The organism is Streptomyces sp. NPDC001851 (assembly GCF_040297165.1).
GTDB lineage: Bacteria > Actinomycetota > Actinomycetes > Streptomycetales > Streptomycetaceae > Streptomyces.
The window spans coordinates 172,361-228,060 of sequence record NZ_JBEOYR010000010.1 but is presented as its reverse complement, the minus strand read 5'-3'; the positions used below and the strand labels follow the sequence as shown (position 1 = coordinate 228,060).

At 73.0% G+C, this 55,700-nt stretch carries 52 protein-coding genes (1 of these 52 cut by a window edge); 15 read left to right on the top strand and 37 right to left on the bottom strand.

Annotation, left to right across the window (positions count from 1 at the left end):
• Nucleotides 1-91: 91 nt before the first annotated feature.
• Nucleotides 92-3,010: a glycoside hydrolase family 48 protein gene (locus ABT171_RS17360; protein ID WP_351244521.1), complete on the top strand. Its 2,919-nt coding sequence runs from the start codon at nt 92-94 to the stop codon at nt 3,008-3,010.
• Nucleotides 3,011-3,175: 165 nt separating this feature from the next.
• Here ABT171_RS17360 and ABT171_RS17355 read toward each other — a convergent pair whose 3' ends face one another.
• The 3 genes from ABT171_RS17355 to ABT171_RS17345 all read right to left on the bottom strand — a co-directional run bounded on the left by ABT171_RS17355 (nt 3,176) and on the right by ABT171_RS17345 (nt 5,458).
• Entirely contained in the window at nt 3,176-3,952 is a 777-nt protein-coding gene (locus ABT171_RS17355) for a class I SAM-dependent methyltransferase (RefSeq protein ID WP_351244519.1), read from the bottom strand.
• A gap of 5 nt (nt 3,953-3,957) precedes the next feature.
• Nucleotides 3,958-4,263 (bottom strand): 4a-hydroxytetrahydrobiopterin dehydratase, encoded by a 306-nt coding sequence (locus ABT171_RS17350; protein WP_351244517.1) that lies wholly within the window; start codon nt 4,261-4,263, stop codon nt 3,958-3,960.
• A gap of 76 nt (nt 4,264-4,339) precedes the next feature.
• A complete protein-coding gene (locus ABT171_RS17345; protein WP_351244515.1) occupies nt 4,340-5,458 on the bottom strand; it encodes an ADP-ribosylglycohydrolase family protein in 1,119 nt (372 codons plus the stop codon).
• Nucleotides 5,459-5,494: 36 nt separating this feature from the next.
• On the opposite strand from ABT171_RS17345, the gene ABT171_RS17340 reads away from it, so the two are divergent.
• Both ABT171_RS17340 and ABT171_RS17335 read left to right on the top strand, forming a co-directional pair.
• Nucleotides 5,495-6,379 (top strand): helix-turn-helix domain-containing protein, encoded by an 885-nt coding sequence (locus tag ABT171_RS17340; RefSeq protein ID WP_351244513.1) that lies wholly within the window; start codon nt 5,495-5,497, stop codon nt 6,377-6,379.
• Nucleotides 6,380-6,478: 99 nt separating this feature from the next.
• Nucleotides 6,479-7,342, top strand: coding sequence for a Sco1979 family transcriptional regulator (locus ABT171_RS17335; RefSeq protein WP_351244512.1), 864 nt, complete (start codon nt 6,479-6,481; stop codon nt 7,340-7,342).
• A 227-nt stretch (nt 7,343-7,569) separates the two neighbouring features.
• Here the strand turns inward: ABT171_RS17335 and dnaK are convergent, their stop codons facing one another.
• From dnaK to ABT171_RS17305, 6 genes are all read right to left on the bottom strand, one after another.
• Complete coding sequence (dnaK, locus tag ABT171_RS17330; protein ID WP_351244510.1) at nt 7,570-9,450, bottom strand: molecular chaperone DnaK; 1,881 nt, start codon at nt 9,448-9,450, stop codon at nt 7,570-7,572.
• A 137-nt stretch (nt 9,451-9,587) separates the two neighbouring features.
• Nucleotides 9,588-10,013, bottom strand: coding sequence for an OsmC family protein (locus tag ABT171_RS17325; protein ID WP_351244508.1), 426 nt, complete (start codon nt 10,011-10,013; stop codon nt 9,588-9,590).
• Between the two features lie 151 nt (nt 10,014-10,164).
• Complete coding sequence (locus ABT171_RS17320) at nt 10,165-10,602, bottom strand: hypothetical protein (RefSeq protein ID WP_351244507.1); 438 nt, start codon at nt 10,600-10,602, stop codon at nt 10,165-10,167.
• Between the two features lie 99 nt (nt 10,603-10,701).
• Nucleotides 10,702-11,745 (bottom strand): MBL fold metallo-hydrolase, encoded by a 1,044-nt coding sequence (locus ABT171_RS17315; protein ID WP_351244629.1) that lies wholly within the window; start codon nt 11,743-11,745, stop codon nt 10,702-10,704.
• Nucleotides 11,746-11,915: 170 nt separating this feature from the next.
• Nucleotides 11,916-13,172: an aminotransferase class I/II-fold pyridoxal phosphate-dependent enzyme gene (locus tag ABT171_RS17310; RefSeq protein ID WP_351244506.1), complete on the bottom strand. Its 1,257-nt coding sequence runs from the start codon at nt 13,170-13,172 to the stop codon at nt 11,916-11,918.
• A 200-nt stretch (nt 13,173-13,372) separates the two neighbouring features.
• Nucleotides 13,373-14,401 (bottom strand): hypothetical protein, encoded by a 1,029-nt coding sequence (locus tag ABT171_RS17305; RefSeq protein ID WP_351244504.1) that lies wholly within the window; start codon nt 14,399-14,401, stop codon nt 13,373-13,375.
• 470 nt (nt 14,402-14,871) lie between these two features.
• Between ABT171_RS17305 and ABT171_RS17300 the strand changes: the two genes are divergently transcribed.
• From ABT171_RS17300 to ABT171_RS17285, 4 genes are read left to right on the top strand one after another with little or no spacing between them, the layout of a single operon-like run.
• Nucleotides 14,872-16,668: a thiamine pyrophosphate-requiring protein gene (locus tag ABT171_RS17300; protein ID WP_351244502.1), complete on the top strand. Its 1,797-nt coding sequence runs from the start codon at nt 14,872-14,874 to the stop codon at nt 16,666-16,668.
• Nucleotides 16,669-16,684: 16 nt separating this feature from the next.
• Entirely contained in the window at nt 16,685-17,062 is a 378-nt protein-coding gene (locus ABT171_RS17295; protein ID WP_351244501.1) for a DUF2795 domain-containing protein, read from the top strand.
• Entirely contained in the window at nt 17,059-17,769 is a 711-nt protein-coding gene (locus ABT171_RS17290; RefSeq protein WP_351244499.1) for a diguanylate cyclase, read from the top strand. Before ABT171_RS17295 ends, ABT171_RS17290 begins: the two co-directional genes overlap by 4 nt.
• Nucleotides 17,718-18,260, top strand: coding sequence for a type 1 glutamine amidotransferase domain-containing protein (locus ABT171_RS17285; RefSeq protein WP_351244497.1), 543 nt, complete (start codon nt 17,718-17,720; stop codon nt 18,258-18,260). The genes ABT171_RS17290 and ABT171_RS17285 overlap by 52 nt, the downstream gene beginning before the upstream one ends.
• 62 nt (nt 18,261-18,322) lie before the next feature.
• On the opposite strand, the gene ABT171_RS17280 is transcribed toward ABT171_RS17285, so the two are convergent.
• The 3 genes from ABT171_RS17280 to ABT171_RS17270 form a co-directional block, all read right to left on the bottom strand.
• Nucleotides 18,323-18,610, bottom strand: coding sequence for a DUF6158 family protein (locus ABT171_RS17280; protein WP_351244495.1), 288 nt, complete (start codon nt 18,608-18,610; stop codon nt 18,323-18,325).
• A 160-nt stretch (nt 18,611-18,770) separates the two neighbouring features.
• Nucleotides 18,771-20,390, bottom strand: a complete 1,620-nt coding sequence (locus tag ABT171_RS17275) for an ABC-F family ATP-binding cassette domain-containing protein (RefSeq protein WP_351244493.1) — start codon at nt 20,388-20,390, stop codon at nt 18,771-18,773.
• Between the two features lie 42 nt (nt 20,391-20,432).
• Entirely contained in the window at nt 20,433-21,173 is a 741-nt protein-coding gene (locus tag ABT171_RS17270; RefSeq protein ID WP_351244491.1) for a histidine phosphatase family protein, read from the bottom strand.
• Nucleotides 21,174-21,252: 79 nt separating this feature from the next.
• Here ABT171_RS17270 and ABT171_RS17265 point away from each other — a divergent pair, with 79 nt between their 5' ends.
• The 3 genes from ABT171_RS17265 to ABT171_RS17255 all read left to right on the top strand — a co-directional run bounded on the left by ABT171_RS17265 (nt 21,253) and on the right by ABT171_RS17255 (nt 23,890).
• Nucleotides 21,253-22,746, top strand: coding sequence for a bifunctional phosphatase PAP2/diacylglycerol kinase family protein (locus tag ABT171_RS17265; protein ID WP_351244489.1), 1,494 nt, complete (start codon nt 21,253-21,255; stop codon nt 22,744-22,746).
• 112 nt (nt 22,747-22,858) lie between these two features.
• On the top strand, nt 22,859-23,680 hold the full coding sequence (locus tag ABT171_RS17260) for a class I SAM-dependent methyltransferase (protein ID WP_351244487.1): 822 nt from the start codon (nt 22,859-22,861) through the stop codon (nt 23,678-23,680).
• Between the two features lie 39 nt (nt 23,681-23,719).
• Nucleotides 23,720-23,890, top strand: coding sequence for a hydrophobic protein (locus tag ABT171_RS17255; RefSeq protein ID WP_351244485.1), 171 nt, complete (start codon nt 23,720-23,722; stop codon nt 23,888-23,890).
• A gap of 5 nt (nt 23,891-23,895) precedes the next feature.
• Here the strand turns inward: ABT171_RS17255 and ABT171_RS17250 are convergent, their stop codons facing one another.
• The 13 genes from ABT171_RS17250 to ABT171_RS17190 all read right to left on the bottom strand — a co-directional run bounded on the left by ABT171_RS17250 (nt 23,896) and on the right by ABT171_RS17190 (nt 34,195).
• Nucleotides 23,896-24,177: a gas vesicle protein K gene (locus ABT171_RS17250; protein WP_351244483.1), complete on the bottom strand. Its 282-nt coding sequence runs from the start codon at nt 24,175-24,177 to the stop codon at nt 23,896-23,898.
• Nucleotides 24,174-24,383 carry a gas vesicle protein gene (locus ABT171_RS17245; protein WP_351244481.1) on the bottom strand — a complete coding sequence of 70 codons (210 nt, stop codon included), beginning with the start codon at nt 24,381-24,383 and terminating at the stop codon, nt 24,174-24,176. Before ABT171_RS17245 ends, ABT171_RS17250 begins: the two co-directional genes overlap by 4 nt.
• The gene (locus tag ABT171_RS17240; RefSeq protein WP_351244479.1) at nt 24,380-25,150 is read right to left on the bottom strand and encodes a GvpL/GvpF family gas vesicle protein; all 771 of its coding nucleotides are present in this window, start codon (nt 25,148-25,150) and stop codon (nt 24,380-24,382) included. Before ABT171_RS17240 ends, ABT171_RS17245 begins: the two co-directional genes overlap by 4 nt.
• A complete protein-coding gene (locus ABT171_RS17235; protein ID WP_351244477.1) occupies nt 25,147-25,482 on the bottom strand; it encodes a gas vesicle protein in 336 nt (111 codons plus the stop codon). Before ABT171_RS17235 ends, ABT171_RS17240 begins: the two co-directional genes overlap by 4 nt.
• On the bottom strand, nt 25,479-26,639 hold the full coding sequence (locus ABT171_RS17230; RefSeq protein ID WP_351244475.1) for an SRPBCC family protein: 1,161 nt from the start codon (nt 26,637-26,639) through the stop codon (nt 25,479-25,481). Before ABT171_RS17230 ends, ABT171_RS17235 begins: the two co-directional genes overlap by 4 nt.
• On the bottom strand, nt 26,636-27,253 hold the full coding sequence (locus ABT171_RS17225) for a DNA primase (RefSeq protein ID WP_351244473.1): 618 nt from the start codon (nt 27,251-27,253) through the stop codon (nt 26,636-26,638). Before ABT171_RS17225 ends, ABT171_RS17230 begins: the two co-directional genes overlap by 4 nt.
• A 2-nt stretch (nt 27,254-27,255) precedes the next feature.
• Nucleotides 27,256-27,513, bottom strand: coding sequence for a gas vesicle protein GvpG (locus ABT171_RS17220; protein ID WP_351244471.1), 258 nt, complete (start codon nt 27,511-27,513; stop codon nt 27,256-27,258).
• Between the two features lie 34 nt (nt 27,514-27,547).
• The gene (locus ABT171_RS17215) at nt 27,548-28,327 is read right to left on the bottom strand and encodes a GvpL/GvpF family gas vesicle protein (RefSeq protein WP_351244469.1); all 780 of its coding nucleotides are present in this window, start codon (nt 28,325-28,327) and stop codon (nt 27,548-27,550) included.
• Nucleotides 28,324-28,767, bottom strand: a complete 444-nt coding sequence (locus ABT171_RS17210; protein WP_351244467.1) for a gas vesicle structural protein GvpA — start codon at nt 28,765-28,767, stop codon at nt 28,324-28,326. Before ABT171_RS17210 ends, ABT171_RS17215 begins: the two co-directional genes overlap by 4 nt.
• A gap of 70 nt (nt 28,768-28,837) precedes the next feature.
• Complete coding sequence (locus ABT171_RS17205; protein ID WP_351244465.1) at nt 28,838-29,209, bottom strand: gas vesicle protein GvpO; 372 nt, start codon at nt 29,207-29,209, stop codon at nt 28,838-28,840.
• A gap of 45 nt (nt 29,210-29,254) precedes the next feature.
• Nucleotides 29,255-30,190: a non-homologous end-joining DNA ligase gene (gene ligD / locus ABT171_RS17200; RefSeq protein WP_351244463.1), complete on the bottom strand. Its 936-nt coding sequence runs from the start codon at nt 30,188-30,190 to the stop codon at nt 29,255-29,257.
• The gene (locus ABT171_RS17195; RefSeq protein WP_351244461.1) at nt 30,187-32,034 is read right to left on the bottom strand and encodes a transketolase; all 1,848 of its coding nucleotides are present in this window, start codon (nt 32,032-32,034) and stop codon (nt 30,187-30,189) included. Before ABT171_RS17195 ends, ligD begins: the two co-directional genes overlap by 4 nt.
• A gap of 82 nt (nt 32,035-32,116) precedes the next feature.
• Complete coding sequence (locus ABT171_RS17190; protein ID WP_503075527.1) at nt 32,117-34,195, bottom strand: NAD(P)/FAD-dependent oxidoreductase; 2,079 nt, start codon at nt 34,193-34,195, stop codon at nt 32,117-32,119.
• Nucleotides 34,196-34,413: 218 nt separating this feature from the next.
• Between ABT171_RS17190 and ABT171_RS17185 the strand changes: the two genes are divergently transcribed.
• The gene (locus tag ABT171_RS17185; RefSeq protein ID WP_351244457.1) at nt 34,414-35,370 is read left to right on the top strand and encodes an LLM class F420-dependent oxidoreductase; all 957 of its coding nucleotides are present in this window, start codon (nt 34,414-34,416) and stop codon (nt 35,368-35,370) included.
• 27 nt (nt 35,371-35,397) lie between these two features.
• On the opposite strand, the gene ABT171_RS17180 is transcribed toward ABT171_RS17185, so the two are convergent.
• The gene (locus ABT171_RS17180) at nt 35,398-35,826 is read right to left on the bottom strand and encodes a phage holin family protein (RefSeq protein WP_351244455.1); all 429 of its coding nucleotides are present in this window, start codon (nt 35,824-35,826) and stop codon (nt 35,398-35,400) included.
• Nucleotides 35,827-35,906: 80 nt separating this feature from the next.
• Here ABT171_RS17180 and ABT171_RS17175 point away from each other — a divergent pair, with 80 nt between their 5' ends.
• Complete coding sequence (locus ABT171_RS17175; protein ID WP_351244453.1) at nt 35,907-36,254, top strand: VOC family protein; 348 nt, start codon at nt 35,907-35,909, stop codon at nt 36,252-36,254.
• Nucleotides 36,255-36,274: 20 nt separating this feature from the next.
• Here ABT171_RS17175 and ABT171_RS17170 read toward each other — a convergent pair whose 3' ends face one another.
• From ABT171_RS17170 to ABT171_RS17120, 11 genes are all read right to left on the bottom strand, one after another.
• Nucleotides 36,275-38,236, bottom strand: a complete 1,962-nt coding sequence (locus ABT171_RS17170; RefSeq protein ID WP_351244451.1) for a DUF5107 domain-containing protein — start codon at nt 38,234-38,236, stop codon at nt 36,275-36,277.
• A 69-nt stretch (nt 38,237-38,305) separates the two neighbouring features.
• Entirely contained in the window at nt 38,306-38,866 is a 561-nt protein-coding gene (locus tag ABT171_RS17165) for a GNAT family N-acetyltransferase (protein WP_351244449.1), read from the bottom strand.
• Between the two features lie 72 nt (nt 38,867-38,938).
• A complete protein-coding gene (locus ABT171_RS17160) occupies nt 38,939-40,762 on the bottom strand; it encodes a CocE/NonD family hydrolase (RefSeq protein ID WP_351244447.1) in 1,824 nt (607 codons plus the stop codon).
• 125 nt (nt 40,763-40,887) lie between these two features.
• On the bottom strand, nt 40,888-41,811 hold the full coding sequence (locus ABT171_RS17155; protein WP_351244445.1) for a S66 peptidase family protein: 924 nt from the start codon (nt 41,809-41,811) through the stop codon (nt 40,888-40,890).
• The gene (locus ABT171_RS17150) at nt 41,808-43,772 is read right to left on the bottom strand and encodes a dipeptidyl-peptidase 5 (protein WP_351244443.1); all 1,965 of its coding nucleotides are present in this window, start codon (nt 43,770-43,772) and stop codon (nt 41,808-41,810) included. Before ABT171_RS17150 ends, ABT171_RS17155 begins: the two co-directional genes overlap by 4 nt.
• 3 nt (nt 43,773-43,775) lie before the next feature.
• Nucleotides 43,776-45,092 (bottom strand): M20/M25/M40 family metallo-hydrolase, encoded by a 1,317-nt coding sequence (locus ABT171_RS17145; RefSeq protein WP_351244441.1) that lies wholly within the window; start codon nt 45,090-45,092, stop codon nt 43,776-43,778.
• Nucleotides 45,085-45,918: a M55 family metallopeptidase gene (locus tag ABT171_RS17140; protein WP_351244439.1), complete on the bottom strand. Its 834-nt coding sequence runs from the start codon at nt 45,916-45,918 to the stop codon at nt 45,085-45,087. Before ABT171_RS17140 ends, ABT171_RS17145 begins: the two co-directional genes overlap by 8 nt.
• Nucleotides 45,919-46,015: 97 nt before the next feature.
• On the bottom strand, nt 46,016-46,729 hold the full coding sequence (locus ABT171_RS17135; RefSeq protein ID WP_351244437.1) for a class I SAM-dependent methyltransferase: 714 nt from the start codon (nt 46,727-46,729) through the stop codon (nt 46,016-46,018).
• Between the two features lie 145 nt (nt 46,730-46,874).
• Nucleotides 46,875-49,328 (bottom strand): ATP-binding SpoIIE family protein phosphatase, encoded by a 2,454-nt coding sequence (locus ABT171_RS17130; RefSeq protein WP_351244435.1) that lies wholly within the window; start codon nt 49,326-49,328, stop codon nt 46,875-46,877.
• Nucleotides 49,329-49,491: 163 nt separating this feature from the next.
• On the bottom strand, nt 49,492-51,882 hold the full coding sequence (locus ABT171_RS17125) for an MFS transporter (RefSeq protein ID WP_351244433.1): 2,391 nt from the start codon (nt 51,880-51,882) through the stop codon (nt 49,492-49,494).
• A gap of 209 nt (nt 51,883-52,091) precedes the next feature.
• Complete coding sequence (locus ABT171_RS17120) at nt 52,092-52,535, bottom strand: SRPBCC family protein (protein WP_351244431.1); 444 nt, start codon at nt 52,533-52,535, stop codon at nt 52,092-52,094.
• Nucleotides 52,536-52,670: 135 nt separating this feature from the next.
• Between ABT171_RS17120 and ABT171_RS17115 the strand changes: the two genes are divergently transcribed.
• The 3 genes from ABT171_RS17115 to ABT171_RS17105 all read left to right on the top strand — a co-directional run.
• Nucleotides 52,671-53,702, top strand: a complete 1,032-nt coding sequence (locus tag ABT171_RS17115; protein ID WP_351244429.1) for an Rv2578c family radical SAM protein — start codon at nt 52,671-52,673, stop codon at nt 53,700-53,702.
• A 159-nt stretch (nt 53,703-53,861) separates the two neighbouring features.
• On the top strand, nt 53,862-55,421 hold the full coding sequence (locus ABT171_RS17110) for an alpha/beta hydrolase (RefSeq protein WP_351244427.1): 1,560 nt from the start codon (nt 53,862-53,864) through the stop codon (nt 55,419-55,421).
• Nucleotides 55,422-55,559: 138 nt separating this feature from the next.
• On the top strand, nt 55,560-55,700 hold the 5' portion of the coding sequence (locus ABT171_RS17105) for a RidA family protein (protein ID WP_351244425.1). It continues 258 nt past the right edge of the window; only the first 141 of its 399 coding nucleotides appear in the window; the start codon lies at nt 55,560-55,562; its stop codon lies off the right edge, out of view.

The following is a 55,700-nucleotide window of genomic DNA, read 5'->3' as shown; positions in this document are numbered from 1 at the left end:
GGTTCACAGGGCCGTCCTCACTATGGGAGCGCTCCCACTGGTTCAGGCCTTGACTTCTCCCGCACGGCAAGCCGCAAGGAGGAACCAGCACATGGATCCCGGACGCAGACACAGAGCCGCGCGGCGGCTGTGGACCGCCGTGGCGGCCGCGTTCGCCCTGCCCCTGTCGTTGCTCGCCACCGGTACGACGACCGCGCACGCGGCGTCCGTGCAGTGCAGCGTCGACTACAAGACCAACGACTGGGGCTCCGGCTTCACCGCCGACCTCACCGTCACCAACCGCGGCACGGATGCGATCGACGGCTGGACGCTGAGTTACGCCTACACGGGCAACCAGACGCTGTCGAACGGCTGGAGTGGCACCTGGTCCCAGTCGGGCGGGACGGTCACCGTCAAGAACGCCGCGTACAACGCGACCATCGCCGCGGGCGCCGCCGTCTCCACCGGCGCCCAGTTCAGCTACAGCGGCACCAACACCGCTCCCGCTTCCTTCACCGTCAACGGCACGGCCTGCACCGGGGCGCACCAGCCGCCGGTGACGGTGCTGACCAGCCCGAGCGCGGGCGCGGTGTATACACAAGGGGACGCCGTGCCGCTCGCGGCGACCGCGGCGGCGGCAGACCACGCGTCCATCAGCAAGGTGGAGTTCTACGACGACACCACGCTGCTGGGGACGGACACGAGCGCGCCGTACACGCTCTCCGCCTCAAGTTTGACCGTGGGCAGTCATTCGCTGGTGGCGAAGGCGTACGACAGCCTGGGCGCGTCCGCCGAGTCCGCTCCGGTGGGCATCACGGTCGCCTCCGGGCCGACGGTCGTGGCCTCGCCGGCCCAACTGGGCGTTCGGCAGGGCACGTCGGGCACCTTCGGTGTGAAGCTGTCGACGCAGCCGAGCGCGAACGTGACGGTGAGCGTGGCCCGCACGGACGGCATCACCGGCCTGTCCGTGACCGGCGGTTCCTCCCTCACCTTCACACCGTCGAACTGGAACACCGCGCAGACGGTGACCGTGACGGCCGACTCCTCGGGCACCGGTTCGGCGACCTTCACCGCCTCGGCCGCCGGCCACACCAAGGCGACGGTCACCGTCACGGAACTGCCCGCGTCGAAGACGTACGACACCCGGTTCCTGGACCTGTACGGGAAGATCACGAACCCGGCGAACGGCTACTTCTCCCCCGAGGGCATCCCGTACCACTCGGTGGAGACACTGATCGTCGAGGCCCCGGACTACGGCCACGAGACCACGTCCGAGGCGTACAGCTATCTGCTGTGGCTGCAGGCGATGTACGGCAAGGTCACCGGCGACTGGTCGAAGTTCAACGGCGCGTGGGCCCTGATGGAGAAGTACATGATCCCCACGCACGCCGACCAGCCGGCGAACTCCTTCTACAACGCCTCCAAGCCGGCGACGTACGCACCCGAGCAGGACACCCCCGACCAGTATCCGGCGAAGCTGGACACGTCGGTGTCCGTGGGATCGGATCCCATAGCCGGTGAACTGAAGACTGCATACGGTACGGACGACGTATACGGTATGCACTGGATCGAGGACGTCGACAATGTCTACGGATACGGCGACACGCCGGGCGGCACCTGCGAGGGCGGCCCGGCGGCGAGCGGCCCGTCGTATCTGAACACCTTCCAGCGCGGCCCGCAGGAGTCGGTGTGGGAGACGATCCCGCAGCCGACCTGTGACGCCTTCAAGTACGGAGGCAAGAACGGCTACCTGGACCTGTTCACCGGCGACAACTCCTATGCCAGGCAGTGGAAGTACACCGACGCCCCCGACGCGGACGCCCGCGCCGTGCAGGCGGCGTACTGGGCGGACGTGTGGGCCAAGCAGCAGGGAAAGGGCGGTGACGTCTCCGCGACGGTCGCCAAGGCCGCGAAGATGGGCGACTACCTGCGGTATGCGATGTACGACAAGTACTTCAAGAAGATCGGCAACTGTGTGGGGGCCTCGGCCTGTGCGGCCGGCACCGGCAAGGACGCCTCGCACTACCTGCTGTCCTGGTACTACGCCTGGGGCGGCGCCACCGACTCCAGCGCGGGCTGGGCCTGGCGGATCGGCTCCAGCCATGTCCACGGCGGCTACCAGAACCCCCTCGCGGCGTATGCGCTCAGCAGTTACGCCGACCTGAAGCCGAAGTCGGCCACGGGGGCCACGGACTGGGCCAAGTCCCTGCAGCGGCAGCTGGAGTTCTACCAGTGGCTGCAGTCGTCCGAGGGGGCGATCGCGGGCGGCGCGACCAACAGCTGGCAGGGCCGCTACGCCGCCCCGCCGGCCGGGACGCCGACCTTCTACGGCATGTACTACGACTGGCAGCCCGTCTACCACGACCCGCCCTCGAACCAGTGGTTCGGATTCCAGGCCTGGTCGATGGAACGGGTCGCCGAGTACTACCAGCAGACCGGGAACGCGACGGCGAAGGCCGTTCTGGACAAGTGGGTGAAGTGGGCGCTGTCCCGGACCACGATCAACCCGGACGGCACCTACCGGATACCGTCCACCCTCCAGTGGTCGGGGCAGCCCGACACCTGGAACCCGTCAAGCCCCGGCAGCAACACCGGCCTTCACGTCACCGTCGCCGACTACACCGACGACGTCGGCGTGGCGGCCGCGTACGCCAAGACGCTGACCTACTACGGCGCCAAGTCCGGTGACGCGACGGCCAAGTCGACGGCGAAGGCGCTGCTGGACGGCATGTGGAGCAACTACCAGGACGGTCTGGGCATCGCCGTCCCCGAGACCCGCACCGACTACAGCCGCTTCGGTGACGCGGTGTACGTCCCCAACGGCTGGACCGGGACCATGCCGAACGGCGACGCGATCAACTCCTCGTCCACCTTCACCTCGCTCAGGTCCTTCTACAAGAACGACCCGTCCTGGTCGAAGATCGAGACCTACCTCAAGGGCGGCGGCGCACCCGTCTTCACCTACCACCGCTTCTGGGCCCAGGCGGACATCGCCCTGGCCATGGGGTCGTACGCGGAGCTCCTCGAATAGTCCCCGCTGACGCTCCGCGTGCACGGCTCCGTCACCGGCGACGGGGTCACACAGGAACCGGGCGGTCCCCACCTGCACAGGGGGCCGCCCGGTCGTCACGTCATCCCGGCCCCCTCCGTGGGCTTCGGCTTCACGCGGGAGCGGATCGTGGCCCAGTCGCCCCGTTCAGGGCGCGGTCGCGGCTTCCGCCTCTCCGTCCGCCACCGGCTTGCGGTAGGCGCGCAGCGCGAACACCGGGTCGGGCCGGGGGCGGTCCTGGTCCGGCAGCCGGCTCAGGCGGGTGGCGAAGTCCTCGGTGCGGGGATCGCCCGGTGGCAGCCGGGTGAACCAGCCGCGGCGCAGGTCGGCGATGGTGCTGCGAGGGCTGCGGCCCTGGCCGATCCCGGGGAACACGGCGTCGCCGGCCGGCCGCAGCCCGTACCGGACGGCGTGCGCGGTGACGGTGGCGGCGGCGTCCTGGGCGGGGCGGTGCGGGCGGGAGGCGAGGACCGCGTCGATGTCGCTGCCGACGTCGTGCGCGGCGGCCTTGTCGACCGTGGTGACGTAGACCCCGCCGGGTCGCAGCACGCGGGCGCACTCGGCGACGATGGCGCGGACGTCGTCGGCGTCCTCCAGCAGGTGCAGCAGCCAGATGCTGGTGACCGCGTGGCACGTGCCGGTGCCGAAGGGCAGGCGGCGGCTGTCGGCCCGGACGACCGCACCCGGCAGCCGGGCCCCCGCCATGCGGACCATGGCCGGGGTGAGGTCCACGCCCGTCACCCGCAGCGCGGGGCGGCCGGCGGCCAGCCGGCGGGTGACTATGCCGGTGCCGCAGGCCACGTCGAGGAGATGGCCCGGGCCATCGGGGATCAGGCCGAGGACCGCCTCGGTGGCCGCTGCCGCGCGGGCTTCGCCGCCCCGGGACGCGTCGTAGGCGTCCGCTTCTTTCTCGTAGTCGAGCACGCCCGTCAGTGTGCGCCGTGACCTGGGGCGATGTCCTCCACCCTGCGGGCGAGACCGAAGTCCTTCTCGGTGACGACACCGCCGGCGCTGTGGGTGTGCACGCTGAGGGAGACGGTGTTGTAGCCGAGGCCGAGGTCGGAGTGGTGGTCCAGCTCGTCCTGGACGGCGGCGATGTGCATGACCAACGCCGCCGCCGCGACATGCGAGCCGAGGCGGTAGGAGCGGGTGAGCCGGCCGGACTCCACCGACCAGCCGGGCAGTTCGGCGAGCCGGTCCTCGATCTCCTTCTGCGACAGCGGTTCGACGGCCATGGCCGGGTCTCCCTTCGGGGGCGGTGACGAGGGGTACGCAATCAGCCTGCCACGCCGGCCGCCCGCGCACTCTCCGTCAGCCGGGCGCGCACTCCGCCGCGAGGTCGTCGGCGAGCGCGGCGATCCTGGCCCGGCCCTCCACCTGTGCCACCCAGTTGTGCGGCAGGCCGGTGTCGCCGTACCGGGCGCCCAGCAGATTGCCGCAGATCGAGCCGGTGGAGTCGCTGTCGCCCGAGTGGTTGACGGCCAGCAGCAGGGCCCGTACGGCGACGGGCTCGGCGAGCGCGCAGTAGACGCCGATCGCGAGGGCCTCCTCGGCGACCCAGCCCGCGCCGAGGGACTCCACCTTCTCGGCCGCCGGTGCCCCGTCGGCGGCGAGGTCGAGGGCGGCGCGCAGGGCGGCCGTCGTCTCGGTGTGTCCGCGGTGCCGTTCCAGCAGCCGCAGCGTGCGCAGCACCGCGCCCTCCAGGGAGTCCCCGGCGACCAGGTGGGCCACGATCGCGGCGAGGGCGCCCGCCGCGTAGTAGCCGGTGGGGTGGCCGTGGGTGATCTGGGCGCCGCGCGCGGCCATGGCGAAGGCCGTGTCGGCGGGGGCGACCAGGCCGAAGGGGGCCGAGCGCATCACCGTGCCGCAGCCCTTGGAGTCGGGGTTGACCTCGCCCGGTGTGCCGTCGAGCGGCAGTGCGGGGTCGGGCGCGTACGTCTGGGCGATGCCGGACAGGCAGGCGTTGCCCGGGGCGCGGCGGGCGTACAGCCAGGCCTCGGTGACCAGGCCGCCGGGATGCGACGGTGCCGGCTGCGGCGATCCGGGCTGCGGCGGGCCCGGCTTGGACTGGGTCTCCAGCCAGCGCTCGTACGCCTGGCGCAGCAGCAGCGGCCAGGCGCCGCCGATGCCCTTCTCGCGCTCCCGGGCGTGCGCCTGGATGAGGGCCTCGACGGTGAACAGGGTCATCTGTGTGTCGTCGCTGATCAGGCCGACGGCGCCCTGCGCGCCGGGCACGAGGCCGGTGACGCCGTGCCGGCCGTGCGCGGTGCGGATGCGGTCCAGGGAGGCGAACTCCACGGGGTAGCCGAGGGCGTCACCGAGTGCGCCGCCGAGGAGACAGCCGCGGACCCGGGCCCGGTACACGGCCCCGGTCTGAAGGGACGCCGAGGGGGACGGGATCTGCCACGGCTTCGACCACGGCTGGTTCATGGGTGACTCCGCGACTCCTCGACTACGGTCGGATGCATGACCATTGTCGCTTCCGGCCCCGCCGCGTCCTCCACCGCCCCAGGTGCTCCAGCCGCCCCGGCCGCTTCAGCCGCCTCAGCCGCCTCAGCCGCTTCCGGCAAGGGTGTCGGTCCGCTGCTGCGGGCCTGGCGGGAGCGGCGCCGGATCTCCCAGCTGGAGCTGGCGCTGCGCGCCGACTCCTCGGCCCGGCACATCAGTTTCATCGAGACCGGCCGGTCGCGGCCGAGCGAGGAGATGGTGCTGCGGCTCGCCGAGCATCTGGACGTGCCGGTGCGCGAGCGCAACTCCCTGCTGCTGGCGGCCGGTTACGCCCCGCGCTATCCGGAGACCCCGCTGGACGACCCGGCGCTCGGCGCGTTGCGCGACGGCATGGAGCGCCTGATCCAGGGTTACGAGCCCTACCCGGCGCTGGTGGTCGACGCCGGGTATACGGTCGTCGCCGCGAACCGGGGCATCGCGATGCTGCTGGACGGTGTGCCGGAGACGCTGCTGAGCCCGGCGCCGAACGCGATGCGGCTGACCCTGCACCCGCAGGGGCTGGCGCCGCGCATCCGCAATCTGCGCGAGTGGCGCGGGCATCTGCTGGCGCAGATGGAGCGGCAGATCGCCCTGGAGCGCTCGGAGCGGCTGCGCGCCCTGTACGAGGAGGTGGCGGCCTACCCGGTGCCGCACGAGGAGGCGCCGGCCGACGAGGCGGAGGAGCCTGTCGCGTACTTCGCGCTGCCGCTGCGCATCGAAGTCGGCGGCCGGGTCCTGTCGTTCGTGTCGTCGATCTCGACGTTCAACACGCCGATGGACGTCACGGTCGCCGAACTCGCCATCGAGACGTTCCTGCCGGCGGACCCGGCGACCGCCAAGTACCTGCACACGCTGGCCGGTTGACGCCTCCCCCGCCGCCCGGATCCTCATCGGACCGGTGTGCGAGAGCAGATCGCATGGCAGACTGCCCGGGTACTTCGGCGCGTAAGGGGAGGGCGTGGCGTGAGTGAACGGCGGGCTGCGCCCACCGTCGGCCAGGTGGTGCTCGGCAAGCGGCTGCAGGAGCTGCGCGAGGCGGCGGGCCTGGGCCGCGAGGAGGCCGCCCGGGTGCTCCGGGTGGCGCCCGCCACCGTACGGCGGATGGAGATGGCCGAGGTCTCGCTGAAGATCCCGTACGTGCAGGTGCTGCTGGACACCTACGGGGTGGCCGAGGAGGAGGCGGACGCCTTCGTGCGGCTGGCCGAGGAGGCGAACCAGCCGGGCTGGTGGCAGCGGTTCCACGACGTGCTCCCGGACTGGTTCAGCCTGTACGTCAGTCTGGAGGGCGCCGCCCGGATCATCCGCTCCTACGAGCCGCACTTCGTCCCCGGCCTGCTGCAGACCGAGGACTACGCACGGGCGGTGCTTCAGGCCGGGACGATCGGGCAGACCTCGCCGCAGACCGTGGAACGGCATGTGTCGCTGCGCATGGAACGGCAGCGGCTGCTGGACCGGGACGACCCGCCGCACCTGTGGGTGATCATGGACGAGACGGTGCTCAGGCGTCCGGTGAGCACGCGCGGCGAGGTGATGCGCGCGCAGCTGGACCGGCTGCTGGAGTACGCCGAGCGGGACCGGGTCACGCTGCAGCTCGCCGAGTTCGCGGCGGGCCCGCATCCGGGGACGTACGCGCCGTTCACGCTGTTCCGGTTCGCCGAACCGGAGCTGCCGGACATGGTGTTCACCGAATACCTGACCGGCGCCCTCTACCTGGACTCCCGCCGTGAGGTCGCCGCGCATCTGGAGGTTCTGGACCACATGACGGCGCGGGCGGCGTCGGCGCAGCGCACGCGGACCCTGCTGCGGGAGTTCCGCAGGAGACTGTGACGCTTGCCCCCCTCGGGCCCTGTGACGTCCCCTGACCGGCATGCTGCTGATCGTGCCGGCTGCACACAGTCCAACGCATACAATCGGCCGCATACAGTCTGCTGCATACCGGCTACGGCATTCCGTCTCCTGTACTCCGCCTGCAGCATTCCGTCTCCTGTATTCCGACTCCTGTATTCCGACTCCTGTATTCCGTCGGCGGCCGTTCCGTCTGCCGCATACCGGAGTCAGGCCGCGCCTCCCTTCTCGTCCTTGTCCTCGTCCACGATCTCGGCGTCCACCACGCCCTCCTCGTCGGTGGCGGAGCCGTGTTCCGTGGCCGGTCCGCCGTCGGCGGAGGCGGCGGAGGAGGAGGAGGAGGAGGCTGCGTACATGGCCTGCCCCATCTTCTGGCTGACGGTGGCGAGTTTCTCCACCCCGGTGCGCAGGGCGGTGGTGTCGGCGTTCTGTTCCAGCAGGGTTTTCAGTTCCGCGACGGCCGTCTCGACCTCGCCGCGCGTGTCGGCGGGGACGCGGTCGGGGTTGTCACGGAGGAACTTCTCGGTCTGGTAGACGAGTTGCTCGGCCTGGTTGCGGGTCTCGGCGGCCTCGCGGCGTTTGCGGTCCTCCTCGGCGTACTGTTCCGCCTCCCGCATCATGCGGTCGATGTCGTCCTTGGGCAGGGCGGAGCCGCCGGTGACGGTCATCTTCTGCTCGCGCCCGGTGGCGAGGTCCTTGGCGGAGACGTGCATGATCCCGTTGGCGTCGATGTCGAAGGCGACCTCGATCTGCGGGACGCCGCGCGGGGCGGGCGGCAGTCCGGTGAGGTCGAAGACGCCGAGCTTCTTGTTGTAGGCGGCGATCTCGCGTTCGCCCTGGTAGACCTGGATGCCGACCGAGGGCTGGTTGTCGGTGGCGGTGGTGAAGATCTCCGAACGGCGGGTGGGGATCGTGGTGTTGCGTTCGATCAGTTTGGTCATGATGCCGCCCTTGGTCTCGATGCCGAGGGACAGCGGGGTGACGTCGAGGAGGAGTACGTCCTTGACGTCGCCGCGCAGGACGCCGGCCTGGAGGGCGGCGCCGACGGCGACCACCTCGTCGGGGTTGACGCCCTTGTGCGGGTCCTTGCCGGTGAGGTCGCGGACCAGGTCGGTGACGGCGGGCATCCGGGTGGAGCCGCCGACGAGGATGACGTGGTCGATCGCGGCCAGTTCGATCCCGGCGTCCTGGACGGCCTGGTGGAAGGGCTGCTTGCACCGGTCGAGCAGGTCGGCGGTCAGCTCCTGGAACTGCGCCCGGGTCAGTTTCTCGTCCAGGTGCAGCGGGCCCTCGGCGGAGGCGGTGATGTAGGGCAGGTTGATGGTCGTCTCCGAGGACGACGACAGTTCGATCTTGGCTTTCTCGGCGGCTTCCCGCAGCCGCTGCACCGCCATCTTGTCGGCGGCGAGGTCGATGCCGTAGCTCCCCTTGAACCGCTTCACCAGATGCTCGACGATCCGCTGGTCCCAGTCGTCGCCGCCGAGGTGGGTGTCGCCGTTGGTGGCCTTCACCTCGATGACGCCGTCGCCGATCTCCAGCAGGGACACGTCGAAGGTGCCGCCGCCGAGGTCGAAGACCAGCACGGTCTGTTCCTCGCCGCGGTCCAGGCCGTAGGCGAGGGCGGCGGCGGTCGGCTCGTTGATGATCCGCAGGACCTTGAGGCCCGCGATCTCCCCGGCCTCCTTGGTGGCCTGCCGCTGGGTGTCGTCGAAGTACGCGGGTACGGTGATCACCGCGTCCGTGACGTCCTCGCCGAGGTAGGCCTCCGCGTCCCGCTTCAGTTTCTGCAGCACCCGCGCGGACAGCTCCTGCGCGCGCAGGCGGGTGCCGTCGATCGAGCCCTGTTCCGGGAAGCGCCAGCCGGCGTCGCCCATGTGGCGTTTCACCGAGCGGGCGGTGCGCTCCACGTTCGTCACGGCCTGCCGTTTGGCGACCTCGCCCACCAGCACCTCGCCGTTCTTCGCGAACGCCACCACGGACGGCGTGGTCCGCGCGCCCTCCGCGTTGGTGACGACGGTGGGCTCGCCGCCCTCCAGGACGGCCACCACCGAGTTCGTCGTCCCGAGATCGATCCCGACCGCACGTGTCATGGTCCGTTCCCTTCCGCCCGGGCGCCTGCCGCTCTCCCAGGACATGACGTGCCTGCGACGCTGTCAATGCCCGGGTTCCCCGGGAACGGCGATGCCGCGCCCCCTGCGGGACGCGGCATCCGGGGTCGTACGAGGCCTCAGGCCAGCTCGGCCGTCAGCGTGATGGTCGTACCGGTCAGGGCCTGGCTGACCGGGCAGTTCTTCTTGGCGTCCTCGGCGGCCGAGGCGAAGCCCTCGGCGTCCAGGCCCGGCACCTCGCCGCGCACGGTGAGGTGGATGCCGGTGATGCCCTCGCCCGGCTGGAAGGTCACGTCGGCCTTGGTCTCCAGGCGGGTGGGCGGGGTGCCGGCGCCGGCCAGGGCGTGGGAGAGAGCCATGGAGAAGCAGCTGGAGTGAGCACCGGCGATCAGCTCCTCGGGGCTGGTCTTCCCGTTCGCGTCCTGGGAACGCGAGGCCCAGGTGACCGGCTGCTCGCCGATGCCGGAGGAGTCGAAGGTGACGACGCCGTCGCCCTCAAGGAGGTTGCCTTCCCAGACCGTGTGCGCGGTGCGCGTGGTGGCCACGATGATTCCTTTCCGTCGGATCCCGGTTCCGGGGTCTTGTGCTCCTCTATCCGATCACATCCTGGCTCTTCGCACGCGGTGCCGTGGGCACCCGGTACCTCACTAGGGTCTGTCGTCACATTCCGGTCTGCCTGGCGGCGCCAGGCACGCCCTAGCGGCCGTCGTAGCCGGCCGTCGGCATGGACAGGCGGCGGTGCACGCGGGCTTTCATCTGCGCGTCGTACGACGGCTCGGCCCGCCCGACGGTTTCCACCCGCACGCCGCGTCGGGCGCACTCGGCGGTGAACGCCTCGACGGAGGACACGGCGCGCCGGAGTACGCGCAGGCTGGGTGCGACGAAGACGTGCACGCCGGGCCGGATGCCGTCCCACAGGGCGCAGTGGTCGAAGCGGAGTCCGCCGGCGAGGAGTTCCCGGGCGATGACGTATCCGCGTTCGGCGGCCCAGCGGGCGCACATGGCGTGCTGGCTGCGGGAGTCGACGAGGAAGGGGTCCGCTTCCAGTTCTTCCAGGGGGGTGAGGCTGGCGATGGCGATGACCCGTACCGGCGTGGGTGCGGGTGTGTGGGAGGTGCCCCGCGGTTGTCCCATGGTGTCCCCCTCACCTCCGGTTTCGCCGCCGACCCTACTCCTGCCCGTAGCCTTCGGGGAGTCGCGTGAAGGAGGCGAAGAGGGGCCGGCGCGGAGTCCTTACGGGGTTCTGCGCTCCAGCACCCTTGAAGCGCCGACCGGCAGGTCCCACAGGTCCTCTCTGTCGAGTCCCGCTCTCTCCCAAGCCGCCCGCACCCTGGTGAGCGGTTCCAGGACCGGCTCGGCCGAGAGGATGAAGGTGCCCCAGTGCATGGGGGCCATGCGGCGGGCGCCCGTGTCGAGGGTGGCCTGGACGGCTTCTTCGGGGTCGCAGTGGACGTCGCTGAGCCACCAGCGGGGGTCGTAGGCGCCGATGGGCATGAGGGCGAGGTCGATGCCGGGGTAGCGGCGGCCGATGCGGGAGAACCAGTGGCCGTAGCCGGTGTCGCCGGCGAAGTAGAGGCGCTGTCCGTCGGCGTCGGTGAGGATCCAGCCGCCCCAGAGGCTGTGGCAGGTGTCGGTGAGGGTGCGCTTGGACCAGTGGTGGGCGGGGACGAAGTCGAAGCGTACGCCGGCCAGTTCGGCGCCTTCCCACCAGTCCAGTTCGGTGACGCAGGTGAAGCGGCGGCGGTGGAACCAGCGGCCGAGGCCGGCCGGTACGAAGACGGGGGTGGTCCGCGGGAGTTGCCGCAGTGTGGGGGCGTCGAGGTGGTCGTAGTGGTTGTGGCTGATGACGACGGCGTCGATGCGCGGCAGGCTCTGCCAGGGGACGCCGACGGGGGTGATGCGGGCGGGGGTGCCGAGGATGCGGCGGGACCAGACGGGGTCGGTGAGGACGGTCAGGCCGCCGATCCGGAGGATCCAGCTGGCGTGTCCGGCCCAGGTGACGGCGAGGGTGCGGGTGTCGACGCGGGGCAGCGGGGCGGGCTCGCAGGGGAGCCGGGTGATGTCGGCGAGGCCTTCGGGGCCGGGGCGTACGGCGCCTTCGCGGGCGAAGCGGGCGAGGGCCTTGAGGCCGGGCAGGGGGGCGGTGAGCCGGTCGTGGAAGGTGCGGGGCCATACGCGGTGTTCGCCGAGGGGGCGGGGTTCGGCCAGCGGGGGAAAGGGCGGCGCCAGGGGGGCCGGCGTGACGGTTTCGGGGGCTTCGCCGGTGTGTGCGGTCATCGTGTTCGTCATCGGCGTCGTGGTCGCCGTCGTGGTCGTGGCCGCCGACGTGGTCAGGGTCGCCGTGGTGGTCGCCGTCGTGGTCGCCGTCGTGGTCGTCACGGCCGGTCCAGGCGCGGTCGTCGCGGTCGTCGCGGTCTCATGCGTCTCGGGCTCATGCGTCTGGTGCGTCATCGAGGAGGCTCCCGTCGGTGAGCGTCGTCGCGGAGATCGTCGAGGACCGCCGTCAAGGACAGCAACGCGCGTTGCACGTGGGGCAGTTCCAGCGGCGCGGGTGAGGTGAGGCATTCCGTGCGTTCCTCGTCCGTGCCGCCGAGCAGGGGGCCCGTGGCGAGGCGCACGCGCAGCGCCCCGAGGTCGTCGCCGAAGCGGTGGCCGCCGGGGGCGGGCATGCCGAGGCGGGCGGTGAGGAGGTCCTCCAGCTCCTGTGCGTCGCCGACGCCTCGGGCGGCGAGGGGTTCGCACAGCGGGCCGAGGTCGGCGTACAGGTGGCGGCCGGCCTGCGGGGGGCGGGCGAGCGCGCCGGCGGCGACGACGGCGGTGTGGGCGGCGGCGGCCACGCGCGCGTGCAGGCGTACGACCGTTTCGCGGCGCTCGGTGACGGGTGGGGGTTCGTCGAGGGCGTAGCCGGCGGCCGCGGCGACGGGTGCGGCGATGCGGGCGCCGAGCGCGGTGAGGATGTCGAGCACGCGCGCGTGGAGGTGCGCTCCGGGTTCGGTGGCCGGGAAGCGGGCGACGGCGGCGGGCCAGCCGGGCGGCAGCAGGGATCCGGCGAGGTCGGTGACGACGGTGACCAGGTCGGGCCGCATCTCGGCGGGGCTGAGCAGGACGGTGTCGTGGGGGTGGTGCAGGGTGTCGCGCCAGGTCTCGTCGCTGACCAGGTGCAGTCCTTCGGCGGTGGCGGCCTCGACGGTCTCGTGGAGGAGTTCGGGCGGGGCGACGGTGGCGGTGGGGTCGTCGGCGACGGACAGCACGAGCAGGCGGGGGTCGCCGCCCTCGGCGCGGACCCGGCGGACGGTCTCCAGCAGGGCGTAGGGGTCGGGGACGCCGCCGCTCTCGGCGGGTGTGGGCACGTGGTAGGCGGGCCGGCCCAGGACCCGGGCGTACGGCGCCCACCAGGCGGCGCAGGGGCGGGGGACGAGGACGTCGCCGCCGTCCGAGGCGAGTGCGGAGGTGAGGGCGAGCAGCAGGGCGGGGGCGCCGGGGCCGGCGGCCACCTGGTCGGGGACGGTGGGCAGGCCGCGCCGGGTCCAGTAGCCGCAGGCCGCTTCGAGGAGGGCGGGGGCGCCGCCGACGGGCTGGGCGTCGGTGCGGCTCGCCGCGGCGGCGAGTACGGCGGTGAGTTCGGGGAGTACGGGCAGTCCGTCGCCGGGCAGGGGCGGGCCGTAGCGGACGGGGCCGTGCCCTTCGGGGTCCGTCCGCCGCATGTCCGCCTCCGCGCAGTCCGGGTGCCGGGTGCCGCCCGGTCGGGTGCCGTGTGGCCGGGCGGGCTGTGTCGTCGTGGGCTGGTGTGTGGTGTGTGTCCGTGGTGTGGGGTGCCGGTTGGTGTGGGGGCCGCTTGCGGTGTCCTCGTGAGGGTGTGTACCCGCCGGGCGGCCGTCCATGGGAGTGGCGGGGGTTGCTCCGGTCACACGTCCGTGGGCCGGTCCGCGGGGGTGCGCCGGCGGCCGTACAGGCGGTAGCCGGCTCCGCCGCAGGCCGCGGCGATGAAGACGGCGCCGCCGGCGAGGGCCGGGGCCGAGTCGGTGAAGGTGCCTCCCTGGCCGGCTTCGACTCCGTGCTGAACGGTGGCCGGGTCGCATCCGCCGGCGTCGTGGCCCTGCCGGTCGTCGGGTCCGCCGCAGCTGTGGCCGTCGTCGGAGCAGTCTCCGCCGCCGGTGCAGTCGCCGCCGTCATCGTGGCACCGGCCGCCCTCACGGCAGGTGTTCCCGCCGGAGCACGCGTCCCCGGACTTGCAGCCCGCACCGCCCTGGCAGTCCTCGCCCGCCCGGCAGCCCGCACCGCCCTGGCAGTCCTCGCCCGCCCCGCAGCCGGTACCGCCGCCGCAGTCCTGCCCCGCCCTGCACTCCGTACCGTCCGGGCCCGCGCAGGCCTCCTGGCTGCGGCAGCCGCCGTCGCCCTCCTCGCAGGGCTCGCTCTCCCGGCACGGGCCGGTGTCGGCGCCGCCGACGGTGTGGTCCGGGGACACGGGGCCGGCGGTCTGGGCCGCGGTCGGGAGGCCGGCGGTGTGGTCCGGGGACACGGGGCCGGCGGTCTGGGCCGGGGACGGGAGGCCGGGGCCGGCTTCGGCAGGGGGCAAGGCCGACCCGACCGCGTGGGCCGGGGACGGGAGGCCGGCGGTGCGGGCCGGGGACACCGGGCCGGCGGTCTCGACGGGGGACACGGTGCGGGGGCCGGTCTCGGCAGCGGGTACGGCGGACCCGGCCGCGTGGGCCGAGGCCGGGAGGCCGGCGGCCGTGTGGTCCGGGGACACCGGGCGAGCTGTGTGGGCCGAGGCCGGGAGGCCGGCGGAGTGGGCCGGAGACACCGGGCCGGCGGTCTGGGCCGACGACACGGAGCCGGGGCCGGCCTGGTCGGCGGGTGCCGCGGGCCCGGTCAGGGCGAGCGCGGCACCGGCTATGAAGGCGATGGACAGGGCACGGGCGGTGCGGCGCATGGGTCGGGCTCCTCGGCGGGCACGGCGGGCGGTCGACGGCGGTGGTGGTGGTACGCCGGACACCGGGACGGCAGCACGTCCGGCACCGGTACGGCAGCACGTCCGGCACGGACGGCGGCGCGTCCGGCGCCGGTACGGCGGCAGTTCGCCGGACACCGGTGGAGCGGTGCCGCGGGCCCGGGTGCCGGTGGCGCTGTCCGGCGGTGTCGCGGGTACGGGGCACGGCGTGCCCTCGCTGCCATCACAGCCCCCGCGGCGCCGCGGCGCGCGCGGCCGGCCGCCATTCGCGGGACGGGGACGGCCGGCCGGGTGACCCGTGCCGGCCGCGGGTTTCCGGACCCGCGCCCTGACGGCGTCGGTGGGGTTTTCCGTGCCCTGCGCGGGGGTCCGAGGTTTTCCGTGCCCCGCGCAGGTGACTCGGTATCTGCTGACCGGATCGTCCGCTTCGCACCTCACCGGGAGGTTCCTCCATGAGCACCAAGGTCTCCGACCACATCCTTGAGCGCTTGCGCGCTTGGGGCGTGGAACAGGTCTTCGGCTATCCGGGCGACGGCATCAACGGGCTGCTCGCCGCCTGGGGACGTGCCGAGGACCGGCCGCGGTTCATCCAGGCCCGGCACGAGGAGATGTCCGCGTTCGAGGCGGTCGGGTTCGCGAAGTTCAGCGGCCGTATCGGGGTGTGCGCGGCGACGTCGGGTCCGGGCGCGATCCATCTGCTGAACGGGATGTACGACGCGAAGCTGGACCATGTGCCGTTGCTGGCGATCGTCGGCCAGACCAACCGGACCGCGATGGGCGGCTCCTACCAGCAGGAAGTCGACCTGCACACGCTGTACAAGGACGTCGCCTCGGACTTCGTGGAGACGGTGACGGTGCCGGAGCAGCTGCCGAACGTCCTGGACCGGGCGATCCGCACCGCGTACGCCCGGCGCTGCCCGACGGCGCTGATCATCCCGGCCGATGTGCAGGAGCTGGACTACTCGCCGCCGACGCACGAGTTCAAGATGGTGCCCTCCAGCCTGGGCATGAGCGACTACACCGCGACCCCGACGGACGAGGCGCTGCGCCGTGCGGCGGATGTGCTGAACGAGGGTGACAAGGTCGCCGTCCTCATCGGGCAGGGTGCCGCGGGTGCGGTCGCGGAGGTGCAGGAGATCGCCGAGCTGCTCGGCGCGGGGGTCGCGAAGGCGCTGCTCGGCAAGGACGTGCTCAGTGACGAGCTGCCGTACGTGACCGGGCCGATCGGGCTGCTGGGCAGCCGGCCGTCGTACGAGCTGATGCGGGACTGCGACACCCTGCTGACGATCGGGTCGTCGTTCCCGTACACGCAGTTCATGCCGGACTTCGGCAAGGCGCGCGGGGTGCAGATCGACATCGACCCGCACATGATCGGGATGCGTTTCCCGTACGAGGTGAACCTCGTCGGGGACGCGAAGGCGACGCTGCGGCGGCTGATCCCGTTGCTGAACGCCGACCGGGGCGGCCGCGAGTGGTACGACACGGTGTGCGCGAACGTGCGGCGCTGGCACGAGACGATGGACCGGCGGGCCCACCTGTCGGCCGACCCGATCAACCCGGAGTACGTGGCGCGGGCGCTGGATCCGCTGCTGCCGGACAACGCGATCCTGACCTCGGACTCCGGTTCGGTCGCCAACTGGTACGCGCGGCACATCACGATGCGGCCGGGCATGCGCGGTTCGCTGTCCGGGACGCTGGCGACGATGGGGCCGGGGGTGCCGTACGCGATCGGTGCGAAGTTCGCGCATCCGGACCGGCCGGTGGTCGCGCTGGTGGGTGATGGCGCGATGCAGATGAACGGCCTCGCGGAGATGATCACGGCGGCGAAGTACCGGGACCGCTGGTCGGATCCGCGGCTGGTGGTGGGTGTGTGGAACAACCAGGACCTGAACCAGGTGACCTGGGAGATGCGGGCCATGCAGGGCGCTCCGTCGTTCCTGCCGTCGCAGGAGATCCCGGACGTGCAGTACGCGGCGTTCGCCCGCTCGCTGGGTCTGACCGGGATCCGGGTGGAGAAGCCGGAGGAGGTGGAGGCGGCCTGGCGGGCGGCCCTGCAGGCCGATGGGCCCGCGGTGGTCGAGTTCCTCACCGACCCGGCCGTACCGCCGATCCCGCCGCATGCCACCTGGGAGCAGATGGAGGCGACGGCCGCGTCGATCCTGAAGGGCGACGCGGACCGCGGCTCGATGGTCAGGCAGGGGCTGAAGGCGAAGGTGCAGGAGTTCCTGCCCGGCAAGGACAAGCGCTAGTCCCCTGGAGGGAGACATGCAGCGAGGCAGTGACCGGCTGAGCGTCCACCGGGACGACGAGATGAAGCACGAGCTGAAGGGCCTGCTGAGGTCCGGGCATCCGACACGGGTGGAGGAGTGGCACGATCCGGAGCCGGCCGCGGACGACGATCCGGAGGTGTGGAGCGGCCCTGTGGGCGGACTGGGTTCGCCGGCGTCGCTGGAGCGGGTGCGGACCGAGCTGGCCCGGACCCTGAGCCGTAGTTGCTTCCCGGCGACCGCGCGGGACCTGGCGCGGATGCTGCGCCGGCGGAACGCGCCGGCCGCGCTGGGCGACGCGGTGGCCGGGTTGCCGCACTCGGCCCGTTACGAGAACGTGCAGCAGCTGGCCGAGGCCCTGGTGGGCCGCGGATGAGCCGGGGCCAGGCGGCCGAGATCGCGCGCGGGGCCGGCGTCGACGTCGAGCTGGCGACGACCCGGTTCCTGCTGTACGGACTGCTGCCCGGCTGGTTCGTGCCGGGGCTCGCCGACTGGGCGATGCACCGGCGCACCCGGATCGAGGAGACCGCGGGCACGAAGGAGTCGGTGATCCACGCGCTGATGATGGCGGAGGTCGGTCTGCCGATCGCGCTGACGCTGCGCTACCGGATCAATCCGCTGCTGCTGAGCGTTCAGCTGGGGGCGGCGGCGGTGCATGAGGCGACCGCGCTGTGGGACGTGCGCACGGCCGTGGACAGCGATCGCGAGGTCGGGCCGGTCGAGCAGCACATCCACAGTTTTCTGGAGTCGCTGCCGTTCGGGGCTCTCGTCTCCCTGATGTGCCTGCACGCCGACCAGGTGCGGTCGCTGCTGCGGGGAGGGCGCGGGGATGCGGACGCGTGGCGGCTGCTGCCGCGCAAGCGTCCGTTGTCGCCCGGCTATCTGGCGGGCATCGGGGTGGCGATCGGCGCCTTCGTGCTGCTGCCGTACGGCGAGGAGCTGTGGCGGTGCCGGCGGGCGGCCCGGGCGGGGAAGGGGCGCGCCGGCGCGGAAGAGGCCGCGGTGGGGAAACGGAAAGGGAACGGAGCATCATGCGTATCGCGTTTCTCGTGGCGCCCGAGGGCGTCGAGCAGGTCGAGCTGACCGAGCCGTGGAAGGCGGCCTCGGATGCCGGGCACGAGCCGGTGCTGGTGTCGACGGGGCCGGGGAAGGTCCAGGCGTTCCACCATCTCGACAAGGCGGACACCTTCGATGTGGACGAGGTGGTGGGCGAGGCGTCGGCGGGGTCGTTCGGCGGTCTCGTGCTGCCGGGCGGGGTGGCCAATCCGGACTTCCTGCGGATGGACGAGAAGGCCGTGGGGTTCGTGGCGGACTTCTTCGAGCAGGGCCGTCCGGTCGCGGCGATCTGCCACGCGCCGTGGACGCTGGTGGAGGCGGATGTCGTACGGGGCCGGGTGCTGACGTCCTGGCCGAGCCTGAGGACGGACATCCGCAACGCGGGCGGCACCTGGGTGGACGAGCAGGTGAAGATCTGCGACCAGGGCTCCAGCCGGCTGGTGACCAGCCGCAAGCCGGACGATCTGAAGGCGTTCTGCGCGGCGTTCCTGCACGTGTTCGCCGGGGAGCCCGGCTGACCTGCGGGGGCCGGCGGGCGGGCCGGCCCGGGGGGCCGGCCCGTTCCGTGCGTGCGTGCCGGTCAGGTGCCGGGCACGCCGGGGCTCGCCGTCTCGCCGCAGCCGCGCTCGCGGGCGCCCTCGCGGGTGCGTCCGGCGCTCACCAGACGGCGCGGGTTGCGGCGCAGGTATTCGCCCTCCAGCTGTGCCATGCGCTCGTTGTGGGCTCGCAGCGCGTCGTTCGAGCCGTACAGCAGCGTGTCGTGGCGCGTGCGGTGGATCGTCTCCAGCTCCTTCATGAGCTGCTGGTCGTCCAGCCGGCTGGGGTCGACTCCGGTCATCGTGGTGCCCCGCTCGTCGTGTTCGTTCATGGGCTACGGGTACCCGCCCGGCCCGCACTGCTCCCGAGCGGTTTCCGGGAGGAATCGAGGAATCCATGGAGCTCGCGGTCCTGAGTCCACTGTACGAACATCCGGGGCCCGGGGCCTCCGCATGCGTCGGCCCGTGGCGGGAGCGGTACGTCGGCGTGCCCTAGCGGGCGCGGGTCACGCGCCGCTCGTCCCAGACCGGTTCCTGGGTCTCGCGGACGTGCCCGTCGCTGCCGAAGACCAGGTAGCGGTCGAAGGAGCGGGCGAACCAGCGGTCGTGGGTGACGGCGAGGACCGTGCCCTCGAAGGCCTCCAGGCCCTCCTGGAGGGCCTGCGCCGACTCCAGGTCGAGGTTGTCGGTCGGCTCGTCCAGCAGCAGTGCGGTGGCGCCCGCCAGTTCCAGCAGCAGGATCTGGAAGCGGGCCTGCTGGCCGCCGGAGAGCCGGTCGAAGGTCTGCTCGGCCTGCTGGGTGAGTTCGTAGCGGCGCAGTCTGGACATGGCGGCGCCGCGGTCCTGGGCGTGCTCGGTCCACAGGATGTCGAGGAGGGTGCGGCCCTGGAGTTCCGGGTGGGCGTGGGTCTGCGCGAAGTGGCCGGGCACGACGCGTGCGCCGAGTCTCCACTCGCCGGTGTGCGCGACGTCCTCGCCGGCCAGCAGTCGCAGGAAGTGTGACTTGCCGGAGCCGTTGGAGCCGAGGACGGCGACCCGTTCGCCGTAGAAGACCTCCAGGTCGAACGGTTTCATCAGGCCGGTCAGTCCGAGTCCCTCGCAGGTGACGGCCCGGACGCCGGTACGGCCGCCCTTCAGGCGCATGGTGATGTCCTGCTCACGCGGCGGCTCGGGCGGCGGGCCGGCCTCCTCGAACTTGCGCAGGCGGGTCTGGGCGGCCGCGTACCGGGAGGCCATCTCGTGGCTGACGGCGGCGGCCTGCCGCAGGTTCAGGACCAGCTTCTTCAGCTGGGCGTGTTTCTCGTCCCAGCGGCGGCGCAGTTCCTCGAAGCGGGCGAAGCGTTCGCGGCGGGCCTCGTGGTAGGTGGCGAAGCCGCCGCCGTGCACCCAGGCGTCGGCGCCGGCCGGGCCCGGTTCCACGGAGACGATCTTCTCGGCGGAGCGGGCGAGGAGTTCGCGGTCGTGGGAGACGAACAGGACCGTCTTGCGGGTCTCCTTGAGCTGCTCCTCCAGCCACCGCTTGCCGGGCACGTCGAGGTAGTTGTCCGGCTCGTCCAGGAGCAGGACCTCGTCGGTGCCGCGCAGCAGCGCCTCCAGCACGAGGCGTTTCTGCTCGCCGCCGGAGAGGGTGCGGACCAGGCGCCACTGGGCCTTCTCGTAGGGGACGCCGAGGGCGGCGGTGGTGCACATGTCCCACAGGGTCTCGGCCTCGTAGCCGCGGGCCTCGGCCCAGTCGGCGAGGGCCTGCGCGTAGCCCAGCTGGGCGGCCTCGTCGTCGACGGTCATGAGGGCGTGCTCGGCGTCGTCGACGGCCTTCGCCGCCTGGCGGATGCGGGGCGGGGCGACGGAGACGAGGAGGTCGCGTACGGTCGTCTCGTCGCGTACGGAGCCCACGAACTGGCGCATCACGCCGAGGCCGCCGCTGACGGTGACGGTGCCGGCGTGCGGCTTCAGTTCGCCGGAGATCAGCCGGAGCAGGGTGGTCTTGCCTGCGCCGTTCGGACCGACGAGCGCGACGGCGGCCCCTTCTCCGACCCGGAAGGACACGTCCCCGAGCAGGGTCCTCCCGTCGGGGAGGTGATACTCCAGGTGCGCGGCTTCCAGATGTCCCATGGCCAGGCATTCTCCGGGTGGAGGCGGGTGAACGGCAAACGGTTAACGGGCGGGGCGGCGCTGACGGGGGGCGGGCCGGTCCTGACGGGAGGGTGCGCGGAGCCGGGGCGGTCCCGGGGCGGGGCGTCGGCCCGCCGTCTCCACCGGCTCCCCCGCCGGGCCGCTCTCGCCGGCCGGTTCCACCGTGGCGCCCTCCCAGGAGAGGGCCTTCCAGCCGTCGGGCGGGGAGCCCTTGAGGATGACCACGCCGGTGTTCTTCAGGGGGCGGGCGGCGGCGAAGGGGACGTCGACGTTGGCGGCCCGGGCGGCGGTCCACATGCGGATCGCGGCGCCGTGGCTGACCATCGCGACGGTACGGGCACCGCTCGCGGCGGCCTCGGCGATCACGGCGTCGTACCGGGCGAGGGCCTCCTCGCCGCTCTCCCCGCCGGGGATGCGCAGCGCGGTGTCGCCGGCCGCCCAGGCGAACACGGTGCGCATGTACTCCCGGCCCTCGGCGGATTCGCCGGGCAGCATCTCCAGGTCGCCGGCGGACACCTCGCGGATGCCGTCGCGGACGAGCACCGGGAGGCCGACGGCGGCGGCCAGCGGGGCGGCAGTGAGCCGGGTGCGCAGCAGCGGGGAGGCGTAGACGGCCTCGATGTCCTCGCCGGCGAGCGCCTCGGGCAGTGCGGCGGCCTGCGCCTGGCCGAGCGGGGTGAGGCCGGGTCCGGGCACGGCGGTGTCCAGCAGCTGGTCCACGTTGGACGGCGTCTCGCCGTGGCGGACGAGGAGCAGGCGCATGCGGGAAACTCCTTGCGCGCCGGCCGGACCCCGGCGCGGGCGGGAACAAGAAGCGGGCACTTCAGGGTAACCGCACCCCATGAGCCCAGACCTGGACCTTACTGCGCGTACGACCGGCCACGGCCCGCTGTGCCGGCTGCTGGATCTGGACGGCCGGCTGTTCGAGGCGGCCGCCGCCTGGCACTGGCCCGGCGCCGAGCGGGTGCTGCCCCGCCTCAGCCGGAGCGCGAACCACGGCGTGCTGTGGTTCGCGACGGCCGCCGTGATGGCCGCGAGCCGCACCCCGAGGGCCCGCCGGGCGGCTGCCCGGGGCCTGGCCTCGCTCAGCGTGGCCTCGCTGGCCATCAACACGATCGGCAAGCGCTCGGTGCGCCGGGCGCGGCCGGTACTGGACCCGGTGCCGCTGGTGCGGCAGCTGAAGCGGCAGCCGATCACCACGTCCTTCCCGTCCGGGCACGCCGCGTCGGCCGCCGCCTTCGCGACCGGGGTCGCGCTGGAGTCCCCGGTGTGGGGGGCGGCGGTGGTGCCGGTGGCGTTCTCGGTGGCGGCGTCCCGGGTGTACACGGGGGTGCATTTCCCGAGCGATGTGCTGGCCGGGGCGGCGCTCGGCGCGGGGGCGGCGTTCCTGGTACGGCGGCTGGTGCCGACCCGCGCCCAGGTGCGGCGGCCGGCCCGGCCGCGTGCCGGGGCGCCCGCGCTGCCGGAGGGCGACGGTCTGGTGATGGTCGCCAACCGGGGTTCGGGCAGCGCCGACCGGGTCCGGGCGCTGCAGGCGGCGCTGCCGAAGGCGGAGCTCGTCGAGTGTGCGCCGGAGGAGGTCGGTGACGAGCTGGCGAAGGCGGCGGCCCGCGCGCGGGTGCTGGGCGTGTGCGGCGGCGACGGCACGGTGAACACGGCAGCCCGGATCGCCCTGCGGCACGGCCTGCCGCTCGCGGTGCTGCCCGGCGGCACCCTCAACCACTTCGCCTACGACCTGGGCGTGGAGGACGAACGCGATCTGGCCCGTGCGGTGCGGCACGGCGAGGCGGTGCGGGTGGACGCGGGCCGGTACCGGAGCGGCGACCGTGAGGGCCTGTTCCTGAACACGCTGAGCCTGGGTGTGTACCCGGAGCTGGTGCGCGAGCGGGCGCGCTGGTCGCGCCGGATCGGTGGCTGGCCGGCCGGGGTGCTGGGCGCGCTGCGGGTGCTGCGCGCGGACCGGCATCCGCTGGAGCTGGAGGTGGGCGGTGCACGGCGGCCGCTGTGGCTGCTGTTCGTCGGCAACGGCGTCTACCACCGGATGGGGCTCGCGCCCGGCCGGCGTACCGATCTCGCGGACGGGCTGCTGGACGTGCGGGTGGTGCACGGCGGTCGCCGGCCGGCGCTGCGGCTGCTGGCCGCCGCCGCGGCGGGCCCGCTGACCCGGTCCCCGGAGCACGCCGCGGTGCAGGTGAACCGGCTCCGGCTCAGCGGCATCGCACCGGGTACCCCGCTGGCGTACGACGGCGAGGTGACGGCGGTGTCGGACGAGCTCACGGTGGAGAAGCTGCCGGAGGCCCTGACGGTCTACCGGCCGCTGCGGACGGCACTTTGACAACCCGTCAGTCCGGATCATGGTACGGGGATCTCATTATTCGGCATGCCCGCGTACGGTGACGCGTACCGGCCCGCCGTGACGGCGGCGACGAGGGTGAAGGGGAACAGCCATGCCGAAAGCGCGGGAGACCGCCGTCTACACGCACGGGCACCACGAGTCGGTGCTGCGGTCGCACACCTGGCGGACCGCCGAGAACTCCGCGGCCTATCTGCTCGGCTCCCTGAAGCCCCACATGAGGATCCTGGACATCGGCTGCGGGCCCGGGACCATCACCGCCGACCTGGCGGAACGGGTCCCGGACGGCCGTGTCACCGGCGTCGACCGGGCGCCGGGCGTCCTGGAGCAGGCCCGGGCCACCGCCGCCGCGCGGGGTCTGGCCAACGTGGACTTCGCGGTCGCCGACGTGCACGCCCTGGACTACCCGGACGACACCTTCTGCGTGGTCCACGCCCACCAGGTGCTCCAGCACGTCGGTGACCCGGTGCAGGCGCTGCGCGAGATGCGCCGGGTGACGAGGCCGGGCGGGTTCATCGCCGTACGCGACGCGGACTACGCGGCGATGACCTGGTACCCGGCGGTGCCCGGACTGGAGGACTGGCTGGATCTGTACGCGCGGGTGGCCCGCGCCAACGGGGGCGAGCCCGACGCCGGGCGCCGGCTGAGGGCGTGGGCGCTGGCCGCCGGGCTGACGGACATCACGGCCACCTCCAGCACCTGGACGTTCGCCACGCCTGAGGAGCGGGCCTGGTGGAGCGGTCTGTGGGCGGACCGGACCCTGGCCTCCGCCTACGCGGAGCGGGCCACGCGGGGCGGTCTCGCGACCGGGGACCGGCTGCGGGCGGTGTCCGAGGCCTGGCGGGAGTGGGGACGGCGGGAGGACGGCTGGTTCGCGGTCCTGCACGGGGAGATTCTGTGCCGTAAGGAAGCCTGACTGCCGGAATTCGGGAAACCCGGACTGCAGGAGGTCACTATGGTTCCCATCCTGCTGGTACTGCTTCTGGCGCTGATTCTTTTCGGGGTCGGATTCGCGGTGAAGATTCTCTGGTGGATTGCCTTGGCGGTGCTCGTCGTCTGGCTGCTGGGCTTCCTGGTCCGCAGCACCACCGCGGGTGGCGGCAGGGGCCGCTGGTACCGGTGGTGAGGTGATCAGCCGCGCGGGAGCAGCGGCCCGAGCGGCCCGAGGTCCAGGTTCAGGTCCTCGGGCCGCAGTCCGTAGCGCTCGCGCAGCTCGGCCATCCGGTCCTCCAGGAGCATCAGGGTGAGCCCGATCCGCTCCTCCTGCTCCTCGGTCAGCTCACCGGTGTCGAAGCGGCGCACGGCCTGCCGTTCCATCAGCTGGCGCAGCAGTTCCACCACCGTGAGGACCAGTTTCACCAGGTCGCGCTCGACCGTGTCGGGTTCCAGGTCGAGCCGGTTGCGCGGGGTCACAGGGCCTCCTCGGGCGGGAGCGGAACCAGTGCGAAGGGTGAGGGGACCGACTCGTTCACCGAGCTGATCAGGGCGTTCAGGTCGATGCGGACCAGGTCGACGTCCGCGATCCTGAGGGTGATGTCGCCGGTGACGACGACACCGCCGGCCAGCAGCCGGTCGAGCAGGTCGACGAGTGCGATCTCGCGCCGTTCCACGACGGTCACGTCCCGGCCTCCCCCGTGAACGAATAGGCGGCCCAGGGCCCGGTGAGTTCCACCCGGATTCCGGGTGCCTCGTCCTTTGTGCGGTCCACGAGTTCCACGAATTCCTCGGAATGCATGCGCGGGACGAGATAGGCCGCGTTGAGGACGTTGCGGCCCGGCGTCGCGGAAAGCGCGGAATTCTGCGGGGGGTGCGTCCGGGAATCCTCGGCGTACCGGCAGAGCCGCTCGTGCAGCGACCGGGCGAACCCCTCGGCGCGCTGCCACTTCTCCTCCTCGGCGTGGCTGCTCTCGCGCCGCCGGCGCAGATAGTCCCGGCCGCTGGCGGGCTTCGCGGCGACGGCGGGCCCGGCGGGGGCCGTCTCGGCGGGCTCGGGCTCCAGATAGACCTTCACGCCCCACTCGACCCGGCCGTCCAGCCGGTCGAGGATGCGCCGGAAGTCGTCCTCGCGGGCCTCGATCATCGAGCGCACCCCGCTGCAGTCCCGGAAGACGGTCGCGAGCCGGAGCGGCAGCGGGGTGGTGACCGTGGTGAGCGCGTCGATCACCCCCTGGTGCGCGCGGGCGGTGGCGGCCAGCCAGTCCAGGTCCTCCAGGTGGGCCTTGAGGGCCTCCTCACCGAAGTCGGCCTCCGGGACCTGGCTGACGACCGCGACCAGCCCGTGGTGGTGCAGCAGCCCCGGCGGGGCGCCCCCGACGCCCGTGAGCTGGGACTGCAGGGGCGTCCCGAAGGGGCGGCAGACGGCGTAGACGTAGCGCAGTCCGGTCATGGCGCCTCCTTCGGCACATGGCCCGGCTCCAGCTCCTCCAGCCGGGCCAGCCGTTCTCTGAGCTCGGCGTTCTCCCGGGTCAGCTCGTCACGGCGGGCCCGGGAGGAGAGAGCCGGGTCGCTCTCCCACCAGTCGATGCCCATCTCCTTGGCCTTGTCCACCGAGGCCACGATGAGCCTGAGCTTGACGGTCAGCAGTTCTATGTCGAGCAGATTGATCCGGATGTCACCCGCGATCACCACGCCCTTGTCGAGCACGCGCTCCAGGATGTCGGCGAGGTTGGCTCCGCTGCTGTGGCCGTACGGCTCGGGGAACCGGCTGGGCGTCGTCATCGACGACTCCTGCGCCCGGCGTACTCAGGCTCCTCTTCTTCCACGCCTTCCTCGTCCTCTTCCTCTTCCTCGTCCGGGTACTCGTCCTCTTCCTCCCCCTCTTCTTCCTCGTCCTCCTCCTCTTCCCCGCCCTCTTCGGGGGGTTCCTCCTCCTCGTAGGGCTCTTCCGCCTCGTCCCGGTACTCCTCAGGTTCCTCCTCTTCCTCCCCTTCTTCCTCTTCCTCCTCGTCCTCGTACTCCTCGGGCTCCCGCTCTTCCTCTGCCTCTTCTTCCTCTTCGGCCACCGCGTCCTCGTGGCTGCGGACCACCTCGCCGTCGCGGATCTCGCCGCGCCAGCCGTCCTCCGCCTCTCCCTTCAGGGTGATGAAACGGGCGAAGTTCTTCAGGTCCAGCCTGGCCCGGCGGCCCTGGGCGCGCCACAGATTGCCGGTCTTCTCGAACAGGCCGGTCGGGTAGTACTCCATGACCAGCAGGACGCGGGTGAGGTTCTCCTCCAAACGGTGGAAGGAGACCACGCCCTTGGTGGTGCCCTTGGCACCCTCCGACGTCCACTGGATGCGGTAGTCGGGTATCTGTTCGGTGGTCTGCGCCTTCCAGCTACGGCTGGACCAGAACACCTTCGCCTGCCAGTCGGAGTGGGTGTCGTCGGCGCGGTTCGCGCTCTTGACGCCCTTGGCGAAGCCGCTGAAGTCCTTGTACTGGGTCCACTGGTCGTAGGCGGTACGCAGCGGTACGCCGACGTCGACGGACTCCATGATGACGGTGGGCTTCTTGCCCGCGCCGCCCTTCTTGCCCTTGCTGCCGCCCAGGTTCCTGACCGCGTTCGTCACGTTCTCCTTGATGCGGGAACCGCCCAGCTCCAGCGCGGAGCGCAGGGGGCCCTTGCCCTCGGCGAGCTTGCGGCCGCCGTCGAGCGCGAGCTTGGCGAAACCCGGGCTCTTGCCCTCGGCGATGTCGTTGAGCTTGACGGTGGTCTCGCCGAGCTTGCGGCCGAGGCCGGTGAGCAACCGCTGGGCCTGGGCGGACAGGTACTCCTGGGCCTCGGCCTTCAGCCGGTCGGCGGCCTCGCTGTGGGCGAGGTCGGCGAGTGGGTTGTCCTTCGCGGCGCCTGTGGCCTTGCCGGCCGTGGACGCCGCGGATCCGAGGGTGTCGGTCATCGGTCATCGCCGCCCTTCGACGAGCGCGCACCGTGCGTGCCGGCCGCCTTCTTCTGGGCCGTCTTGCGGGCCGCGTCGGTCTTCCCGGCCGCCGCCTTCTTCGCGGGGGCCGTCTTCTTCGCCGCGGCCTTCCTGGCAGGGGTCTTCTTCGGCGGGGCCTTCTTGGCCGCCTTCTTGCCGGACGGCTTCTGCCGCCCGGCCTCCTCAGCGCTCTCCTCCCGGGGCTCGCGGTCGTTCTCCTCCCCCTCGCGGTCTCCGTCCTCCTCCTGCTCCTCGTCGGAGCCGGCCGCGGGCAGCGCCCCGGACAGCTGGTCGCGCACCTGGGAGGTACGGTCGTGCAGCCGGTCGGCGAGCGTGCTCATCTGCCGCTCGACCATCGCCCCGGACGCGGCTTTGCCGACACCCCTCAGGTCCTGGCGCAGCTGATCGCCGATCTCCTTGAACTGAGGGTTGTCGCGCAGCTGTTGCCGCGCCATCGCCGCGAGCGCCCCGGGGCTGAGGTTCAGCTTCTTGCCGGCGGCCAGCGAGCCGACCGCGAGCGCCACTTTCAGCTTCTTCGTACGTCCCAGCAGATATCCGGCCCCTACGGCGAGGCCCAGTGCCGTGCGGTTCATCATCACGTCCCGTCACCAGTGGTGTAGCCGGAGCGCAGGGCGATCTCCAGCCGGTCGAGCAGCTCGTCCTCGCGCCGGTCGAATTCCTCCTCGGTGATCTCGCCCGCCTCCAGCTGCTCTTCCAGGCGGGCGAGTTCGGCCCGTACGGTGGCGGGGTCGTAGTAGATCCGTTCCGCCTCGCGGAGTACCTGGCCGATCGCCCAGCCGCTGCCGCGCACCGGTGCGAAGGGCAGCAGCAGCACCTCCTTGATCAGTCCCATGGACTCCTCCTTCCGTCGGGGCCGGTCCCGTCGCCTAGGCCCCGGTGTCCACGCCCGTCTCCGCGCCCGCGGTGTCGGCCGCCGGCTGGGCGGGACCGGGCTCGACGAAGCTGTAGGGCGGCAGCGGGCCGTTGACGCGCAGCTCCAGATGGGGGTGGCCGGCGCGGACCCGCTCGACGGCGGCCAGGAAGTCCTCGGCCGCGTCCCGGGCCACCAGGAACGAGACGTTCAGCAGCCAGCCGGTGGACTGCGGGCCGGCGCTGACCGCGGCGGCGGCCGGCTCCAGCTCGGCCTGCACCTCGGCGGCGTCCGCGGCCTCCTTGGCCTTGACGGCGGCCGCGACCATCTCACCGAGGCGCAGCTTCTCGTCGTAACTGCCCCCGCCGCTGCGCCGGTTGGCCTCGGCGAGGGAGCGGATCTCGGCGTTCTCGGCCATCACGCGATGCAGGACGGCCTCCTCGACGTGGTGGGCCTTGACGTTGTACTCGACCCTGCCGTCCAGGGCCTTCAGCCGCTCCAGGTAGTGCTCGGCACGCTCGCCGAGCACGTGGACGACGGTGTCGTCGTCGGGGGCCACGTTCCCGAACCGCATGGGCAGCACACAGCCGCCCGCGCCGGTCTCGGCCAGCACGTTCTGGTGCGCGAGCAGGTCGCGGCGCTTGGCCCGCAGCCCCTCGGGGGCGTCGCTGACCACGGCGGCCAGCTCCCCCGCGGTGAGGATGCGTACCGGCCGGGCGGGCTCGCCCACGCCGGTCATGCCCTCGGGGAGGGCGGGGTGCGAACGGGCGGTGATCCCGTAGACGTAGGTGCTCACTCCTGCTCCTCCTTCCGGCGGGCCGTGGACTTACGGGGGCGGGTCTCGCCGCTCTCCTCGCGGCGCGAGCGGGCCCCGCCGCCCTCCTCGCGGGCCTGCTTGAAGGCGTCGGAGATGGTCTCCGCGGCTCCGGACAGGGCGCCCTTCGACTTGCCGCGGGCACCGGACTCGGTGATCTCGCCGACCAGGTCGGGCAGCCCCGGGCTCTTGCGGGGTCCGGCCTCCAGGTCGAGGCGGTTGCACGCCTCGGCGAACCGCAGGTAGGTGTCGACGCTGGCCACCACGACCCGTACGTCGATCTTCAGAATCTCGATGCCGACCAGGGAGACCCGCACGAAGGCGTCGATCACCAGTCCCCTGTCCAGGACCAGTTCGAGTACGTCGTAGAGGCCGCTGCTGCCGCCTCCGCCTCCGGTCTGCTGTGCCGGGACAACGGTCATGCCGGCCGTTCCTCCTCCTGAGTAGTCGGTGCCACGGTGGCTGCGCGGACGCGGCAGAGGGTGCGGCGGCCTACCGGCCGCCGGGGCGGCGCGCGTCGGCCCGCCCGCGTTCGTAGCGGCGAACGCGCCGGTAACCGGTGAGCTGGCCGTCGCCGTCCAGCTCGACCTGGTAGCTCGCCATCAGGCTCATCGTGTCCGGCACCCTCGCGAGTTCGAGGACCTCCACCTCAAGCACCCATCCGTCCTCGGTCTGCTCGAAGGAGGTCACCGACTCAGGGGCCAGCCCGGTGAGTTCGGTGAGCTGGGTCCGGGCCTGGCGCAGCACCTCGATGAGGGCCGGCCGCCGCTCTTCCGCCTTGCTCCGCGTGTCGTTCTGTGGCTCCTGTGAGTCCTGGGTTTCCCGTGAACTCTGTGACTGGGATGTGTTTTCTGTGTTCGACATGGCCACCTCCCCCTGCGGGTGGCCGCTCATCCCCTGGCCAAACCTTCAGGAGCGGATGTCCGCGAGCCGCCTCCGGGCGGGGCCCAGGCCGCGCCCGCGGCTCGGCAGGCCGGCCCAGGGGCCGGTGCGGGCCTGGTCGAGGGCGTCGGCGATCGTCCAGCGGCGTGCGTCGACCCCGGGGTCGTCCAGCTGCTCCCAGGCGAGCGGTACGGCGACGGGGGCGCCGGGGCGGGCCCGGACGGTGTACGGGGCGACGGCGGTCTGCGCGTAGGCGTTGCGCTGCACGTCGAGGTAGAGCCGGTCGCCGCGGTCCTGCTTGCGGGCGGCGGTGGTGAGCCGGTCCGGGTGCCCGGCGGCGGCCACCTCGGCCACGTCGCGGGCGAATCCGCGGACGTCGTCGAAGTCGTGGCGGCCGTTGAGGGGGACGACGAGATGGAGTCCGCGCGAGCCGGTGGTCATGGGCGCGGCGGGCAGCCCCAGCTCCTCCAGCAGCTCCCGCAGCCATCCCGCCGCCTCACGGACCCGGGCGAAGTCGTCGCCGGGGGGATCGAGGTCGAAGACCAGCCGGTCGGGATGGTCGGCGCCGCCGGCCCGGTCGGTGCGCGAGAGCCAGCGGTGCAGGGTGAGACAGGCCTGGTCGGCGAGGTAGAGCAGGGTGGCGGTGTCGTCGCAGACGACGTGCGTGACGGTGCCGCCCTCCTTGGCGACCTCGGCCCGCTCGATCCAGTCCGGGTAGTGCTCGGGCGTGTTCTTCTGCATGAACCGCTGCCCGTCGACACCGTCCGGATACCGCTCCAGCATCAGCGGACGGCCCCGCAGGTGCGGCAGCAGGTGGGGCGCGACGGACCGGTAGTAGTCGGCGAGGTCGCCCTTGGTGTACTCCTCGGCGCCCCCGCGGCCCGGGAAGAGCACCTTCCCGGCCCGCTGGATCACCACCGAACGGCGGCCCGCCCGCAGGGTCCGCGCGCCGGGGTCGCTCATCGCACGACCGCCTCCTCCACCAGCAGCTTGGCCGCCGCCGCGATGCCCACGGCGTCGATGCCGGCCGCGTGCAGCTGCTCGTCGGGCGCCGCCGAACCCGGCATGGTCCGCACCGCGAGCCGGACCAGGCGGGGCACCGGCCGGCCGTCGGCGAAGGCCTCCGCGACGGCGTCGCCGAGGCCGCCCTCGGCGTGGTGGTCCTCCACGGTGAGCAGGCAGCCGGTCTCCTCGGCGGCCCGGCGCAGCGTGTCCACGTCGACGGGCTTGACCGAGTACAGGTCGATCACCCGCACCGGGATGCCGTCCTCGGCGAGCCGGTCGGCCGCGGCGAGTGCCTCGGGCACGGTGACCCCGGCCGCGACGACCGTCAGCCGGTCCTCCTCACTGCTGACGAGCGTCTTGCTGCCGCCCACCGGGAACTCCTCGTCGGGGCCGTAGATCACCGGCGTCTTGCCCCGCGAGGTGCGCAGATAGCGGATGCCGTCGAGGCCGGCCATGGCCGCGACCAGCCGGGCGGTCTGGTTGGCATCGCACGGGTACAGCACGGTCGAGCCGTACACGGAGCGGAACATCGCCAGGTCCTCCAGCCCCATCTGCGAGGGGCCGTCCTGTCCGATCGCGACACCGGCGTGCGAGCCGACCAGGTTGATGCCGGAGCCGCTGATGGACGCCATCCGCACGAAGTCGTGGGCGCGGGTGAGGAACGCGGCGAAGGTGGAGGCGTACGGCAGCAGGCCCCGGGTGGCCATGCCGACCGCCGCGGCGACCAGCTGCTGCTCGGCGATGTAGCACTCGAAGAACCGCTCGGGGTGCGCCTTGGCGAACTCCTCGGTGCGGGTGGAGTCGCCGACCTCGCCGTCCAGGGCGACGACGTCGCCGCGGGAGGTACCGAGTGCGGCGAGGGCCGCGCCGAAGGCGTCCCGGGTCGCGACCTCGTCGCCCTCGTCGTAGCGCGGGAGCTGGAGCACCTCGGTGGTCAGGTCGCGCAGCGCGGCGGCGGCCGGCGGCTCGCTGACCCTGACGTGCAGCTCGCGCGGTCCGCCGAGTTCGGCGATGGCCTCCTCGGCGTCCGGCAGCGGCTTGCCGTGGTGGCCTTCGAGATCCTCGACGGCGGCGACGCCCTTGCCCTTGAGGGTGCGGGCGAGGATCACGACGGGCTGCCCGGCCGTGGACAGCGCCTCGCCGTAGGCCCGGTCGATCTTGTCGACGTCATGGCCGTCGATCTCGACGGTGTGCCAGCCGAAGGCCTGGAAGCGGCGGGCGTAGGCGTCCAGGTCGTGGCCGTGCCGGGTGGGGCCGCGCTGGCCGAGCCGGTTGACGTCCACGATCAGGATCAGGTTGTCCAGGTGCTCGTGCCCGGCGTGTTCGGCGGCCTCCCACACCGAGCCCTCCGCCAGCTCGCTGTCGCCGCACAGCACCCACACCCGGTAGCCGGTGCGCTCCAGGCGCTTTCCGGCGAGGGCGATGCCGACGCCGACCGGCAGGCCCTGGCCGAGTGATCCGGTGGCCGTCTCCACCCAGGGCAGCCGCCGGGGCGTCGGATGCCCTTCGAGCCGGCTGCCGATCCTGCGGAAGGTGAGCAGCTCGCCGTCCTCGATGGCACCGGCCGCCTTGTACGCGGCGTACAGCAGCGGGGAGGCGTGTCCCTTGGACAGTACGAAGCGGTCGTTGGCGGGGTGTTCGGGGCGTTCGAAGTCGTAGCGCAGATGGTTCGCGAGGAGGACGGCCATCAGGTCGGCGGCGGACATCGAGGAGGTGGGGTGCCCGGATCCCGCGGCGGCGGACGCCCGCACACTGTCCACGCGCAACTGCTGTCCCAGTTCTGCGAGTTCGGCGGTGTTCATGAGTCTCCTTGCACAGAGTCGAGTGTGGTCCGAGGGGCGGCACGGCCCGATGGACACCGACCAGCCCTTCAAGGCAGCCCGGTCACCGGGCAGCGGAGTCCGGAGGGCCGGCCCGCTTGACGGGGCCGGGACCGGGGGCGGGGTGGCCGGGGGCATCGGCGCGCCTTACGGGGCCGGGGGCGGGGTGATCGGGCGGATCGGTACACCGAACCGGGCCGGGGGCAGGATGGCCGGGCGGATCCGTTCGTCTGACCGGGCCAGGGGCGGGGTGATCCGGCGGATCGGTACGCCTGACCGGGCCAGGGGCGGGGTGATCCGGCGGATCGGTACGCCTGACCGGGCTGCGGGAAGAGTGGCCTGGGGCATCGGAACGCCTGACCGGGCCGGGAGCAGGATGCTCGGGCGTATCCGTACGCCGGACCGGGCCGGGGGCGGGGTGATCCGGCGGATCCATACGCCTGACGGGCCCGGGGGCGGGGTGATCCGACGGATCCATACCTCTGACGGGCCCGGGTGCGGGGTGGTCCCGGCGCACGGTGGCTGCCGGCTCGCCCATCGGCTCAGGGCCGCCTGCGCGTGTGGGGCCCTGCGTCCGCTGGGGTCCGCCCGACCACCCCGGCTCCACCGTGCGTTCCGCGCCGCCCGACGGTCCCCGCCCACCCGCCTGGCCTGGCCCGGCCGCCCCCGCCGGCTTCTCCGCGCGATGCGCTCCACCCGCGCCTCCCGGCCCGCCCGCACGATCCCGCGCGCCCGACGGCCCCGGCCCTTCCGCGCCTTCCGCGCCGCCCCGCCGTCCCGACCCCTCGGCGCGCTGCGCGCCGCCCGGCCGTCCCGGTGCCTCCGGCTGGTCCGGTCGGTCGGATCGGGCTGGTCCGGTGGGGACGCGGGCCAGTTCGGGGGAGGCCGTGTCCAGGGGGACCGACCAGGAGCGGACGAGGCCCAACTGGACGGCCTGGCCCGGCAGTACGGCGTCCAGCAGCCAGTCGGCGGCCACCCGGGCGCGGCCCGCGGGCAGCGCGGCCAGATGGTAGCCGCGGGTGACCGCGCCGGCCGCCGGACCGGACAGCGGGATGCCGAACGGGTTGGCGGCGGCCCGCCCCCCGCCGAGGTCGACCGCGAAACCCAGGTCGTGGTGCCGGTAGGGCCGATGGCGCCGGCCGAGGCCGAGCGAGGCGGCGACGTTCTCCCCCGCCACCCGGCCCTGCCGCCACGCGTGCTGGGCCGTCATGGGGGTGAACGAACCGGGCCGCTCCAGGTCCGGTACGGCGGCCGCGTCGCCGCAGGCGAACACGTCCGGCCGGCCCGGCACCCGCAGATGCGGGTCCACGATCAGCCGGCCCCTCTCCAGTGGCTGCCCGACGGCCTCCACCAGCGGGTCCGGGCGTACGCCCACGCACCACACCAGGGTCCGGGTCGGCACGAACTCCCCGTCGTCGAGCAGCACCCCGTCATGGGTGGCCTCCTTCACCGACGTACCCGTCCGTACGTCCACCCCTCGCGCCCGCAGCACCCGGTCGGCGGTGCGGGACAGCCGCCGGTCCAGCTCCGGCAGCACGCGTTCCGCCACGTCCAGCAGCAGCCAGCGGGGCCGTGTCCCGGCGGGCAGCGGGTTCCGGCGCGCCAGCCGGTCGGTGAGCAGCTGCATGTGGGCGGCGACCTCGGTACCGGTGTAGCCGGCCCCGGCCACCACGAACGTGCACCGGGCGGCGCCGGTCTTCGCGTCGGTCTCGGCGGCGGCGAGCTCCACCTGCCGGGTCACGTGGTCCCGCAGGTACAGCGCCTCCGGCAGCCCGCGGAAGCCGTGCGCGTGCTCGGCGACCCCGGGGACGGGCAGCAGTTTGCTGACGCTGCCGACGCTGAGCACCAGCCGGTCGTACCCGAGGGTGCCCGTGCCGCCCTCCGGGCCGGTGTAGTGGACGGTGCGCCCGTCCAGGTCGACGCGGTCCGCCTCGCCGAGCACCAGCCGCACCCCGCGCAGGGTGCCCGGCAGCGACACGGTGACCCTGCGGGCCTCCAGGACGCCGGCGGCGACCTGGGGCAGCAGCGGCAGGTACAGGAAGTAGTCGGTCGGGTTGAGCAGGGTGAGGTCGGCCCGGTCGCGGGTCAGGCGGGCCAGTGTGCGGGCGGCCCGGTACCCGGCGAATCCGGCGCCGACGATCACGACGTGAGGTCGGCTCACGGTGCGCCTCCGGCGGTGTGGCTCGTCCGAGGCCTTCCGCGTAACCGGGGCCGGGCCACCCAAACTCCGGGCGGGTCACCCGTACGCCGGTCCCGGTACCCGAACGCGGCACCGCCCCCGTTTCGCGCCGGGGCCCCCGGTTACCCGGGCCCGGGCCGGATCACACCCGGACCGGTGGCGCCGACACGGAAGTACGTTCCATGCCCGAGTACGGCTATTTCCTGGCGAGCGAGGAGCACGACCCCGCCGCCCTCGTCGAGCAGGCCCGGATGGCCGAGCAGGCGGGCTTCCAGGCACTGTGGATCTCCGACCACTTCCACCCGTGGAACGACGCGCAGGGGCAGAGCCCGTTCGTGTGGTCGGTGATCGGTGCCCTGTCGGAGGCGGTGTCGCTGCCGGTCGGGACGGCGGTGACCTGTCCGACCGTGCGGATGCACCCGGCGGTGACGGCGCAGGCCGCGGCGACGAGCGCGGTGATGACCGAGGGCCGGTTCCGGCTCGGCGTCGGCACGGGTGAGGCACTCAACGAGCACATCCTCGGCGACCGCTGGCCCCCGCTGCACGTCCGCCTGGAGATGCTGGAGGAGGCGATCCAGGTGATGCGCCGGCTGTTCACCGGCGAGGAGGTCGACCACCACGGCACGCACTACACCGTGGAGAACGCGCGCCTGTACACGGTGCCCGAGGAACCCGTCCCGATCGACATCTCCGGTTTCGGGCCGAAGGCGACGTCGCTGGCCGCGCGGGTGGGCGACGGCTACATCACGATGATGCCGGAGGAGGAGATGGTCACCCGGTTCCGCAAGGGCGGGGGCGGGGCCAAACCGGTCAGCGGCGGGACGAAGGTGTGTTACGGCACCGACCGCGACGACTGCGTGCGTACGGTGCACTCGCTCTGGTACAACGAGCTGCTGCCCGGCGAGATGGGGCAGGTGCTGCCGTCGCCGCGGCACTTCGAGCAGCTGCACGAGCTGGTCACCGAGGACATGGTCGGCGAGAAGGTGGTGTGCGGGGACGACGTCGAGCAGCATGTGTCCACGCTGAAGGCGTTCGGCGACGCCGGTTTCGACCGGGTGTACGTGAACCAGATCGGGCCGGATCAGCGGGGGTTCTTCGACTTCTACCGGACCAAGGTGCTGCCCCAGCTGGGGCGATGACGGCTGGGGCGATGGGGGATACGGGCCTCAGGCCCGGTGGTGGCCCGTGTCCCCCGTGCCCGGGGGTTCCGTCGGCATCGGCGGGTACGGCACGCCCAGGCCGCTCGGCGGGGCGGCCGGCGCGGTGCCGCCGATGACGCGGCCCGGTGCGGAGGGGTGACCCGGCTTCGGGTGGGCGGCCCCCCGCAGCGCGTACGCGGCCGCGCCCAGGATCGCCGCCGTGATCAGGGCGGCGGCCCAGCCGGGCAGGCCGATCGCCAGGGCGAGGCCCACGGCCAGGGCCACGGCGGCGCCCGCGTACAGGGCGGCGGCGCCGGACGCGGCGTAGAGCAGGGCGGTGCGGCGCTGCTTGCGGCTCTGCTCGCGCAGTTCGTCGCGTACCGTCTCGCGTGCCACCTGTGCCAGCTCTTCGACAAGGTGCTTGTCCAGGTGTTCCAGGTGATCCAAACGGTCCATGCCCTGCGGGTACCCGGCGGACACAGCGGGTAACGCGGGCGGCCTGCACGGCCGGGGCCGCCCCAACTAGGCTCGGACGCATGGAGATTCTGGGCGCTTCGCTGCGCATCTGCGTCGACGACCTCGACACCGCGATCCCCTTCTACGAGCGGCTGGCGGGCGGCAGAGCCCTGCGTTTCGAGCGCGGCGGGGTCCAGGTCGCCGCGATCGGCTCGTTTCTGCTGATGAGCGGCCCGGAGGCGGAACTGGAGATCCTGCGCCGGGTGGCGGCGACCATCGCGGTCGAGGACGTGGACGAGGCGCACCGGCTGCTGACCGATCTCGGTGCCCGGATCGTCGCGGGGCCGGTGCCGACGCCGGCGGGCCGGAATCTGCTGGCGATGCACCCGGACGGGTCGGTCTTCGAGTACGTCGACCAGTGCGGCTGACCGCCCGGCCCCACCGCCGCTCAGGGCGTCTCGGGCCGCATCCGGAAGTCGTGGCGGGCGGGCAGCGGCTCGTCGGTGAGGCGGGCCCACAGCCGGCCGATGGTCTCCTCTCCCTCCCGCAGGTCGGCGACCTCGAACCCGGCGTCGAAGACGGCCCGTGCCTCGCCGGGCCGTCCCTCGGCGAGCAGCAGTTCGGCTTCCAGGAGCCGGAACCGGCCGCGTTCGCGGACGGCGGGCAGCAGCCGGTCCCAGACGGCGCGGGCGTCCGCCGTCCGCCGCACCCGCAGCAGCGCCTCCAGGGCTTCCCGGCCGAGCGCGGCGACGGCGGCGGTCCATGCGCCGCCGTCGTCGCGGCGCTCGCGGCACAGGTCGTCGAAGGCGTCGGCGTATCGTTCGGCGGCTCGTTCGTGGTGGCCGGACTCCTGGTCGGCGACGGCCAGACAGCGCAGCAATGGCCACAGTGACGGGGCGAGGGGCAGGGCGCGCTCCCAGCTGCGGACGGCCTGGGCGCGGTCGCCGGCGTGCCACTGGGCGATCCCGAGGTGGTACTCGGTGTGCGGGGTGGCGGGCGCGGCCTCCAGCATGTCCCGCCAGTGCGGGGCGACGAGCGTCTCGTGGGGCGGCCGTACCCGGCGCGGCTCGGGCAGGGAGCCGGTGCGCAGCAGGTCCCGCCAGGGTGCCTGTGGCTCGCCGAGCGTGGCCTCGGGGAACGGGGTGCCGGGCAGTTTCCAGTCGGCGCGCAGGACTTCGAGGGCGCCCCAGCCGGATCCGGTGGCCAGCGTCTCGCCGGGTTCGGTGTCGGCGTACGGTTTCCACGCCGCGTACGCCTCCTCGACCCGGGTGCGGGGCAGGGCCGACTCCAGCCGCTCCCCGGCCCCTTGGACGGCCCGCGCCCACTCGCCGTCGGGCGACGCGTCGAGCGGGCCGTACGCCTCCAGCCAGGCCACCTCGCTCTCGGCCTCCAGCCGGACGTGTTCCAGCTGGGTGCGGGCGAGTCCGGCCTGGATCTCGCAGTAGCCGCCGGTGCCGGGTTCGGTCAGCCACTCCTGCCAGCGCCGTCCGCCGGGCCGGTTGCCCCACACGAAGAGCTTGCGGCCGCGCAGCACGTCGGTGGAGGTCTGGACGAGCCCGTGCCCGTCGGCGTCCAGCGCGGCGATCCAGCGGCGCTGGCCGTCCGGCATCTCGTAGAAGTAGTCGGCGGCGTGGGGGCTGTTGAGGGGGTAGGTGCGGTCGATGCCGTCGTACGAGGGGACCGGCACCCGGCGCAGGCGGCGCTCGTAGCCGAACTGCCAGGCCTCGGTGGCCGGGGCCAGGACCCGGCGCTCCTCCGGCACCGCGATGTTCGACCACCAGTACGTCGGCACCGGGCGTTCGTGCGGGTTGCGGATCCGGACGCCGGCGTAGAGGAAGTCGGAGCCGTCGGGCAGCCACAGGTCCACCTGGAAGGGCAGGTCGCGCAGCCGCTCCCACTCCCACAGGCGCAGCATCTCTCCCCCGTCGGGGGCGGGGACGCGGGCGGCGTGCAGGGGGGCGCAGGAGAGGGTGGTGTGGCCGGTGGCACCGATGTTCCATTCGATGCCACCGGAGTACCAGGCGCCGTTGAGGGCGAAGCCGGCGGGCTGGAACACCGGGTTGCGGTAGAGGAGTTCACGGCCGGTGGGCAGGTGGAGCAGGGAGGCGATGCGGCCGCCGAGGCCGGGCAGGACGGTGGCGCGCAGCCGGTCGTTCTCGATCACCAGGGTGTCGAGGGCGCGGGGTTCGCGGGTTCTGCCGTAGCCGTCGCGGACGCGGACCGGGAGCAGGCTGTGCAGCGGCTCGTGGCCCAGCCGGCGGGCCATGTCCCGGGGCATGCCGTCCCGGTCGCGGTCGTCGATGCGCTGGAGCTCGTCGAGGGGGCGCAGTGGGGGCAGCGGGTTGTCGGGGCCCAACTGCGCGGCGGGCAGCGTCAGTACCTCACGTCGGATCCTCGTCACGATGACCATGGAACCCGGCGGTGCGGCACTCGGCCAGGGGACCTGCTGGTCAGGATTGCGCAAAGGCGCCCGTGGCGCTCACCGGGCGGGCCGCATCTCAGCGGTGAGCGCCCAGCGCTCGTGGTCGCGCCAGGCGCCGTCGATGTAGATCATGTCGGGTGAGAAGCCCTCGTGCCGGAACCCGGCGCCCCGGGCGAGTGCGAGGGAGGCGGTGTTCCCCGGCTGGGCGTTGATCTCCAGCCGGTGCAGTCCCAGCGGCCCGAAGGCGTACCCGATGACCAGGTCGAGGCCCTCGCGCATCAGGCCGCGCCCGGCGGCGTGGGCGAAGGCGCCGTAACCGAGGGCGCCGCACTGGAAGCCGCCGCGCACGATGTTGTTGATGTTGATGAACCCGGCGATGACGGCGCTGTCCCCGGTGCCCTTCTCGCACACCAGGAAGCCCTCCTTGGTCGGGTCCTCGGCCAGCCGTCCGGCGTAGGCGGCGTAGGCCTCCTCGGTGTCCGGCGGGAACAGCCAGGGCCGGTGCAGGTCCTTGCTCTCGCGGGTCCGTGCGGTGAACTCGGGGCCGTCCTGCGGGGTGAAGTGACGGATGGCCACGCGGGGACCCTCGGCGAGGTAGTGGGGTGCGGTGTGCGGCATCGGAGCATCGTACGTCGCGGGCCGTACGGTCGCCCGGTTTTCCCACCCCGCCGGCCTCGCCCCGGGCCCGGCTCAGCCGCCGACGGCCGGCAGCCGCAGCACCCCGGTGTCCCCGGGCGCGCTGGCCACGGTCACCGGTTTGATCCCCCGGTTGCCGAAGTAGGCGTCGTCGCTCGCCGCGATCACGAACCGCAGCCGGTGCCCGGGCGCGTACCGGTGCACGATGCCCGGCAGGGTGACGGTGAAGCTCCTGGTCACGTCCGGTACCCGGACCGGGGCGACCAGCCGGTGGACCAGCGTCTGGGTGCCGTCGGGCGCGACGTCGTACAGCTTGGCGAACAGCACCAGCCGGTCGGCGGCGTCGCCGGAGTCCTGGGTGCGTTCGGCCTGCGGGGAGACGACCCGGAGGGTGGCCTGCGGGGCGCCGACGACGTCGAGGTTCCCGGTGAGGGCCGCGCTCGTCCAGGCGAGGAAGGTGCCCTCGGTGTCGTACGGCTGCGGGTCGGGCAGGCCGAGGGATTCGATCAGGGAGCTTTCCGAATGACTCGTCGGGAAGGGGCCGTTGGTGTAACTGCGGCTGCCGCGGACCACTTCGGTGCGGTGGCCGACCAGCTTGCCGTCCCCGGAGAGGTAGAGGGTCCGGCTGAGGGCGGGGACCCGGCCGGCGGTGGCGTAGGTGTGGGCGGGGTCGTCGATCCAGTCCCGGTAGTAGGCGAACGCGGGACCGGTGTCGGCGCTGTCGTCCTTCTTCAGGTAGCGGTCGAACCAGGCGAGGATGCGCCGGCCGACATAGCTGGACCCCAGGTCGCCCCCGGCCATGCTGAGTTCGCCGGGGGCGGGGGCGGTGATGCCGCCGCTGTGCCCCCAGGACTGCCAGATCAGCGCGGCCGGGGTGCCCTGGGCCCTGAGCGTGCGGTAGCTGGCCGTCGCCTCGTTGAGGTTGAACAGGGTGTCGGCCTGGCCCTGGACGAGCAGGGTGGGCGCCTGTACGCGGCGGAGGTAGCCCGCCGGGGAGACGCTGCGGGTGTAGGCGAGCAGCCGGGCGGTGCGGTCGGCCGGGTAGCTGCCGGAGTTGAGGGTGCGGACGGTGTCGCAGACGCCGGAGACGAAGTGCAGACAGGCCAGCGAGTTGATCCGGGACGGATCGAGGTCCGGGACGGTCAGCGGCTGGCTCTCGCCGACCAGGTAGAAGCCGTTGGTCCACTGCCACTTGAAGGCGCCGGGCACCCGGGGGGCGTCGACGGCGTTGTTCGGGTCCAGGGCGTAGGCGAGGTCGTGCCAGGTGAGGAGCGGGGCGAGGGCGTCGACGCGGTGGTCGACGGAGGCGGTGGCCAGCTGGATCGCGCCGCCGTAGGAACCGCCCATCATGCCGACACGGGGGTCGCCGGGAGCGTCGAGGGTGACGAAGTCGGCGCGGGTGCCGTCGTCGGCGGTGCGCTTGCCGCCGAGGAAGTCGACCAGGCTGGAGGCGGCTCTGCCGTCGATGCCGGGATCGTCCAGGGAGATCAGGCAGCCGGTCCGGCCGAAGCCGAGGCCGGAGTAGACGAGGGAGACGTAGCCGCGCTCGGCGAAGACCTTGCCGATGGCGTCGGTGGAGCCGTCCGACTTGCTGCCGCCGAAGCCGTTGGTGCCGAGGACGGCGGGCGCGGGGTGGGCGTGGTCGGCGCCGGCGGGACGGTACAGGTCGGCGTCGACCGTACATCTGCGGCCACCGGCCCGGACGGTGAACGTCAGCGGGGTGACGGTGTACCGGCCGGCGGCGTGGGCCGGGCCGGCGGCGAGGGTGAGCGGGGCGGTGAGGGCCGCGCCGAGGAGCGCGGCGAGCGCCTTCTGTCCTAAGGCGGCACGGGGTCGGGACGCGCGGCGGCGCGCCGGTCGGGGTGCACGTCGGGGCACGGGGTCCTCCACACTGAGGCACACGGGTACCGGCCGGCAGGTCCGGCCGGAGCTTGTGTTGACACGTGTCAGGCGCGGCTCGATCGACGCGCGCGGGGTTGTTGACGGGGATTCAGTGGACGCGATCAGCGCAGCGCGGGCTCGTCGAGCGTCAACGTGGCCGTGTCCGCGTCGAGTTCGGCTGCGACGCCGAAGGGTATCGTCAGCGCGCCGGCGCAGTGGCCGAAGCCGAACTCCTCCGCCACCGGTACACCGAGCGGGCCGAGCCGGTCGGCCAGCAGCGGCCGTATCGCCTCGTAGCGGGAGCAGTCCTCCCAGGAGCCGAGCAGTACCCCGTGCACCCGCTCCAGCCAGCCGGCGCGCAGGAGTTGGGTGAGATACCGGTCCAGCCGGTACGTCTGCTCGCCCACGTCCTCCAGGCACAGCAGCCCGCCGGCCGCCGAGGGGCGCGCGTGCGGGGTGCCGAGTTCCGCGGCGAGCAGGCTCAGACAGCCGCCGAGGGTGACGCCTCGTGCCCGGCCGGGCACGAGGGCCCGGCCGCCGGAGGCGATGGTGCGGACCGTCTCGGGCGCGAAGAGCGTGGCCCGCAGATGCTCCTGCGCCCGGGCGTTCTTGACGAAGTCGACGCCGGCCGCCATCGGCCCGTGCAGCGTGGCCAGCCCGAGGCGGGCGGCGAAGGCCTCGTGCAGGACGGTGACGTCGCTGAACCCGACGAAGACCTTCGGCCCGGCCGCCCGCAGCGCCTCCCAGTCGAGCAGGTCGATCAGGCGCTGTGCCCCGTACCCGCCGCGGGCGCACAGCACCGCGTCCACCGCCGGGTCGCACCAGGCGCTCTGCAGGTCGGCGGCGCGGTCGGCGTCCGTGCCGGCCAGGTAGCCGAACTCGGTGTGCCGGTCCAGGACATGGGGTGCGGGCACCGGGTCGAGGTCCCAGCCGCGCAGCACGTCGAGCCCTGCCTGAAGCCGCTCCTCGGGCACCGGCCCGCTGGTGGCGACGACGGCCACCCGGGCGCCCGGGGCCAGCCGCTTCGGCCGTGTCAGTTCCTTCACGCGTGCAGCTCCAGTCTCGGAACCCCGGGCACGTCCAGCCCGAACACCTGGGCGTACAGGGAGATTTCAGCCTCCAGGGCGCGGATCATCGTATCGGCCCGCCGGAACCCGTGTCCCTCCCCCGCAAAGGTGATGTAGGCGTGCGGCAGGCCCCGGCCCGCGATCCGGGCGAGGAGACGTTCGCACTGGGCGGGCGGGCAGATCACGTCGTCCAGGCCTTGGAGCAGCAGGAACGGCACGGTGAGCCGGTCGGCGTGCGTGGTCGGCGACCGCTCGGCGTACCGGGCCGGGACCTCGGCGAGCGGTCCGATCAGCGACTCCAGGTAGCGGGACTCGAAGTCGTGGGTCGCGCCGGGGCCCCAGGTGGCCAGGTCGAGGACCGGGTAGACGATGGTGCCGCAGGCGTAGACATCGGTCGTGGCCAGGGAGGCGGCGCTGGTCCAGCCGCCGGCGCTGCCGCCGCGGATCGCGAGCCGGTCCGGGTCGGCGGTGCCCTCCTCGGCGAGGGCGCGGGCGACGGCGGCGCAGTCCTCGACGTCGACCACGCCCCACTGCTCGCGCAGCCGCTCGCGGTAGGCCCGGCCGTACCCGGTGGAGCCTCCGTAGTTCACCTCGGCGACGCCGATGCCCCGGGAGGTGAAGTAGGCGATGGTGAGGTCCAGCACGAGTGGCACCCTGCTGGTCGGGCCGCCGTGCGCCCAGATGACGTAGGGCGGTGCCTCGCCGTCGGGCGCGGTCCGTCCGGGGTGGTGCGGCGGGTAGACGTGGGCGTGCACCTCGCGGCCGTCCGGGCCGGTGAAGGTGCGGATGTGCGGCTCGGGGTAGTAGGCGGGGTCGACGGCGTCCCGGTGCCGGGCGCCGATGGCGCGGGCGTGGCCGGTGGCGGTGTCCAGCTCGACCACTTCGTATGCGGAGCGCGGACTGGCGCCGACGCCGACCACGCGCCCGCCGTGGACGGCGAGGGTGGCGCCGAACTCGGTCCATGGTCCGGCGGCGTCGACGAGCTCGCCGGATTCTGTATCCAGTATTCCGAGTACGGTCGACCCCCGACCGTGTACGACCGCGACCAGACCGTCGTCCAGCGGCGCGAACCAGCGCAGGCCCGGCTTCCACAGCGGGCCGGCGAACTCCTCCTCGCGCGGGCACAGCGGGGTGCCGTCCCGGTACAGGTTCCACCAGCCGCTGCGGTCGCTCGTATACAGGAGACGGTTGTCCGTCGACCATTCGGCCTGCGCGATCGCCTCCTCGGGTCCGCCGGCGACGGTGTCGACGGTATGCAGTGTGCCGTCGGCACCGATCTCGGCGACGAGCAGTTCCGTTCCGTCCCACGGCATGCGCGGATGGTCCCAGGCGAGCCAGGCCGCCCGGCGGCCGTCCGGCGAGACGCGTGGGCCGGTGACGAACCGGCGCCGGGCGTCGGTGAGTTCACGCACGGCGGACCGGTCCTCGGCGGCGGAGCCGTCCAGCGGTACGGCCGCCAGGACCCGCCGCAGGTCCGAGGGGCCGTCGCCGGTGAACTCCTCCAGCACACACCACACCTCGCCGCGCGCGAGGTCCAGGTGGGGGTCCGCCCAGCGCAGGCCGCCGCCCACCGAGGACAGGGGGGTCAGCGGGCGCGGCTCGCCGCCGGGCTCATAGCGGTACAGCCGCTGGTCGGCGAAGTGCGTGAACACGATGAGCGGTCCGCCGTCGGCCACCGCGCCGGTCCAGGGCCGGCCGCCGTACTCCACCACCCGGTTGCGCACGTTCCACGGTGCGGGCAGCACCGCCTCCTCCGTGCCCTCGGCCGTGCGCCGCACCAGCGTGCGCCGACCGTCCTCGGCCGGCCGGGGCTCGGTCCACCACACCTCGTCCCCGACGAAGCCCACCCACTCCGGCTGCCCGTCGTGCGCGGCGGCCAGCTCGGCGTCGATGGGCGACGGCCACGATCCGTACGGCGACGTCAGCACCTCGTCCCCCACCGCCTAGGCCGTCCGCAGGAAGCGGTCGAGCACCCGGACGCCGAAGTGCAGCGCCTCGATGGGCACGCGCTCGTCCACCCCGTGGAACAGCGCCTGGTAGTCGAGGTCCTCGGGCAGCTTCAGCGGAGTGAACCCGTAGCCGGTGATGCCGAGCCGGGAGAACTGCTTGGCGTCCGTGCCGCCGGACATGCAGTACGGCACCACGTGCCCGTCGGGCGCGAACTCGGCCACGGCGGCGCGCATCCCGGCGAACGTGGGCGAGTCCACCGGCGCCTGCAGGGCCACCTCCCGGTGCGTGAACTCCCAGCTCACGTCCGGGCCGGCCAGCTGGTCGAGCGTGGCGGTGAACTCTTCCTCGAAGCCCGCCAGATACCGGCCGTCGACGTAGGCGACCGCCTCGCCCGGGATGACGTTCAGCTTGTAACCGGCGTTCAGCATCGTGGGGTTGGCGCTGTTGCGGACAGTCGCCTCCACCAGCCGGGCGGCCGGTCCGAGTTTCTCCAGCAGCCGGTCCACGTCCGTGAAGTCGGCGTCGATGCCGTACAGGGCGGCGAGTCCGGCGAGCGCGGCCCGGACGGTCGGGGTCAGCCGCAGCGGCCACGTATGCTCACCGATCCGGGTGACGGCGGCGGCGAGCCGGGTCACCGCGTTCTCCCTGTTCACCTTGGAGCCGTGCCCGGCCCGGCCGCGTGCGGTGAGCTTCAGCCAGCCGGTGCCCCGCTCTCCTGCCGCGATCGGATAGATCTGCCGGCCGGCGCCGTCGTGGAAGGTGAACGCCCCCGACTCGCTGATGCCCTCGGTGCAGCCCTCGAACAGCTCGGGATGCTCGTCGGCGAGGAAGCCGGAGCCGTCCTCGGCGCTGGCCTCCTCGTCGGCGGTGAACGCGATGACCAGGTCCCGGCGCGGCCGTACGCCGGCCCGGGCCCAGCCGCGGACGACCGCGAGGATCATCGCGTCCATGTTCTTCATGTCGACGGCGCCCCGCCCCCACACCACCCCGTCGCGGATCTCGCCGGAGAACGGGGGGACGCTCCAGTCGGCGGCCTCGGCGGGCACCACGTCGAGGTGACCGTGCACCAGCAGCGCGTCGGCGCAGGGGTCGGTGCCCTCGATCCGGGCGACGACGTTGGTGCGGCCCGGCGTGCGCTCCAGCAGCAGCGGTTCCACGCCCGCGCCGGCCAGCCGCTCGGCCGTGTACTCGGCGGCGGGCCGCTCCCGGCAGTCCCCGCCGCCCCGGTTGGTGGTGTCGATGCGGATCAGGCCGGAGGTGAACTCCACCACCTCGTCCAGGGCGAGGTCGTCGGCCTGCTGGTCAGCCATACTGCTCCTCCACGGCGGCGGAGACGATCGTGGTGACCGCCTTGAACGTCCTGATGCCCTCGTACATGGTGGCACTGGTGTACGCCACCTTCCGCTCCCCGGTCCGCGCGACGCCGGGCACGACGGTCGCGGCCATCGCCAGGTGCGCGGCGTCGAACTCCACGGTGACCGTGAACGGCCCGGCCTGGGCGGGTGCGTGGCGCACCGCCAGCTGTGCGGCCTCCTTGGCGGCGGCGCGGATGTCGGCGGCGGTGCGGGCCGGGGTGCGGCACACCGCCGCATACCGCGACACATGGTCCTTCACCGCCACCTTCAGTGCCTCCGGCGCGTACCCGAGCGCGTCCTCGCAGGCCACGTCGTCACCGGTGACGAGGACGACGGGGACGCCGTACTCCGCGACGACATGCGCGTTGAGCAGGCCCTCGCTGGCGCGGACGTCGTTCAGCCACACCCCGGTGATCTGGTTGGCCAGGTAGGTGTGGGCGAGGACGCCCTCCATGCCGGCTCCCGCGTGGTAGCCGACGAACGCGATGCCGTCGATGTCGCCGTGCTGCACGCCCTCCACCATGGACAGCGACTTGTGCCGCCCGGTGAGCAGCTCGGCCCGCTCGTCGAGCCGCTCCAGCAGGAGGTTGCGCATGGTCCAGTGGGCCTCGTTGACCAGGACGTGCTCCGCCCCGCCGGCGAAGAAGCCCGCCACGGCGGCGTTCACGTCCGAGGTGAACATCGACCGGCACCGCTCCCACTGCGGCGTCCCCGGCAGCACGTCGGCCGGCCAGGTGACGCCGGTGGCCCCCTCCATGTCGGCACTGATGAGGATTTTCACGCGGGTCCGTCCCCTCGCTGATCAGAGGCGTGTCGCTGCTTCACGTTACGCGCCGGAGGGGGAACTTCCTACGAGGCGGAGTGGAGGCCCGCGGGGCCTACGCCCGGGCGAGGACGAACCAGCGGGCCGGCAGGTCGATGCGGGTGCCGTCGGCCAGGTGCTCGGTCTGCGGCAGGGCGGTGTCGCCCTCGGCGAGGACCTTCAGGCCGGCCGCGCCGAGCAGCCGCGGGATCTCCTCGTCGTCGGCGTCGGCGGGCTTGAGCCCGTGGTCGAAGACGCGCTGCAGCTTGGGCCCCGGGCCCTCGGACGCGGCGCGCTTGAGGACGTCCCGGGAGCCGGAGGTGAGTTCGGCGACGAACGCGCGGCCCCCGGTTCCGATGATCTCTGCGACGGCGGCGGCGACCGCGGGCCGCGCCTCGGGTTCGCTCTGGTGGATGACGGCCCGCATATAGACGTGGGCGTCGCCGAGCCGCTCGTGCAGGGCGCGTACGGCGTGGGCGTCGGTGAGGTCGAGCTGCTGGAACTCCACGGCGTCGTCCCGCGTGGTGCGGCGGGCGTGCTCGACGGCGGCGTGCGAGAGGTCGACTCCGACGGCACGCGCGAACCGGGTGGCGAGGTAGCGGGTCTGGGTGCCGTTGCCGCAGCCGAGGTCGACGATGGTGCGCTCCGGGTCCGCGTGGGGCAGCAGCAGCGCGCTGTGCGGTGCGGCGGACAGGGCGGGGTCGCAGTCCCAGATCGCCTCGCCCGTCCCGTCCGGGGTCTCGCTCCAGTAACTCTCCCAGTTGCTGCGGTACTTGTCCGAGACGTTCATGTGCTCTCCCCACGGTTCGGTTCCGTGATCGGGATATCGCGGGGGGCTGCGGTGGGGCAAGGGGCGGGGGGCCGCCTTCACCGGATGTATGGACTCCGGACCACTCCGGGGGCGCACACCGGCGGACCGCACGCCCCCCTGCTCGTCATCCTCCTGGGGTGATGGCCTGTTCGAACCACACGGTCTTGCGGTGCCCGGAGGCGCTGGCGCCCCACTCCCGGGCCAGCCGGCTGACCACCCGCAGGCCGCGGCCCGACTCGTCGTACGGCCCGGCGCCGAGCATCTCGGGCAGGCCGGGTTCGTCGTCGGTGACCTCGAACAGCAGCGCGTCGGTGCGGACCACGCGCAGCCCGACGGGTTCGTCCTGGGCGTGCCGGACGGCGTTGGTGACCACCTCGCTGACCAGCAGTTCGGCGGTCGGAACCGACTGCGGCAGCCCCCAGGCAAGGAGTTGTGCGCGGACCTCGCGGCGGGCGCGGGCGACCTCGCGCGGGTCGGCGTCGAGCCGCCACTCGGCGACGTGGTCGTCGGGGATGCCGTTGAGGCGGGCCATGAGCAGGGCGACGTCGTCCTTGCGGCCGCCGCGGGTGTTCAGGGCGCGGATGATGGTGTCGCAGGCGTCGTCCATGGAGGCGGCGGGGTGTGCGGCGGACTCGCAGAGCGCGGCGAGGCCCTCGCCGATGTCGCTGCCGCGCACCTCGACCAGGCCGTCGGTGCACAGCACCAGCCGGTCGCCGGGGCCGACCCTGATCCGGGTGGCCTCGAAGGGGACGCCGCCGACGCCGATGGGGGCGCCGGTGGGCAGGTCGAGCAGTTCACTGCTGCCGTCCTCGGCGCGGACCAGGACGGGCGGGATGTGTCCGGCGTTGGCGAGGTGCAGTTCGCCGCGGATCGGGTCGTAGACGGCGTACAGGCAGGTGGCGAGGTAGGTGTCGCCGAGCCTGCGGGCCAGGTCGTCGAGGTTGCGCAGGAGCTGGGCGGGCGGCGTCTCCATGGTGGCCATGGTCTGCACGGCCGTGCGCAGCTGGCCCATCATGGCGGCCGAGTTGAGGCCGTGTCCCATGACGTCGCCGACGACGAGGGCGGTGCGCGAGCCGGGCAGTTTGATGGTGTCGAACCAGTCGCCGCCGATCCGCCCGAGCCGGGTGCCGGGCAGATAGCGGGTGGCGATGTCGCAGCCGGCCATCCGGGGGCTGACCTGCGGGAGCATGCTGTCCTGCAGGGTGTCGGCGACGTTCTCCTGGTAGGTGTACATGCGGGCGTTGTCGAGCACGAGGCCCGCGCGGGCGGCGAGTTCGGCGCCGGTGGTGCGGTCGATGTCGTCGAAGGCCGGGCGGTCCGGGCGGCGCATCAGCACCATGAAGCCGAGGACGACGTTGCGGGCCTTGAGCGGGACGATCAGCAGGGAGCGGCCGGTGATGAGCGGCCTGAGGTCGCGCTTCTCGAACTCGCCGGAGATGCGGTCGCCCAGTTCCTCGGTCACCCTCGGGACGATGACCGGTTCGCCCGTGACCATGCACTTGTAGAACGGGGTGTGTTCGGGGAAGGCGAAGGACTCGCCGACGGGCACGGTGTCGTCCCAGCGGCCGGGTTCGTCGTTGTGCTCGACCCATACCCGGAACATCACCGTGTGGGCGTCCGGCGGGCCGTCCGGGAAGCCCTCACCGGCGAGGACGGCGGCGCGCAGATGGGTGCCCGCGAAGTCCGCGAACCGGGGTACGGCGGCGCTGGTGACCTCGCGGATGGTCGCGCCGAGGTCGAGGGAGGTACCGATGGCGGAGCTGACCTCGTTGAGGAACTCCAGCCGCTCGCGCACGGCGGCGTACTCCAGGTCGTGCTCGGCGCCTTCCGGGACCGCGACGGCCGCCTGCTGCTGGTGCGGTACGGCGGCTTCGGCGCGGGGGCGCCCGGGACGGCGGGGCACGCCCCAGTACGGGGTGACGGGCACCCGCTCGGACTGGCTGAACTCCAGGACCGGATAGCCCAGTTCGAGTACCTGCGAGACGATGCGGCCGCTGAGTCCTGGGCCCATGTTGGGCAGGATCTCGGGCAGCCGCCGTTCCAGTTCCTCGAAGGCGGGCAGTTCGGTGTGGCGGGCGAAGCCGGGCGAGATGCGTTCGGCGGTCTCGTCGTCGTAGCCGCGCTCGTCGCGCAGCCGGGTGGCGTCGGCGGCGAGCACGAGCAGCCGGGACGGTCCGGGGCCGACCAGCGGGTAGGCCCACCACAGCACGTCCAGCCGCTCGCCGTCCGGTTCCCGCGCGGGCGGGAAGAGGCGGGCGCGGCCGGCGGTGGCGTAGCCGGTGTGTCCGCCGAGCGAGGCCTCCAGGCCGGGGCCGAGTGCGCCGTACTCCTCGTGGGCGTCGGGCATCGTGTCGCCGCGCAGGTCCTCGGGCAGGGCGCCGGAGACGGGCAGCAGGTCGGCCGCGGCACGGCCGACGGCGTCCTCCCTGCCCACGCCGAACAGGCGCCGGGCGCCGCTGCTCCAGTGGGACACCAGGCCGTAGCGGTCGACGACGACCACGGCCAGCGGAATCCGGCCCGCCGCCGCGCCGCCGGTGCCGCTCCCGGGAGGCGTCTCCCGCTCGCTGCCACGGTCCATGGCCCAGGCCCTCTCTCCCCACGGCTGTACGCAAACGATCTGTGCCGCCCGCCACTACGGTACGGCGGCGGACGGTCGCGATGTGTGGCAATCCTGGAATTGGTTTCACCGGATCGGACCGGCGCGCAGCTCAAGGCCCTGCGCGCGCCCCTGTGCGGCCCGCTCAGTCCTCGTGGCCGAGCTGGAGGTCCCGTTCGGTACGGCCGCCGCCCGCGACCTGGAGCACGGTGGCGACCGGCGGGTAGCCGGCGGCGATGACGGTGTACTCGCCGGACGAGAGGTCGACGAACCGGAACATCCCGTCCGCTGCGGTGGTGAGGGTGTCGACGACGTTCCCGGCGGCGTCCAGGAGCGTGACGCGCGCGTCCTCCACGGGCCGCCCGCCGCTCGCCCGGACGGTGCCCCGCAGGACGGCGCCGCCCGCGAGTTCGACGTCCTGCCGGGTCTCCCGGGAGGCCTGCACGGTGACCGGCAGGGCGGCCGGGCGGAAGGCGGGGGCGCTGGCGGCGAGGGTGTACTCGCCGGCCACCAGCTCGGTGATGACATAGCCGCCCTCGCGACCGCTGCGGGTGGCGGCGACGACCTCCCCGTGCACATTGGTGAGGGTGACGGTGGCGTCGCGCACGGGGGTGCCGTCGGCGGTGAGCACGCTGCCGGCGAGGCGCCCGGCGCCGCCGAGGACGACGTCGAGTTCGACGGGCCGTTCGCCGACGGTGACGGAGACGGCCTGCGGCTGGTGGCCGCCGGCGGCGGCGATGAGCACGTACGACCCGGAGCCGGGTGTGCTGAGCGCGTACCGCCCGTCCTCGCCGCTCGCGCCCCGGCCGATCTGCGCTCCGGCGACGTCGATCAGCGTGAGCGCCGCGCGGGGCACCACGGTGCCGTCGGGGTGCTGCACCGTGCCGCAGACGGGGATGCCGGCCGTGTGGGGCGAACGCGCCTGGGGAATCGGGGGGTTCACGGGGCCGGTCCCGGGCTCGGTTTCGGTGGTGTGGTGGGACACCAGTGGTTTCTCCTTGAGGAAGAAGGCGATGAGCACACCGAGGACGAGCACCGGGACGAGGTAGAGGAAGATCCGGGGCATCGCGTCGGCGTAGGCGCGGATGTAGGCGTCGCGCAGCGCCGGGGGCAGCGCGTGGACGAGCTGCGGGGTGACCGACTCGGGGTCGGGCGGCGCGGCGCCCGCGCGCGGGGGCAGTTCCCTGTGCAGCGAGGAGGTGAGCCGGTTCGCGAGGAGGGTGCCGAAGACCGCGGCGCCGACGCTGCCGCCGATCTGCCGGAAGTAGTTGTTGGCGCTGGTGGCCGTGCCGAGGTCGGCGGGCCGTGCCGAGTTCTGCACGGCGAGGACGAGGACGGGCATCACCAGGCCGATGCCGGCGCCGAGGACGGCCATCCAGACGCTGTAGTGCAGCCGGGGCGTGTCCGCTTCGAGGCGGGAGAGCAGCCACATGCCGGCGGTGGAGGCGGCGCCGCCGAGGACGGGGTAGATCTTGTAGCGGCCGGTGTGGCTGATGAGCTGTCCGCCGACGACGGAGGCGCCGACGATCCCGGCCATCATGGGCAGCATCAGCAGCCCGGACTCGGTGGCGCTGGCCCCGTCGGCCATCTGCAGGAAGGTCGGCAGATAGCTGGCGGCGCCGAACAGGGCGACGCCGGTCACGAGGCCCACCAGGCCGCTGACGTTGAAGACGGGGTCGCGGAACAGCCTGAGCGGGATGAGGGGTTCGGCGGCGAAGCGCTCGGTGACGAGGAAGAGGACGACGGCGGCGAACGCCCCCGCGCCGAGGCCGGTGATCCGCCGTGAGTCCCAGGCGTACTCGGTGCCGCCCCAACTGGTCAGCAGCACCAGGCAGGTGGAGGCGGCGGCGAGCAGCAGTGCGCCGAGCACGTCGAAGCGGCCGCGGCGGGGCGGCTTGGGGAGTTTCAGGACCAGGGTGATGACGGCGAGGGTGACCAGACCGAGGGGGACGTTGAGGTAGAAGCACCAGCGCCAGGAGAGGTGGTCGGTGAAGTAGCCGCCGAGCAGGGGCCCGGCGACGGAGGCGAGGCCGAAGGCGGCGCCGATCAGGCCCATGTAGCGGCCGCGCCGCCGGGGCGGCACGATGTCGGCGATGATCGCCTGCACGCCGGTCATGAGGCCGCCCGCGCCGACGCCCTGGAGCGCGCGGAAGGCGATCAGCTGGTCCATCGACCGGGACCGGCCGGCGAGCGCGGAGCCGACGACGAAGACGGCGATGGCGAACTGGAAGACGCCCTTGCGGCCGAAGAGGTCGCCGAGCTTGCCGTACAGCGGCAGGCCGATGGTGGAGGTGAGCAGATAGGCGGTGATCGCCCAGGACATCCGGTTGAGGCCGTGCAGGTCGCCGACGATCTTCGGCAGCGCGGTCGCGACGATCATCTGGTCGAGGGCCGCGAGCAGCAGGGCGAGCATCAGCCCGCAGAACACGAGCCCGACGCGGCGGGCGCCGAGCCGGCCGGTCCCGGCCTGCGGGGCCGCGGGCGCGTCGGGGGGCGCGGTGAGCGGCTCGCCCCGCATCAGAGTCGTCCCGCCCACGTACCGCTCCCCTCGTCGCACCTGTCACATTTCCCGCGTAAGGCGACAACTGCGAACAACTTCGGCGAGTTACGGCACGGTTCGGGACGAGGGGGAGGTCCACTCGAACCGGTGAAGGGGCCCTCCGGGGACCACCCTGAGGTCAGCCCTGAGGTCAACGCCCCTTCACCGTCCCCGGATCGGGGTCCGTCCTGCGGCCTTCTTGCGGTCTACTTCTCGACCTCGGCGGCCAGCCTGGCGAGCACGGCGTCGTAGATCCGGCCGAGCCCCTTGGGTGCGAAGGTCTTCTCGAAGAAGCCGCCGATGCCGCCGGCACCCTTCCAGGTGGTGGTGACGACGACCCGGGAGCTGCCCTCGCCGGCGGGGGTGACGCGCCAGGTGGTGACCATGGAGGAGTTGCGGTCCTTCTCGACCAGCTCGCCGTCGGTGGGCTCGCTGACCTCCAGGAGGCAGTCGCGCACCCGCTTGCTGGTGGCCTGGAGCTTCCAGTGGACGAGGGTGCCCTCGCCGTCGCCGCCCTCGCGGACCTCGTACTCGCTGAAGTGCTCGGGCAGCAGCTTCTGCCGCGTGCCGCGGTAGTCGGCGAGGGCGTCGAACACCTTCTCCGCGTCCGCCGCGACGACCCGCTCCGTAGTGGCCTCGACCTGCGCCATTGCGTTCCTCCACGACCTGGTTTCTCGGGGTTGGGGCAAGCCAACCACCCCGGTGCCCGGCCGCCCAAATCGGGGGTCGCACGATCATGGGAACATGTGTTCTATTCTGTGCGGCAGGCTAGCGAGGAGGGCGTCATGCGCTGGGAGAACCTCACAGGTGAGAGCGAACACGGCCGGACCGAGGCCGCGCTGTTCGGCGCGGCCTCCGTCACCACCCGCACCTTCGACACGCCCGAGTTCCGCGGGATCACCTTCCACGAGGTCCGGGCGCGCTCGGTGCTGAACCGGGTGCCGGGCGCCTCGCGCATGCCGTTCGAGTGGACCGTCAATCCCTACCGTGGCTGCACGCACGCGTGCGTCTACTGCTTCGCCAGGAAGACGCACAGCTATCTGGACCTCGACACCGGCATCGGCTTCGACAGCCAGATCGTCGTCAAGGTGAACGCGCCCGAGGTGCTGCGCCGCCAGCTGGCCTCCCGGCGCTGGCGGGGCGAGCACGTGGCGATGGGCACGAACGTCGACTGCTACCAGCGCGCGGAGGGCCGCTACCGGCTGATGCCGGGCATCATCTCCGCCCTCACCGAGCACGCCAACCCGTTCTCGGTCCTCACCAAGGGCACCCTGATCCTGCGCGACCTGGACCTGCTGGTCCGCGCGGCCGAGGTGACGGACGTGGGGATCTCGGTCTCCGTCGGCTTCCTGGACACCGAGCTGTGGCGCACGGTGGAGCCGGGCGCACCCGCGCCCGAGCGCCGGCTGGACGTGGTGCGCACCCTGGGCGAACACGGCATCGGCTGCGGGGTGCTGATGGCGCCGGTGATCCCGTTCCTGAGCGACCATCCGGACCGGTTGCGCGCCACGGTACGGGCGATCGCGGAGGCCGGGGCCACCTCCGTCACGCCCTTGGTGCTGCATCTGCGGCCCGGTGCGCGGGAGTGGTTCACGGCCTGGCTCGCCCGGCACCACCCGCACCTGGTGCGGCGCTACGAGCGGCTGTACGCCGAGGGCGCCTACGCACCCCGGTGGTACCAGCGCCGGATCACCCGTCAGGTGCACGAGCTGGCGCAGGAGTACGGCATCGGGCCCACGCGGGCGGGCCTGGCCCGCCGGATCCGCCCCGCGGAACCCCCCGGCGCGTCCGAGCCGGCCCAGCTCACACTCCTGTGAGGGCGTCGGCCGCCCTGCGGTGAGGGCGTTCGAGGGCTTCGGGCAACCCAAACGGGTCAACTATGCCTATAAGGCGTTCTTCAGAGTGCTGATTCCGGGACGATGCGGCGAGAGAGGTGACCCTCGTGGTCCGCCGAAACCTCCGTCCCGGGAGGACGCATGAGAACACGCGCAGCCGTGCTGTGCGCAGCCGCCGCCGTACTGGCGGGCTCGGTCACCGCCCTGCCCGCACAGGCCGCCCCGGCCGCTCCCGCCGCGCGGCTCGCCTGGACGAAGTGCGGCACCGACGACTACCCGACGCTGCAGTGCGCCTCCCTCAAGGTGCCGTTGGACCACGCCGACCCGTCGGGCCGGCAGATCACGCTCGCCCTCTCCCGTGTCCCGCACACCGCGCCCACCTTCCAGGGCCCGCTGCTGGTCAACCCCGGCGGGCCCGGCGGCAGCGGCCTGGACCTCGCCGGATTCGTCGCCTCGGCGCTGCCCGGGAGCGTCGCGGCTCAGTACGACGTCATCGGCTTCGACCCGCGCGGGGTCGGCGCCAGCAGCCCGGACCTGGACTGCGCGCCCGGTCACTTCACGGCGGTGCGCCCGGACACCGTGCCCGCCACGGCCGCGCTGGAGCGGGCGAACCTCGACCGGGCGCAGTCCTTCGCCGCGGCCTGCGGCCGCAAGTACGCCGATGTGCTGCCGTACATCGACACGGTCAGCACCGCGCGCGACATGGACCTGGTCCGCGCGGCCCTCGGCGCGCCGAAGCTCAGCTACTTCGGCTACTCCTACGGCACCTACCTCGGCGCGGTGTACGCGAAGCTGTACCCGGAGCGGGTCCGCCGTCTGGTGCTGGACTCGATCGTCGACCCGACCGGTGTCTGGTACGAGGACAACCTCGGCCAGGACGTCGCCTTCGACGACCGCCACCGCGCGCTGATGGCCTGGATCGCCCGGTACGACGCGACGTACCACCTCGGCAAGGACCCCCGGAAGGTCGAGGACGAGTGGTACGCGATGCGGGCGGCCCTGGCGAAGAAGCCGGCCGGCGGCAAGGTGGGCGCCTCGGAGCTGGAGGACACCTTCATCCCCGGCGGCTACTACAACGGCTACTGGCCCGACCTCGCGGAGGCGTTCGCGGCGTACGCGCGCGAGGGGAGGACCGGGCCGCTGGTGGAGGCGTACGAGGACCTCGGTGCCGTGGACGGCTCCGGCGACAACGGCTACAGCGTCTATGCGGCGGTGCAGTGCCGTGACGCCTCCTGGCCCGGCAGCTGGCAGCAGTGGCGCACGGACACCTGGGCGGTGTACGCCAAGGCGCCCTTCATGGCCTGGAACAACGTCTGGTACAACGCGCCGTGCGCGTTCTGGCCGACCGCGAGGCGCAAGCCGGTGGACATCGCCAACGCCAAGCTGCCGCCGGTCCTGCTCTTCCAGGCGACCGACGACGCGGCCACGCCGTACCCCGGCGGTGTCACGGTCCACCGGCTGCTCGCCGGCTCCAGCCTGGTGGTCGAGGACGGCGGCGGCAACCACGGCATCACCCTGAGCGGCAACGACTGCCTGGACCGGTACCTGGCCGCGTATCTGACGGACGGCCGGGTGCCGCGGGGTTCGGGGGTCGCCGACGCGGTCTGCGCCAAGTCCCCCGACCCGAAGCCGGAGGAGCCGAGGGCGGCACCGGCGGCATCGCGGGGACTGACGCTGCACGGCTTGCTGGGCTTCCGCTAGGCGCCGGGCGCTCCGCTGCGGGCGCCACGGAACGCCGTCCGCCGTCGTCTGGCGTCGTCTGCGGCGTGCGTGTGGCTGGTCGCGCAGTTCCCCGCGCCCCTTCGGGGCACTGTCAGTGGGCTGGTCCATCATGGGGCCATGAGTGAACCCACCCGGATCGCCGCCCCGGACGGCGTCGCCCCCGCGGCCCAGTACAGCCATGTCGTCTCGGCGACCGGCCGCCTCGTCGCCGTGTCCGGCCAACTCGCCCTGGACGAGCGGGGCACGCTGGTCGGCGAG

Bases quoted from the DNA above. Each gene is read 5' to 3' on its own strand.
- ABT171_RS17360 (WP_351244521.1), top strand. From the start codon at position 92: ATGGATCCCGGACGCAGACACAGAGCCGCGCGGCGGCTGTGGACCGCC.
- ABT171_RS17350 (WP_351244517.1), bottom strand. From the start codon at position 4,263: ATGGCCGTCGAACCGCTGTCGCAGAAGGAGATCGAGGACCGGCTCGCC.
- ABT171_RS17345 (WP_351244515.1), bottom strand. From the start codon at position 5,458: ATGAACCAGCCGTGGTCGAAGCCGTGGCAGATCCCGTCCCCCTCGGCG.
- ABT171_RS17340 (WP_351244513.1), top strand. From the start codon at position 5,495: ATGACCATTGTCGCTTCCGGCCCCGCCGCGTCCTCCACCGCCCCAGGT.
- dnaK (WP_351244510.1), bottom strand. From the start codon at position 9,450: ATGACACGTGCGGTCGGGATCGATCTCGGGACGACGAACTCGGTGGTG.
- ABT171_RS17320 (WP_351244507.1), bottom strand. From the start codon at position 10,602: ATGGGACAACCGCGGGGCACCTCCCACACACCCGCACCCACGCCGGTA.
- ABT171_RS17315 (WP_351244629.1), bottom strand. From the start codon at position 11,745: ATGACCGCACACACCGGCGAAGCCCCCGAAACCGTCACGCCGGCCCCC.
- ABT171_RS17310 (WP_351244506.1), bottom strand. From the start codon at position 13,172: ATGCGGCGGACGGACCCCGAAGGGCACGGCCCCGTCCGCTACGGCCCG.
- ABT171_RS17305 (WP_351244504.1), bottom strand. From the start codon at position 14,401: ATGCGCCGCACCGCCCGTGCCCTGTCCATCGCCTTCATAGCCGGTGCC.
- ABT171_RS17300 (WP_351244502.1), top strand. From the start codon at position 14,872: ATGAGCACCAAGGTCTCCGACCACATCCTTGAGCGCTTGCGCGCTTGG.
- ABT171_RS17295 (WP_351244501.1), top strand. From the start codon at position 16,685: ATGCAGCGAGGCAGTGACCGGCTGAGCGTCCACCGGGACGACGAGATG.
- ABT171_RS17290 (WP_351244499.1), top strand. From the start codon at position 17,059: ATGAGCCGGGGCCAGGCGGCCGAGATCGCGCGCGGGGCCGGCGTCGAC.
- ABT171_RS17285 (WP_351244497.1), top strand. From the start codon at position 17,718: ATGCGTATCGCGTTTCTCGTGGCGCCCGAGGGCGTCGAGCAGGTCGAG.
- ABT171_RS17280 (WP_351244495.1), bottom strand. From the start codon at position 18,610: ATGAACGAACACGACGAGCGGGGCACCACGATGACCGGAGTCGACCCC.
- ABT171_RS17275 (WP_351244493.1), bottom strand. From the start codon at position 20,390: ATGGGACATCTGGAAGCCGCGCACCTGGAGTATCACCTCCCCGACGGG.
- ABT171_RS17270 (WP_351244491.1), bottom strand. From the start codon at position 21,173: ATGCGCCTGCTCCTCGTCCGCCACGGCGAGACGCCGTCCAACGTGGAC.
- ABT171_RS17265 (WP_351244489.1), top strand. From the start codon at position 21,253: ATGAGCCCAGACCTGGACCTTACTGCGCGTACGACCGGCCACGGCCCG.
- ABT171_RS17260 (WP_351244487.1), top strand. From the start codon at position 22,859: ATGCCGAAAGCGCGGGAGACCGCCGTCTACACGCACGGGCACCACGAG.
- ABT171_RS17255 (WP_351244485.1), top strand. From the start codon at position 23,720: ATGGTTCCCATCCTGCTGGTACTGCTTCTGGCGCTGATTCTTTTCGGG.
- ABT171_RS17240 (WP_351244479.1), bottom strand. From the start codon at position 25,150: ATGACCGGACTGCGCTACGTCTACGCCGTCTGCCGCCCCTTCGGGACG.
- ABT171_RS17235 (WP_351244477.1), bottom strand. From the start codon at position 25,482: ATGACGACGCCCAGCCGGTTCCCCGAGCCGTACGGCCACAGCAGCGGA.
- ABT171_RS17230 (WP_351244475.1), bottom strand. From the start codon at position 26,639: ATGACCGACACCCTCGGATCCGCGGCGTCCACGGCCGGCAAGGCCACA.
- ABT171_RS17225 (WP_351244473.1), bottom strand. From the start codon at position 27,253: ATGAACCGCACGGCACTGGGCCTCGCCGTAGGGGCCGGATATCTGCTG.
- ABT171_RS17220 (WP_351244471.1), bottom strand. From the start codon at position 27,513: ATGGGACTGATCAAGGAGGTGCTGCTGCTGCCCTTCGCACCGGTGCGC.
- ABT171_RS17210 (WP_351244467.1), bottom strand. From the start codon at position 28,767: ATGACCGTTGTCCCGGCACAGCAGACCGGAGGCGGAGGCGGCAGCAGC.
- ABT171_RS17205 (WP_351244465.1), bottom strand. From the start codon at position 29,209: ATGTCGAACACAGAAAACACATCCCAGTCACAGAGTTCACGGGAAACC.
- ligD (WP_351244463.1), bottom strand. From the start codon at position 30,190: ATGAGCGACCCCGGCGCGCGGACCCTGCGGGCGGGCCGCCGTTCGGTG.
- ABT171_RS17195 (WP_351244461.1), bottom strand. From the start codon at position 32,034: ATGAACACCGCCGAACTCGCAGAACTGGGACAGCAGTTGCGCGTGGAC.
- ABT171_RS17185 (WP_351244457.1), top strand. From the start codon at position 34,414: ATGCCCGAGTACGGCTATTTCCTGGCGAGCGAGGAGCACGACCCCGCC.
- ABT171_RS17180 (WP_351244455.1), bottom strand. From the start codon at position 35,826: ATGGACCGTTTGGATCACCTGGAACACCTGGACAAGCACCTTGTCGAA.
- ABT171_RS17175 (WP_351244453.1), top strand. From the start codon at position 35,907: ATGGAGATTCTGGGCGCTTCGCTGCGCATCTGCGTCGACGACCTCGAC.
- ABT171_RS17170 (WP_351244451.1), bottom strand. From the start codon at position 38,236: ATGGTCATCGTGACGAGGATCCGACGTGAGGTACTGACGCTGCCCGCC.
- ABT171_RS17165 (WP_351244449.1), bottom strand. From the start codon at position 38,866: ATGCCGCACACCGCACCCCACTACCTCGCCGAGGGTCCCCGCGTGGCC.
- ABT171_RS17145 (WP_351244441.1), bottom strand. From the start codon at position 45,092: ATGGCTGACCAGCAGGCCGACGACCTCGCCCTGGACGAGGTGGTGGAG.
- ABT171_RS17135 (WP_351244437.1), bottom strand. From the start codon at position 46,729: ATGAACGTCTCGGACAAGTACCGCAGCAACTGGGAGAGTTACTGGAGC.
- ABT171_RS17130 (WP_351244435.1), bottom strand. From the start codon at position 49,328: ATGGACCGTGGCAGCGAGCGGGAGACGCCTCCCGGGAGCGGCACCGGC.
- ABT171_RS17120 (WP_351244431.1), bottom strand. From the start codon at position 52,535: ATGGCGCAGGTCGAGGCCACTACGGAGCGGGTCGTCGCGGCGGACGCG.
- ABT171_RS17115 (WP_351244429.1), top strand. From the start codon at position 52,671: ATGCGCTGGGAGAACCTCACAGGTGAGAGCGAACACGGCCGGACCGAG.
- ABT171_RS17110 (WP_351244427.1), top strand. From the start codon at position 53,862: ATGAGAACACGCGCAGCCGTGCTGTGCGCAGCCGCCGCCGTACTGGCG.